This window comes from Micromonospora sp. IBHARD003 (assembly GCF_056106285.1).
In genome coordinates, this window is sequence record NZ_JBWBBX010000001.1 from 6077194 (window position 1) to 6134864 (window position 57671).

At 70.4% G+C, this 57671-nt stretch carries 45 protein-coding genes (2 of these 45 only partly in view); 24 read left to right on the forward strand and 21 right to left on the reverse strand.

Annotated features, from left to right (window positions below):
• On the forward strand, window positions 1-719 hold the 3' portion of the coding sequence (locus ACTWOL_RS27105) for an NAD(P)/FAD-dependent oxidoreductase (RefSeq protein ID WP_474299400.1). Its footprint begins 697 nt before the window's first position; 719 of the gene's 1416 nt are visible here — the last part of the coding sequence; its start codon lies beyond the left edge, outside the window; its stop codon occupies window positions 717-719.
• Window positions 720-1471: 752 nt separating this feature from the next.
• Here ACTWOL_RS27105 and ACTWOL_RS27110 read toward each other — a convergent pair.
• Window positions 1472-2242 (reverse strand): phosphatase PAP2 family protein, encoded by a 771-nt coding sequence (locus ACTWOL_RS27110; protein WP_474299401.1) that lies wholly within the window; start codon window positions 2240-2242, stop codon window positions 1472-1474.
• A gap of 124 nt (window positions 2243-2366) precedes the next feature.
• The gene (gene gabT, locus ACTWOL_RS27115) at window positions 2367-3701 is read right to left on the reverse strand and encodes a 4-aminobutyrate--2-oxoglutarate transaminase (protein ID WP_474299402.1); all 1335 of its coding nucleotides are present in this window, start codon (window positions 3699-3701) and stop codon (window positions 2367-2369) included.
• Between the two features lie 423 nt (window positions 3702-4124).
• Between gabT and ACTWOL_RS27120 the strand changes: the two genes are divergently transcribed.
• The 11 genes from ACTWOL_RS27120 to ACTWOL_RS27170 all read left to right on the forward strand — a co-directional run bounded on the left by ACTWOL_RS27120 (window position 4125) and on the right by ACTWOL_RS27170 (window position 20632).
• Window positions 4125-6263 carry a type IV secretory system conjugative DNA transfer family protein gene (locus tag ACTWOL_RS27120; protein WP_474299403.1) on the forward strand — a complete coding sequence of 713 codons (2139 nt, stop codon included), beginning with the start codon at window positions 4125-4127 and terminating at the stop codon, window positions 6261-6263.
• Window positions 6264-6310: 47 nt separating this feature from the next.
• Entirely contained in the window at window positions 6311-7975 is a 1665-nt protein-coding gene (locus tag ACTWOL_RS27125) for a PucR family transcriptional regulator (RefSeq protein WP_474299404.1), read from the forward strand.
• Between the two features lie 216 nt (window positions 7976-8191).
• The gene (locus ACTWOL_RS27130) at window positions 8192-9154 is read left to right on the forward strand and encodes an EamA family transporter (protein ID WP_474299406.1); all 963 of its coding nucleotides are present in this window, start codon (window positions 8192-8194) and stop codon (window positions 9152-9154) included.
• A gap of 184 nt (window positions 9155-9338) precedes the next feature.
• Window positions 9339-10784 carry an aldehyde dehydrogenase family protein gene (locus ACTWOL_RS27135; RefSeq protein WP_474299407.1) on the forward strand — a complete coding sequence of 482 codons (1446 nt, stop codon included), beginning with the start codon at window positions 9339-9341 and terminating at the stop codon, window positions 10782-10784.
• A 305-nt stretch (window positions 10785-11089) separates the two neighbouring features.
• The gene (locus ACTWOL_RS27140; RefSeq protein WP_474299408.1) at window positions 11090-13036 is read left to right on the forward strand and encodes an acyl-CoA dehydrogenase family protein; all 1947 of its coding nucleotides are present in this window, start codon (window positions 11090-11092) and stop codon (window positions 13034-13036) included.
• A gap of 227 nt (window positions 13037-13263) precedes the next feature.
• On the forward strand, window positions 13264-14535 hold the full coding sequence (dxr, locus tag ACTWOL_RS27145; protein ID WP_474299409.1) for a 1-deoxy-D-xylulose-5-phosphate reductoisomerase: 1272 nt from the start codon (window positions 13264-13266) through the stop codon (window positions 14533-14535).
• A complete protein-coding gene (locus ACTWOL_RS27150; protein WP_474299410.1) occupies window positions 14532-15833 on the forward strand; it encodes a M50 family metallopeptidase in 1302 nt (433 codons plus the stop codon). Before dxr ends, ACTWOL_RS27150 begins: the two co-directional genes overlap by 4 nt.
• A gap of 178 nt (window positions 15834-16011) precedes the next feature.
• A complete protein-coding gene (ispG, locus tag ACTWOL_RS27155) occupies window positions 16012-17166 on the forward strand; it encodes a flavodoxin-dependent (E)-4-hydroxy-3-methylbut-2-enyl-diphosphate synthase (RefSeq protein WP_474299411.1) in 1155 nt (384 codons plus the stop codon).
• Between the two features lie 219 nt (window positions 17167-17385).
• Window positions 17386-18228 (forward strand): GNAT family N-acetyltransferase, encoded by an 843-nt coding sequence (locus ACTWOL_RS27160; RefSeq protein ID WP_474299412.1) that lies wholly within the window; start codon window positions 17386-17388, stop codon window positions 18226-18228.
• A gap of 29 nt (window positions 18229-18257) precedes the next feature.
• Window positions 18258-18803, forward strand: a complete 546-nt coding sequence (locus ACTWOL_RS27165; protein WP_474299414.1) for an N-acetyltransferase family protein — start codon at window positions 18258-18260, stop codon at window positions 18801-18803.
• Between the two features lie 131 nt (window positions 18804-18934).
• The gene (locus tag ACTWOL_RS27170; protein WP_474299415.1) at window positions 18935-20632 is read left to right on the forward strand and encodes a proline--tRNA ligase; all 1698 of its coding nucleotides are present in this window, start codon (window positions 18935-18937) and stop codon (window positions 20630-20632) included.
• A gap of 695 nt (window positions 20633-21327) precedes the next feature.
• On the opposite strand, the gene ACTWOL_RS27175 is transcribed toward ACTWOL_RS27170, so the two are convergent.
• The 3 genes from ACTWOL_RS27175 to ACTWOL_RS27185 are packed head-to-tail and all read right to left on the reverse strand — an operon-like array spanning window position 21328 to window position 23179.
• Window positions 21328-22203 carry an aminoglycoside phosphotransferase family protein gene (locus ACTWOL_RS27175; protein WP_474299416.1) on the reverse strand — a complete coding sequence of 292 codons (876 nt, stop codon included), beginning with the start codon at window positions 22201-22203 and terminating at the stop codon, window positions 21328-21330.
• 17 nt (window positions 22204-22220) lie between these two features.
• The gene (locus ACTWOL_RS27180) at window positions 22221-22646 is read right to left on the reverse strand and encodes a ferritin-like domain-containing protein (protein WP_474299417.1); all 426 of its coding nucleotides are present in this window, start codon (window positions 22644-22646) and stop codon (window positions 22221-22223) included.
• On the reverse strand, window positions 22643-23179 hold the full coding sequence (locus ACTWOL_RS27185; protein ID WP_474299418.1) for a hypothetical protein: 537 nt from the start codon (window positions 23177-23179) through the stop codon (window positions 22643-22645). Before ACTWOL_RS27185 ends, ACTWOL_RS27180 begins: the two co-directional genes overlap by 4 nt.
• A gap of 173 nt (window positions 23180-23352) precedes the next feature.
• On the opposite strand from ACTWOL_RS27185, the gene rimP reads away from it, so the two are divergent.
• From rimP to ACTWOL_RS27225, 8 genes are all read left to right on the forward strand, one after another.
• On the forward strand, window positions 23353-23877 hold the full coding sequence (gene rimP, locus ACTWOL_RS27190) for a ribosome maturation factor RimP (protein ID WP_474299420.1): 525 nt from the start codon (window positions 23353-23355) through the stop codon (window positions 23875-23877).
• Between the two features lie 2 nt (window positions 23878-23879).
• Complete coding sequence (gene nusA, locus ACTWOL_RS27195; protein WP_474299421.1) at window positions 23880-24881, forward strand: transcription termination factor NusA; 1002 nt, start codon at window positions 23880-23882, stop codon at window positions 24879-24881.
• A 152-nt stretch (window positions 24882-25033) separates the two neighbouring features.
• Window positions 25034-25324 (forward strand): YlxR family protein, encoded by a 291-nt coding sequence (locus ACTWOL_RS27200; RefSeq protein ID WP_474299422.1) that lies wholly within the window; start codon window positions 25034-25036, stop codon window positions 25322-25324.
• Window positions 25325-25479: 155 nt separating this feature from the next.
• Window positions 25480-28578 (forward strand): translation initiation factor IF-2, encoded by a 3099-nt coding sequence (infB, locus tag ACTWOL_RS27205; RefSeq protein ID WP_474299423.1) that lies wholly within the window; start codon window positions 25480-25482, stop codon window positions 28576-28578.
• A 157-nt stretch (window positions 28579-28735) separates the two neighbouring features.
• Window positions 28736-29029 carry a DUF503 domain-containing protein gene (locus ACTWOL_RS27210; protein ID WP_474299424.1) on the forward strand — a complete coding sequence of 98 codons (294 nt, stop codon included), beginning with the start codon at window positions 28736-28738 and terminating at the stop codon, window positions 29027-29029.
• A gap of 27 nt (window positions 29030-29056) precedes the next feature.
• The gene (gene rbfA, locus ACTWOL_RS27215; RefSeq protein ID WP_474299425.1) at window positions 29057-29518 is read left to right on the forward strand and encodes a 30S ribosome-binding factor RbfA; all 462 of its coding nucleotides are present in this window, start codon (window positions 29057-29059) and stop codon (window positions 29516-29518) included.
• Window positions 29515-30441, forward strand: a complete 927-nt coding sequence (gene truB, locus ACTWOL_RS27220; RefSeq protein ID WP_474299426.1) for a tRNA pseudouridine(55) synthase TruB — start codon at window positions 29515-29517, stop codon at window positions 30439-30441. The genes rbfA and truB overlap by 4 nt, the downstream gene beginning before the upstream one ends.
• Before the next feature lie 432 nt (window positions 30442-30873).
• Window positions 30874-31818 (forward strand): bifunctional riboflavin kinase/FAD synthetase, encoded by a 945-nt coding sequence (locus ACTWOL_RS27225; protein ID WP_474299427.1) that lies wholly within the window; start codon window positions 30874-30876, stop codon window positions 31816-31818.
• Between the two features lie 10 nt (window positions 31819-31828).
• On the opposite strand, the gene ACTWOL_RS27230 is transcribed toward ACTWOL_RS27225, so the two are convergent.
• The 8 genes from ACTWOL_RS27230 to eccE all read right to left on the reverse strand — a co-directional run bounded on the left by ACTWOL_RS27230 (window position 31829) and on the right by eccE (window position 43527).
• On the reverse strand, window positions 31829-32836 hold the full coding sequence (locus ACTWOL_RS27230; RefSeq protein WP_474299428.1) for an oligopeptide/dipeptide ABC transporter ATP-binding protein: 1008 nt from the start codon (window positions 32834-32836) through the stop codon (window positions 31829-31831).
• Complete coding sequence (locus tag ACTWOL_RS27235) at window positions 32833-33858, reverse strand: ABC transporter ATP-binding protein (RefSeq protein WP_474299429.1); 1026 nt, start codon at window positions 33856-33858, stop codon at window positions 32833-32835. Before ACTWOL_RS27235 ends, ACTWOL_RS27230 begins: the two co-directional genes overlap by 4 nt.
• Window positions 33855-34742: an ABC transporter permease gene (locus tag ACTWOL_RS27240; protein WP_474299430.1), complete on the reverse strand. Its 888-nt coding sequence runs from the start codon at window positions 34740-34742 to the stop codon at window positions 33855-33857. The genes ACTWOL_RS27235 and ACTWOL_RS27240 overlap by 4 nt, the downstream gene beginning before the upstream one ends.
• The gene (locus ACTWOL_RS27245) at window positions 34739-35806 is read right to left on the reverse strand and encodes an ABC transporter permease (RefSeq protein ID WP_474299431.1); all 1068 of its coding nucleotides are present in this window, start codon (window positions 35804-35806) and stop codon (window positions 34739-34741) included. The genes ACTWOL_RS27240 and ACTWOL_RS27245 overlap by 4 nt, the downstream gene beginning before the upstream one ends.
• Before the next feature lie 3 nt (window positions 35807-35809).
• A complete protein-coding gene (locus ACTWOL_RS27250) occupies window positions 35810-37621 on the reverse strand; it encodes an ABC transporter substrate-binding protein (RefSeq protein WP_474299432.1) in 1812 nt (603 codons plus the stop codon).
• Window positions 37622-37880: 259 nt separating this feature from the next.
• A complete protein-coding gene (locus tag ACTWOL_RS27255; protein WP_474299433.1) occupies window positions 37881-41030 on the reverse strand; it encodes an SCO5717 family growth-regulating ATPase in 3150 nt (1049 codons plus the stop codon).
• A 281-nt stretch (window positions 41031-41311) separates the two neighbouring features.
• The gene (locus ACTWOL_RS27260) at window positions 41312-42085 is read right to left on the reverse strand and encodes a hypothetical protein (protein ID WP_474299434.1); all 774 of its coding nucleotides are present in this window, start codon (window positions 42083-42085) and stop codon (window positions 41312-41314) included.
• A gap of 86 nt (window positions 42086-42171) precedes the next feature.
• Window positions 42172-43527 (reverse strand): type VII secretion protein EccE, encoded by a 1356-nt coding sequence (gene eccE, locus ACTWOL_RS27265; protein ID WP_474299435.1) that lies wholly within the window; start codon window positions 43525-43527, stop codon window positions 42172-42174.
• A gap of 190 nt (window positions 43528-43717) precedes the next feature.
• Between eccE and eccB the strand changes: the two genes are divergently transcribed.
• The 4 genes from eccB (at window position 43718) to ACTWOL_RS27285 (ending at window position 47760) form a co-directional block, all read left to right on the forward strand.
• Entirely contained in the window at window positions 43718-45256 is a 1539-nt protein-coding gene (eccB, locus tag ACTWOL_RS27270; protein ID WP_474299436.1) for a type VII secretion protein EccB, read from the forward strand.
• Between the two features lie 9 nt (window positions 45257-45265).
• Window positions 45266-46510, forward strand: coding sequence for a type VII secretion-associated serine protease mycosin (mycP, locus tag ACTWOL_RS27275; RefSeq protein ID WP_474299437.1), 1245 nt, complete (start codon window positions 45266-45268; stop codon window positions 46508-46510).
• 570 nt (window positions 46511-47080) lie between these two features.
• Entirely contained in the window at window positions 47081-47431 is a 351-nt protein-coding gene (locus ACTWOL_RS27280; RefSeq protein WP_474299438.1) for a hypothetical protein, read from the forward strand.
• Window positions 47432-47448: 17 nt separating this feature from the next.
• Complete coding sequence (locus tag ACTWOL_RS27285) at window positions 47449-47760, forward strand: WXG100 family type VII secretion target (protein WP_474299439.1); 312 nt, start codon at window positions 47449-47451, stop codon at window positions 47758-47760.
• A gap of 94 nt (window positions 47761-47854) precedes the next feature.
• Here the strand turns inward: ACTWOL_RS27285 and ACTWOL_RS27290 are convergent, their stop codons facing one another.
• The 8 genes from ACTWOL_RS27290 to eccCa form a co-directional block, all read right to left on the reverse strand.
• Entirely contained in the window at window positions 47855-48088 is a 234-nt protein-coding gene (locus tag ACTWOL_RS27290) for a DUF397 domain-containing protein (protein ID WP_474299440.1), read from the reverse strand.
• Between the two features lie 98 nt (window positions 48089-48186).
• A complete protein-coding gene (locus tag ACTWOL_RS27295; RefSeq protein WP_474299441.1) occupies window positions 48187-48837 on the reverse strand; it encodes a hypothetical protein in 651 nt (216 codons plus the stop codon).
• A gap of 165 nt (window positions 48838-49002) precedes the next feature.
• Entirely contained in the window at window positions 49003-50439 is a 1437-nt protein-coding gene (locus ACTWOL_RS27300; RefSeq protein ID WP_474294504.1) for an IS1380 family transposase, read from the reverse strand.
• Between the two features lie 90 nt (window positions 50440-50529).
• Window positions 50530-51144 carry a hypothetical protein gene (locus tag ACTWOL_RS27305; protein WP_474299442.1) on the reverse strand — a complete coding sequence of 205 codons (615 nt, stop codon included), beginning with the start codon at window positions 51142-51144 and terminating at the stop codon, window positions 50530-50532.
• 34 nt (window positions 51145-51178) lie between these two features.
• Entirely contained in the window at window positions 51179-53104 is a 1926-nt protein-coding gene (locus ACTWOL_RS27310; protein ID WP_474299443.1) for a hypothetical protein, read from the reverse strand.
• The gene (locus ACTWOL_RS27315) at window positions 53085-53318 is read right to left on the reverse strand and encodes a hypothetical protein (protein ID WP_474299444.1); all 234 of its coding nucleotides are present in this window, start codon (window positions 53316-53318) and stop codon (window positions 53085-53087) included. Before ACTWOL_RS27315 ends, ACTWOL_RS27310 begins: the two co-directional genes overlap by 20 nt.
• A gap of 32 nt (window positions 53319-53350) precedes the next feature.
• Window positions 53351-53782 carry a hypothetical protein gene (locus ACTWOL_RS27320; RefSeq protein ID WP_474299445.1) on the reverse strand — a complete coding sequence of 144 codons (432 nt, stop codon included), beginning with the start codon at window positions 53780-53782 and terminating at the stop codon, window positions 53351-53353.
• Between the two features lie 76 nt (window positions 53783-53858).
• On the reverse strand, window positions 53859-57671 hold the 3' portion of the coding sequence (eccCa, locus tag ACTWOL_RS27325) for a type VII secretion protein EccCa (RefSeq protein WP_474299446.1). The gene runs 141 nt beyond the window's last position; 3813 of the gene's 3954 nt are visible here — the last part of the coding sequence; its start codon lies off the right edge, out of view — the gene reads right to left on this strand; it ends in the stop codon at window positions 53859-53861.

Consider the following 57671-nt stretch of genomic DNA (forward strand, 5'->3'; position numbering starts at 1 on the left):
TGGCCGTCCGCACCCCGTACGGCCGGGTCTTCGCCCGGCGCGTCGCCCTGGGCACGAACGTCTTCCCGTCCCTGGTCAAGCGTGTCCGGTCCTACACCGTCCCGGTCTACGACTACGCGCTGATGACCGAGCCGCTGTCGGCCGCCCAGCGCGAGGCGATCGGCTGGCAGCGGCGCCAGGGGCTCGGGGACAGCGCCAACCAGTTCCACTACTTCCGTATCACCGCCGACCACCGCATCCTGTGGGGCGGCTACGACGCGATCTATCCCTTCGGCGGACGCGTCAGCGCCGAGTTGGACCACCGGCCCGAGACCTATCTGAAGCTGGCGGGGCAGTTCTTCACCTGCTTCCCGCAGCTGGAGGGGCTGCGCTTCACCCATGCCTGGGGCGGCGCGATCGACACCTGTTCCCGCTTCTCCGCCTTCTTCGGCGCGGCGCACGGCGGGAAGGTCGCGTACGCCGCCGGGTACACCGGACTCGGTGTGGGCGCGACACGCTTCGGTGCCGAGGTGATGCTGGACCTCCTCGCGGGCGAGCGCACCGAGCGCACCGAGCTGGAGATGGTGCGGCGCAAGCCCATGCCGTTCCCGCCGGAGCCGGTCGCCTGGGCGGGCATCGGCATCACCAAGTGGTCGCTGGCCCGCGCGGATGCCCATGGCGGCAGGCGCAATCTGTGGCTGCGGGCGATGGACCGGCTGGGGCTGGGCTTCGACAGCTGAGTCCGGCCGCCGCGTCGGCGACCTGCGTGGCGAGCGGCCGCACCTCTGCGGGCAGTTCCTGCCTTCCGCGCCGGCGCCCGTGCCACGGGCAGCCGGGGCGTCGCGCCAACTGCCATGCGTACACGCGGGGTTGAGCCGCCGGGCACAGACGTGCCCCCGGGGGAGAGCATTCCCCGGGGGCACGCGCACTTCTGCACTTCGCTTGACCGGTCTGCTCAACGACCGGCCGGGGACGACGTCACGGGATGGAGCCGGGCGAACGCCGGCTAGGGGGCTTCTGATGGATCTCCGCGGCGTCGCGTCGCCCGGCACGCCCCCACGGCCTTACGGCGTGGGAGGTACCCCCACTCGCCGCACCGGCCGAAAGCCCAAGTACGTCCCGTACGAGGGCTTCGGCACCCCGAGAGCACGCACCGGACGCCGCTCCTTCCTCCACGGAGATCCATCAGAAACCCCCTAGTGCTGTGGCCGGATAGGTTTGCCGGGAAGCTCGCGGCGTCCGGTGCGGTGGATCGCAAGGCGGTGGGGGTACCCCCGGCCGGAGGCTGGGGGAGGTCGCCCTTGTACTGGATGTACTCGGGTGACTCGACAACGCAGCGAGGCGCCGTGCAGGGCGCCTCGAGCCGGTGAACCTATCCGGTCACGGCTAGGCGTCACCACCACGGCCGTCGGCGGCACCAGCGTCCTGCGCTCGACGGCGGTGCCGGGCGTCCGGACGCCGGGACTGCTACCGGTGACGCGTTCCCCATGCCCTAGGCACCCACGCCGCCGCGAGGAGCAGCAGCGCGCCCAGGCACCAGCTGCCGAGTACGTCCAGCGGCCAGTGGTATCCCCGCAGGACGAGGCCGGCACCGGTTGCCGAGGGTGGCGAGGGCCGCGGCGGCCAGAGCCGCGGTCCGCGGGCGCCCGGCCAGCAGCAGGGCCGCGGCGCCGTACGCCACCAACGCCGTCGCCGCATGGCCCGACGGGTAGTAGCCGGTCTCCGCGGTGAGCGGCCCCGGGCGGCCGGTCAGCGCCTTGAGCGGAGCGACCAGGGCCGGGACGAGCGCCATCGCGAACACGGCGGCCAGGGCTTCGGCGCGCCGGTGGCGGTACACCGCGTAGGCGGCCGAGACGGCGAGCACGGGCAACGCGACCGCCATATTGCCGAGATCGGCGAGGAATTCGGTGAGCCCGGCCGGACCTTCGCCCACGAGCGCCCGGTCCAGGCGCTCGTCCAGGGTGCGCAGCGGGCCGTGTGCAGCGATCTGCCAGGTGATCAGCGCGAAGAGCGCGAGGATTACCCCCGGGAGTGCGAGAGGAACAGCCGACCGCCCCGGAACAGGGGGGGTGGTTCCGAGGCGGCCGCCCTGACCGGTGTACCGCGCGCCCCGGGGGGTTTGGGGCGGGCGGCCATCCGATCGGTGAGGAGTTCCGGAACCGATGGCTCCGGTGGTGTGCGCGAGGGCACGGCCAGGCAGGGGCTGGGGAGGCTCCGGCCCGGGATCGCTCGCAGTCCCCTGCGAGCGGGGTGTTTCTCTCATCTGCGGAAACCGTACGGCAGCAGGAGGGGGGACCAACAGCCGGAATTCCATCCCGCCATTGGCCCCCCACACGTTCTTCACAGGGAGCGCGCGATTACTGGGGGTTACTCCCAGGAATCGGTTTTCAGACCCCGGCGAAAGCCGCCTCGATGATGTCCAGGCCCTCGCCCAGCAGGTCCTCGCCGATCACCAGCGGGGGCAGGAAGCGGAGCACGTTGCCGTAGGTGCCGCAGGTGAGGACGACGAGTCCCTCGGCGTGGCAGGCCTTGGCGAGCGCGCCCGCGGCCTCCGGGTTCGGCTCCTTGGTGGCCGGGTCCTTCACCAGCTCGATGGCGATCATGGCGCCGCGGCCGCGGATGTCGCCGATGATCTCGTACTTCTCCTGCATCGCGGCGAGGCGGCCCTTCATGACCTCCTCGATGCGCTTGGCCTTGCCGTTGAGGTCCTGCTCGCGCATGGTCTCGATGGCGCCGAGCGCACCGGCGCAGGCCACCGGGTTTCCGCCGTATGTACCACCCAGGCCGCCCGCGTGAGCGGCGTCCATGATCTCGGCGCGGCCGGTGACGGCGGCGAGCGGCAGACCGCCGGCGATGCCCTTGGCGGTGGTGATCAGGTCCGGGACGACGCCTTCGTCCTCGCAGGCGAACCACTGGCCGGTGCGGCAGAAGCCCGACTGGATCTCGTCGGCGACGAAGACGATGCCGTTGTCGTTGGCGAACTTCACCAGGGCCGGGAGGAAGCCCTTGGCCGGCTCGATGAAGCCGCCCTCGCCGAGCAGCGGCTCGATGATGATCGCGGCGACGTTCTCGGCGCCGATCTGCTTGGTGATCTGGTCGATGGCCTGCGCGGCGGCCTCGGGGCCGCAGTTCTCGGGGCCGGTGGGCCAGCGGTAGCCGTAGGCGACCGGGACGCGGTAGACCTCGGGCGCGAACGGACCGAAGCCGTGCTTGTACGGCATGTTCTTGGCGGTCAGCGCCATCGTGAGGTTGGTGCGGCCGTGGTAGCCGTGGTCGAAGACGACGACGGCCTGGCGCTTGGTGTACGAGCGGGCGATCTTGACGGCGTTCTCGACGGCCTCGGCGCCCGAGTTGAACAGGGCGGACTTCTTGGCGTGGTCGCCCGGCGTCAGCTCGGCGAGGGCCTCGCAGACCTCCACGTAGCCCTCGTACGGGGTGACCATGAAACAGGTGTGGGTGAAGTCCTGCAGCTGGGCCGACGCGCGGCGTACGACGGCCTCGGCGGACGCGCCCACGGAGGTCACGGCGATACCGGAGCCGAAGTCGATCAGACGGTTGCCGTCGACGTCCTCGATGATGCCGCCGCCGACGCGGATGGTGAACACCGGCAGCACGGAGCCCACGCCGCCGGCGACCGCGGCGAGACGACGGGCCTGCAGCTCCTGCGACTTCGGGCCGGGAATGGCGGTGACGACGCGGCGCTCCTGCGGGATGTCGGTCATGAGGGCTCCTGGGGGTGTCTTTCGGACGCACTTCTGCTTTCTTCGCAGGCTAGATCCGGCCCAGGGGGTCCGGCATGCTCCGTTCGGGAGTGGTGCAGGTGTGTCGTTGTCCGTCACGGACATAGAGCACACCGGGGCCGGGGCGGATCCGGGCGCCGCCCGCGGTGATGCCCCTGACACCCGGGGCGGCGCGCGTGCGGGGGAGTGGCCGCAGGCGCCGTGCATCCGCAGTTCCCGGGCCCGTGTCATCGCCGATCCCCGGCGGCCGCGGGACCGGACACCGCCGCCCCGCCGGCGCCGTCAGAGCGCGGCCGGCCAGCGGCGTACCCGCGGATCCTGCCCCGGTTCGCTGAACTCCCCTGCGCCTGGCACTAGATTGACGGTGGCACAGACACGGTCCTGGCTGGTCAGGGGGCAGGGTTCATGGACACCGACGGCACATACGACGCACGCGGCACACGGACGGGGGGCTCGCACCCCGGCCCCCACTCCGTGCCGCGCCCCGCAGGGCCGCCGCCGATGCCCTCCGTGCCGCCCGCCCCCGCACACGCTCCCGCCCCGGCCATCGGGGGATCGCTCGCCGAGTGGCTGCGCACGCCCCGACCGCAGGCGGGGCCCGGCGTGTGGCGCTTCGGCCACCGGCCGCGCCCCGAGCAGGAGCCCGAGCCGATCCCGGCCACCAGGCTCTTCGCCGGTGCGTTGATCTCGCTGCTCTGCGCGCTGCTGCTCTGGTCCCTCTACGACAACTACTACATCCCGTACTGGCTGGACCCGCACTACTGGGCGGGAGCGCTGGTCAAACTGTCCGACAACGCGGTGGTCAAGGGGATCATCGTCAGGGTCATCGACGCCGTGCTGATCGCCGGCCTGGTCGTCTTCTTCGGCCGGCTCGGTCACTGGCCCGAGCTGGGCCGCCGCTATCTGCTCCCCGTGCTCACCGCCCTGCGCCCGCCCCGGGAGCCCGGCACCGTGCGCGACTCCGTGGCCGGGAAGCGGGACGCCGACCCCGGTGAATGGCCCGAACTGCGCGGTGCGGGACAGCAGGCCGTCGCCGACCGGCTCGCGGAGGAGATCGGGGCCGGCCGGATGAACGACGTCGACTACACCCGGATCCGCCGCGCCTGGCACTCCGTCCAGGCCGACCCGTCACGGCTGGGCGCCTTCACGGACACCGCACTGCGCCGTGGCGCCGCCGCCTTCACCCACCCCTCGGGGGTGCGTGAACTGCCCGTGCGCACCGCACGGCACGATCTGTTCGCCCATCAGGTCAGGATCGGCACTGCCGCGGACCACGCCCGCAACCCCTACGCCCGCCGCACCACGGGTGTCGCGCTGGACCCGGCCGTCCTCGGCACCTCTCTGCTCGCCGTCGGGCCCTCGGGGTCCGGCAAGACCGTACGGCTGGTGCGGCCCGTGGCCGAGGCGATGTGCCTGCAGGCGCTCGCCAACCGGGCCGCCGTGGTGGCCGTCGCGGCGCAGGGCACGGCACTCGGGCCCGACGAGTCCTTCGACCTGGTCATCGCCCCCGGCATGGCCGATTCCACCCATGACCTCGATCTCTACGGCGGCGCCGACGACCCCGACGAGGCCGCCCGTGTCCTCGCCGAGGCGCTCGTCGGCGATCTGGCCGTCGACAGCCGCCGGGCCGCCACCGCGCTCGCCCGGCTGATCGGGCCCTACCGGAGCGTCCACGGCCATTTCCCGGCCGTACCGGAGCTGCGCGACCTCGTCAGCGGTTCCCCCGAGGCCATCCGCGCCCTGCGAATCGCCCTCGAGACCGCCGGTGAGGTGTCCCAGCTGCGTGAACTCGACGCGCGCGAGCGCCAGTCCGAGCGCGCCGACGACATCGGCGGGCTGCTCGCCGACCGGATCGCCTTCCTCGACCGCCCGGCCTTCGCTTCGTTCTTCCGCACGCGCGAGCAGGACCGGCAGTTCTCGCTGAGGGCCATAGAGCACCCACTGCGGGTCCGCGTCGACCTGCCCGAGCGCGGCCACGCCGAGGCGTCCCGGATCATCGCCCGCCTGGTCCTCGCCCAGTTCACCGAGGCCGCACTCGGCCGGGCGGACCGCTCGCTCTTCGCCTGTCTGGTCCTCGACGACGCCACCCACACCCTCACGGCCGACGCGGTCAGGGCGGTGCAGCGGCTGCGGTCGGCGAACGCCGGAGTGGTGCTCGCCCTGCGGACCCTGGAGGACGTGCCCGAGACCTTGCGGGGGCCGCTGCTCGGGGCGGTCGGCTGCCGGATGGCCTTCGCCGGGCTCGGCCCCTGGGACGGAGGGCGCTTCGCCGAGGCCTGGGGTACCGAGTGGGTCAAGACCAGGGACGTCACCAACCGGCAGATCATCTCGGACGAGCCGCTCACCAAGGTGCTGCACTTCATGCGGCGTCTTGTGACGGGGAAGAACGCCACCGCCGAAGCGGTCACCGTCCGTGAGGTCGAACGGCAGCGCTGGTCGGCGTCCGAGCTGGCGCACTCGGTGCCCGCCGGGCACGCGGTACTGTCGCTCACCTCGGTGCACGGGGAGCATGCGCCACCGGTGCTGGTGGATCTGCGCACCTGACACACACACCGGCCCCACGCACTCATACGCCCTGGCAGAATCGAGCTGTGCCGTTCATACGGGACGGCGAAAAACTCCTCCTGCCGAAAGCACGCGGTCCCATGCCGGTCACTCTTGCCTCGCTCGTCCAGCACACCGCGCTGAAACTGACCGTACGCGCCGGTGAGGACCGTCTCGAAACGCCCGTGCGCTGGGCGCACGTCAGCGAGCTCGCCGACCCCGTGCCCTATATGGAGGGCGGCGAGCTGCTCCTCGTCACCGCGATGACCCTGGACGCCGCGGACGAGGAGGCCATGCGCCGCTATGTGCGGCGGCTGAACGGGGCGGGTGTCATCGGGCTCGGGTTCGCCGTCGGGGTCAACTACGACGACATCCCGGACGCGTTGGTGCGGGCGGCGGAGGCCGAGGACTTCCCGCTGCTCGAAGTGCCCCGCCGCACTCCGTTCCTCGCCATCAGCAAGGCCGTGTCGGCGGCCATCGCCGCCGACCAGTACCGCGCCGTCACGGCGGGCTTCGAGGCCCAGCGGGAGCTGACCCGCGCCGCCCTCTCCGAGGGCCCCACCGCCCTGCTGGCCAGGCTGGCCTCCTACATCGACGGCTGGGCCGCGCTCTACGACGCGTCCGGCTCGGTCGTCGCCGCAGCCCCCGACTGGTCCGCCCGGCGTGCGGCCCGCCTGGCCGGCGACGTCATGCGGCTGCGTGAGCGCCCCGCCCCCGCCAGCGCCGTCGTCGGGGGCACGGAAGACCGGGTGGAGCTCCAGTCCCTCGGGACCGGACGGCGCGTCCGGGGAGTGCTCGCCGTCGGTACGGGCGCTCCGCTCGGTACGGCGGCGCGGTACGCCGTGCACTCCGCGGTCGCCCTGCTGACGCTCAGCACGGAACGCTCGCGCTCACTGCAGGCCGCCGAGCAGCGGCTCGGCGCCGCCGTGCTGCGGCTGATGCTCTCGGGGCAGCAGGACCATGCCCGGGCGGTGGCCGGGGACCTGTACGGGGAGCTCCTCGACGCCCCCTTCCGGCTTCTGATCGCCGAGCGGGTCGGCGAGCCGGATCCCTCGGCCGAGCCCCCACTGCAGGTGCTCGCCGAAATGCTGGAATCCGAAGCCGCACGGTCCGGCGAGACGGTGCTGACCGTCCCCGAGGGCGACGGCCGGCTCGTCGTCCTCGCCACCGATGGGGGAGCGGTCGTGCGCGGATGCGAGTCGTACGCCGAGCGCGAGGCCGAGGAGTCCGGCATCGTCATCGGTCTGTCGGCCCCGGCAGGCCCGATCGCGGCCGCGGGGGCGTACAAGCAGGCCGAGCAGGCACTCTCGGTCGCCCGGCGGCGTGGCCGCGCCCTCGTCGAGCACGAGGAGCTCGCCGCCGGATCCGTCCTTCCGCTCCTCGCCGACGACGCCGTACGGGCCTTCGCCGACGGAATGCTGCGCGCCCTGTACGAGCACGACGCGACCGGCCGCGGCGACCTGGTGGCCTCCTTGCGGGCCTGGCTCTCCCGGCACGGCCAGTGGGACGCCGCGGCCGCCGATCTGGGCGTCCACCGTCACACCCTGCGCTACCGCATGCGCCGGGTCGAGGAGATCCTCGGCCGTTCGCTGGACGATCCGGACGTCCGTATGGAGCTGTGGCTGGCGCTCAAGGCCATCGGAGACACGGCCGGCGCCGGTGGACCGGACAGCCTGCCGGACGCCGCGCCGGAGCACCCCGCGTCCGAGTAGCGGAGGCCACGGCACCGCCGAGCCTTCTCCCGCTCCCCGCGACTACTCACTGCCTCGTTTTTGCTTCTCCCTGCCCGAATCCGGGCAGGATTCCTGGAGTTTGGCTGTCGAGGTGCTTAAAGTCCTGCCTCGTGATCGCGGTGAAGGGGAGGCACCCGCCGCCTCTCGGCGAGACAGCGAGACAGCGAGACAGCGAGACAAGGACGAGAAGGCCCGATGACACGACCCGCTCCCGGCGGCCCCGCGGCCGACGCCACCGTCACCCCGCCGCTCGACGACGAGCCCGGGCGCCGCCGCATATCCGGAGCCGTCTGGGGTGCGCTCGCCATCGTCTACGTCGTGTGGGGGTCGACGTACCTCGGCATCCGCGTCGTCGTCGAGACGATGCCGCCGTTCCTGTCCACCAGCGCGCGCTTCATCACCGCGGGGATCGTCCTCGCCGCGATCATCGCCTGGCGGCAGGGGCCCGCGGCGCTGAAGGTCACCCGCGCCCAGTTCGCCTCCGCCGCGATCGTCGGGCTGCTGCTCCTGCTCGGCGGCAACAGCCTGGTGGTCCTCGCAGAGACCGCCGTGCCCTCCGGGCTCGCCGCCCTCCTCGTCGCCGTCGTCCCCGCGTGGGTCGTCGTGCTGCGCAGGGCCTCCGGCGAACGGCCGGGCCTCGGTGCCTACACCGGTGTCGTCCTCGGTCTCGCCGGTCTCGCCGTGCTCACCCTGCCCGGACTCAGCGGCGACGTACGCCTCTGGGGCGTACTCACGGTGGTCGCGGGGACCTTGATGTGGTCGGTCGGTTCGTTCTCCTCCTCGCGCATCCCGATGCCCGCCAACCCCTTCACCGCGAGCGCCTACGAGATGACGGCGGCCGGTATCGGCTGTCTGCTGGTCGGCCTCGGCAGGGGCGAACAGCACGGCTTCGCGCTCGCCGAGGTGTCCGCCCGCTCCTGGACCGCGCTCGCCTACCTCGTGGTCTTCGGCTCACTGATCGCGTTCACCGCCTACGCCTGGCTGCTCCAGACGGCGCCGCTGTCGCTTGTCGCCACCTACGCGTACGTCAACCCGGTCGTCGCCGTCCTGCTCGGTGCCCTCATCCTTCACGAGGAGCTGACCTGGTCGATCGGCGTCGGCGGTGCCGTCGTGGTGGCGGGCGTCGGCCTCATCGTCAGCACGGAACGCCGCCGCTGAGCCGTCCGCCTGCGCGCCCCCGGGCTTACAGGCGGCGCGTACGCACGGGCGGCGCGCCACGGACGTGCCAAAGCGGCAGGGAGCGCCACGCCGACCACTCCACCCCGGACAAACGCCATCCCGGCCGAATCGCCCTACCGTTTGGAGTGAAGACCTCCGCACTACTTCCGAAGGGCCGGGACACATGACTTCCACCCACGCCTTCTGGCTCGCCGGCCGCCAGGCCACCGGTGAGACGACCTTCGACGTCACGTCCCCCTGGGACGGGCGGGTCGTCGGCACCGTCTCGGTGCCGACCGACGCCCAGGTCGAGGAGGCCGTCGCCGCCGCGCACGCCGTCGTGGACGAGTTCGCGGCGACCCCCGCGCATGTCCGCGCAGCGGCCCTCGACCATGTCTCCAAGCGCCTCGCGGAGCGCGCGGAGGAGATCGCGCAGCTGATCTCCGCCGAGAACGGCAAGCCCGTCAAGTGGGCCCGCGGCGAGGTCGGCCGTGCCGTCTCCGTCTTCCGCTTCGCCGCCGAGGAGGCGCGCCGCTTCAACGGCGGCGAGGCCCAGCGCCTCGACACCGACGCCGGCGGCCAGGGCCGCCTCGCGCTCACCCGCCGCTTCCCCAAGGGCGCCGTCCTCGGCATCGCGCCGTTCAACTTCCCGCTGAACCTGTGCGCCCACAAGATCGCCCCGGCCATCGCCGTCGGCGCGCCGATCATCCTCAAGCCGGCGCCCGCGACCCCGCTCTCCGGTCTCGTCATCGGTGAGCTGCTGGCCGAGACCGAGCTGCCCGCCGGCTCCTGGTCCGTCCTGCCGGTGCTCAACGAGTCCATGCCCGCCCTGGTCAAGGACGAGCGTCTGCCGGTGATCTCCTTCACCGGCTCGGACAAGGTCGGCTACGCCATCCAGGAGTCCGTGCCCCACAAGCACTGCACCCTGGAGCTCGGCGGCAACGCCGCGGCCGTCGTCCTCGGCGACTGGTCGTCCGAGGAGGATCTGGACTGGGCCGCGACCCGTATCGCCACCTTCTCCAACTACCAGGGCGGCCAGTCCTGCATCTCCGTGCAGCGCGTCATCGCCGACGCGTCGGTCTACGACCGCCTCGTCCCCAAGGTGGTCGCCGCGGTCGAGCAGCAGGGCACCGGCGACCCGTCGGACGACGCGACCGACGTCGGCCCGCTCGTCAGCGAGGACGCGGCCAAGCGCGTCGAGTCCTGGGTCGAGGAAGCCGTGTCCGGCGGCGCCAAGCTGCTCACGGGCGGCAAGCGCGACGGAGCCGCCTACGCCCCGACCGTGATCGCGGACCTGCCCGCCGATGTGGCCCTCGCCTGCGAGGAGGTCTTCGGGCCGGTCCTCACCCTGCACCGGGTCGACGGCGAGGTGGAGGCCTTCGCCGAGGCCAACAACTCCAAGTTCGGCCTGCAGACCGGTGTGTTCACGCGTGACGTGCAGACCGCCTTCCGCGCCCATCGCGCACTCGAGGTCGGCGGCGTGATCATCGGCGACGTCCCCTCGTACCGCGCCGACCAGATGCCGTACGGCGGTGCCAAGCAGTCCGGCGTGGGCCGCGAGGGCGTCAGGTACGCGATGGACGACTACACCTACGAGCGGGTGCTCGTCCTCACCGGACTGGCCCTGTAGGACCGTCCCGGAGCCGACGGCCGGAGCCCGACTGTGCGGGGGCTCCGGCCGTCCTGCCGTGCCCGGAGGCACCGCGGATGACAGGTCGGACGCGCCTCGCGGGCACGTCGGATTACGCCTCCGGAGACACCCGGGAGAAGCCTGGGGACACCGGGGCGACGCCTGGATGATCACGATGGCATCCGATACACCCGGGTGCCCCGCAGGACTGGTGAGGTGGTCCCGCATCGGGTAGATACGGACGAGTAGCACCGTGCGGTAGCTCCGCACGGCCGCCCCCGACGAAGCGGCGAGGTGAGTCCCTCATGTCCGCCCCATCCACACCGCAAACCACGCCCAAGGTCTCCGAGCGCGAAGCCCGGCAGGTTGCCGAGGCAGCACGCGAGCAGGGCTGGCGAAAGCCCAGTTTCGCCAAGGAACTGTTCCTGGGCCGCTTCCGGCTCGATCTGATCCATCCCCATCCGATGCCCTCGCCCGAAGAGGTCCAGCGAGGCGAGCAGTTCCTCGCCAAACTGCGCGACTTCTGCGAGACGAAGGTCGACAGCGCGCGGATCGAGCGCGAGGCGCGGATCCCCGACGAGGTCGTCGGCGGGCTCAAGGAGCTCGGTGCGCTCGGCATGAAGATCGACCCCAAGTACGGCGGTCTCGGGCTGACGCAGGTGTACTACAACAAGGCGCTCGCCCTGGTCGGCTCCGCCAGCCCGGCCGTCGGTGCCCTGCTCTCCGCCCATCAGTCCATCGGCGTACCGCAACCGCTGAAGCTCTTCGGCACCCAGGAGCAGAAGGACACGTTCCTGCCCCGCTGCGCCCGCACGGACATCTCCGCGTTCCTGCTCACCGAGCCGGACGTGGGCTCGGATCCCGCCCGTCTTGCCACCACGGCCGTGCCCGACGGCGACGACTACGTGCTCGACGGGGTCAAGCTGTGGACCACCAACGGGGTCGTCGCCGACCTCCTCGTCGTCATGGCACGCGTGCCGAAGTCCGAGGGCCACAAGGGCGGCATCACCGCCTTCGTCGTCGAGGCGACCTCACCCGGCATCACGGTCGAGAACCGCAACGCCTTCATGGGGCTGCGCGGCATCGAGAACGGCGTGACCCGCTTCCACCAGGTCCGGGTACCCGGCGCCAACCGCATCGGCCCCGAGGGCTCGGGTCTCAAGATCGCGCTGACCACGCTCAACACCGGGCGTCTGTCACTGCCGGCGATGTGCGTGGGTGCGGGCAAATGGTGTCTGAAGATCGCGCGCGAATGGTCGTCCGTGCGGGAGCAGTGGGGGAAGCCGGTCGCCAGGCACGAGGCCGTCGGCTCGAAGATCTCCTTCATCGCGGCGACCACCTTCGCGCTGGAGGCGATCGTCGACCTGTCGTCCCAGATGGCCGACGAGGACCGCAACGACATCCGGATCGAGGCCGCGCTCGCCAAGCTGTACGGCTCGGAGATGTCCTGGCTGATGGCGGACGAGCTGATCCAGATCCGCGGCGGCCGCGGCTTCGAGACGGCGGAGTCGCTCGCCGCGCGCGGTGAGCGTGCGGTGCCCGCCGAGCAGATGCTGCGCGATCTGCGGATCAACCGCATCTTCGAGGGCTCGACCGAGATCATGCATCTGCTGATCGCCCGTGAGGCGGTCGACGCGCACCTCTCGGTCGCCGGGGACATCATCGACCCGGACAAGTCGCTCGGCGACAAGGCGAAGGCCGGCGCACAGGCCACCGCGTTCTACGCCCGCTGGCTGCCGAAACTCGTCGCAGGTCCCGGTCAGCTGCCGGGCTCGTACGCCGAGTTCAAGCGCTCCGGCCATGCCGACCTCTCCGCCCATCTGCGGTATGTGGAGCGCTCCGCGCGCAAACTCGCCCGCTCCACGTTCTACGGCATGTCCCGGTGGCAGGGCCGGATGGAGACCAAACAGGGCTTCCTCGGGCGGGTCGTGGACATCGGCGCCGAGCTCTTCGCCATGAGCGCGGCATGTGTACGGGCCGAACACCTGCGGCTGACCGGCTCGCACGGCCGCGAGGCCTACCAGCTGGCCGACGCCTTCTGCCGGCAGTCCCGGATCCGCGTCGAGGAGCTCTTCGGCCGGCTGTGGGCCAACACGGACGACCTCGACCGGAAGATGGTGAACGGCGTGCTGGCCGGGAGCTACACCTGGCTCGAGGAGGGCGTCGTCGATCCGAGCGGCGACGGTCCCTGGATCGCGGAGGCCTCGCCCGGGCCTGCGAAACGGGAGAACGTCCACCGCCCGATCCGCTGACCGGCCCGGTCCGCCGGCGCCGGCCTGCCGCGCTGTGCCCGCCCTCCGTATCCGCGGACGGCGGGCACAGCCGCCTGCCGGTCCCGATCGCCGCGTCACGGTCCGGGATCCCCGTACCGTGACGCAGGTCCGGCCCAGGGGCGTTCCCGCGGGGCGCACCCGCGGCGCACAGGTGCACGGGGGGACGCCCTGTCCTGGCGCACAGCCGGTGCGGCCACAATGGGGGCATGAGCGACAGCCCATCCCCCCTCGCCGACCCGCACATCGTCTTCGACCCGGCCGCAGGCCGCCGGGACGTCGTCGTCCTCGGCTCGACCGGGTCCATCGGCACCCAGGCGATCGACCTCGTCCTGCGCAATCCCGACCGTTTCCGTGTCACGGCCCTTTCGGCGGCCGGAGGACGGGTCGAACTGCTTGCCGAGCAGGCGCACCGGCTGCGGGTGCGCACGGTCGCGGTCGCGCGCGAGGACGCCGTTCCCGCGCTCGAGGAAGCGCTGCGGACGCGGTACGGGGCCGGAGAGCCGCTCCCGGAGATCCTCGCCGGACCCGACGCGGCCACGGAGGTGGCCGCGTCCGACTGCCACACCGTGCTCAACGGCATCACCGGCTCCATCGGACTCGCACCCACCCTGGCCGCCCTGGAAGTCGGCCGCACCCTCGCCCTCGCCAACAAGGAGTCGCTGATCGTCGGCGGCCCTCTGGTCAAGGCGCTGGCCAAGCCCGGCCAGATCATCCCCGTCGACTCCGAGCACGCCGCGCTCTTCCAGGCGCTGGCCGCCGGCACCCGCGCCGACGTCCGCAAGCTCGTCGTCACCGCCTCCGGCGGCCCCTTCCGCGGCCGTACCAAGGCCGAGCTGGCGGACGTCACCCCGCAGGACGCCCTCGCCCACCCGACCTGGGCCATGGGCCCGGTGATCACGGTCAACAGCGCGACCCTCGTCAACAAGGGGCTCGAGGTCATCGAGGCGCATCTGCTGTACGACATTCCGTTCGACCGCATTGAGGTGGTCGTACACCCGCAGTCGTATGTCCACTCGATGGTGGAATTCACGGATGGCTCGACCCTGGCCCAGGCCACCCCTCCGGACATGCGGGGCCCGATCGCGATCGGCCTCGGCTGGCCCGAGCGGGTGCCGGACGCCGCGCCCGCGTTCGACTGGACCAAGGCCTCCAGCTGGGAATTCTTCCCGCTGGACACCGAGGCGTTCCCCTCCGTTGCGCTCGCCCGGCACGTCGGGGAATTGGGCGGCACGGCCCCGGCGGTGTTCAATGCCGCGAACGAGGAATGCGTGGACGCGTTTCTCGCGGGACGGCTGCCGTTCAACGGAATCATGGATACGGTCACGGCAGTCGTCGGCGAACACGGGACCCCGGCCAGGGGAACCTCGCTGACGGTGCCGGACGTCCTGCAAGCGGAGACCTGGGCGCGTGCCCGCGCCCGGGAACTGGCCGCTCAGGCCGGACAGACAGAGAAGGCGACAGCGGAGGCTCGCGCATGACGATTCTGTTGACGGTCCTCGGGATAGCGCTGTTCGCTGTCGGGCTGCTCTTCTCCATCGCCTGGCACGAGCTCGGCCATCTCTCGACCGCCAAGCTGTTCGGCATCCGCGTGCCCCAGTACATGGTCGGCTTCGGTCCCACCATCTGGTCGCGGTACAAGGGCGAGACGGAGTACGGGATCAAGGCCATCCCCGCGGGCGGCTACATCCGCATGATCGGCATGTTCCCGCCGGGCCCGGACGGCCGCGTCGAGGCGCGTTCCACCTCGCCGTGGCGCGGAATGATCGAGGACGCCCGTACGGCCGCCTTCGAGGAGCTGAAGCCCGGCGACGAGAACCGGCTCTTCTACACCCGCGCGCCGTGGAAGCGCGTCATCGTCATGTTCGCGGGCCCGTTCATGAACCTGGTGCTCGCCGTCGCGATCTTCCTCGGCGTCTCGATGGCGTTCGGTTTCCAGACCCAGACCACCACGGTCGCCGGGGTCCAGCAGTGCGTGATCCCGCAGAGCGAGGACCGCGACACCTGCGGGAAGAGCGACCCCCAGTCGCCCGGCGCGGCGGCCGGCCTGCTGAAGGGCGACCGGATCACGGCCTTCAACGGCGTACCGGTCAAGGACTGGGCCGACCTGTCCAACCGCATCCGGGACACCATCGGCCCGGCGACCATCACCGTCGAACGCGGCGGACAGGAGACGGTCCTCCAGGCCACCCTGCGCGAGAACATGGTGGCCAAGAAGGACGCCGACGGACAGGTCATCCCCGACGAGTACGTCCGCGCCGGTTATCTCGGCTTCGCCGCCCGGACCGAGATCGTGCCGCAGACCTTCGGCCAGTCCGTGGACCGCATGGGCGACATGATGGAGAACGGCGTCGAGTCGATCATCTCGCTCCCCTCCAAGGTCCCCGACCTGTGGGCCGCGGCCTTCGGCGACGGCGAGCGCAAGGGCGACTCACCGGTCGGAGTGGTCGGTGCCGCCCGTATCAGCGGGGAGGTGCTGAATCTGGACGCTCCCACGCCGAACATCATCGCCACGTTCCTGCTGCTGCTCGCCGGCTTCAACCTCTCCCTCTTCCTGTTCAACATGCTGCCGCTGCTTCCGCTGGACGGCGGCCACATCGCGGGCGCGCTGTGGGAGTCCCTGCGGCGTCATGTCGCGCGGCTGCTGCGCCGGCCCGACCCCGGTCCGTTCGACGTCGCGAAGCTCATGCCGGTCGCCTATGTCGTGGCCGGGATCTTCATCTGCTTCACCCTGCTCGTGCTGGTCGCCGACATAGTCAATCCGGTGAAGATCTCTTAGGTCCTGGACACGATCCGGCACCTACTTCCGAGTGGCCGGGCACAGCGGTGCCCGGCCACTCACTCTTTCGAAGCCGGGTGCGGCGCGGTGTGCCCGGCGCGAGGGCCGTGGCGTAACCTCAAAGGCTGGAGCCCGCCGATCTCGGGACCTCGATCCACACCTTGGGGTTGCACAGCAGATGACCGCGATTTCTCTCGGAATCCCGTCCGTTCCGACCAAGCTCGCCGACCGCAGGGTCAGCCGCAAGATCCAGGTCGGCTCGGTCTCCGTCGGCGGAGACGCTCCCGTGTCCGTGCAGTCGATGACGACCACACGGACCTCCGACATCGGCGCCACCCTGCAGCAGATCGCCGAGCTGACCGCGTCCGGCTGCCAGATCGTCCGGGTCGCCTGCCCCACCCAGGACGACGCCGACGCGCTCGCGACGATCGCCAAGAAGTCGCAGATCCCCGTCATCGCCGACATCCACTTCCAGCCCAAGTACGTCTTCGCCGCCATCGACGCGGGCTGCGCCGCGGTCCGGGTCAACCCGGGCAACATCAAGGAGTTCGACGACAAGGTCAAGGAGATCGCCAAGGCGGCCAAGGACGCCGGCACCCCGATCCGTATCGGTGTGAACGCGGGCTCGTTGGACCGCCGGCTGCTCCAGAAGTACGGCAAGGCCACGCCCGAGGCGCTCGTCGAGTCGGCCCTGTGGGAGGCCTCGCTCTTCGAGGAGCACGACTTCCGCGACATCAAGATCTCGGTCAAGCACAACGACCCGGTGGTCATGGTCAACGCCTACCGCCAGCTCGCCGCCCAGTGCGACTACCCGCTGCACCTCGGTGTGACCGAGGCCGGTCCCGCCTTCCAGGGCACCATCAAGTCCGCCGTCGCCTTCGGCGCCCTCCTCAGCGAAGGCATCGGCGACACCATCCGGGTCTCGCTCTCGGCGCCGCCCGCCGAAGAGGTCAAGGTCGGCATCCAGATCCTGGAGTCGCTCAACCTGCGTCAGCGCCGGCTCGAGATCGTGTCCTGCCCGTCCTGCGGCCGCGCCCAGGTCGACGTCTACAAGCTGGCCGACGAGGTCACCGCCGGGCTCGAGGGCATGGAGGTCCCGCTGCGCGTCGCCGTCATGGGCTGTGTCGTCAACGGCCCCGGTGAGGCCCGTGAGGCCGATCTGGGTGTCGCCTCCGGCAACGGCAAGGGCCAGATCTTCGTCAAGGGCGAGGTCATCAAGACGGTCCCCGAGTCGAAGATCGTCGAGACCCTCATCGAAGAGGCTATGAAGATCGCCGAGCAGATGGAGAAGGACGGCGTCGCCTCCGGCGAGCCCGAGGTCTCCGTGAGCTGATCCGGCGCACACCGTCCGGGCACCGAGCAGACCGTCCCGGCACCGCAAAGGACCGGCCCCCGAGCAGGGGTCCGGTCCTTTCGCATGCGGTGCCGCGGAGAAAGTCCAGGTACAGTGCGGAGACCGGCTGACCAGGCCGTTACCTGTGCCCGAGCTGGCACGCGGCGACGCGGGCAGGATGAGAAGTTGCCCCGAAGGAGCGTTGGAGCAGCCCCCTTGTTGACGCAGACCACCACCCGGGTCCTCGAACCCGACGACCTCGGTGACGCGCTCGCCCTCCTGGAGAGCGAACCCGTGCACAACGCGTTCGTCACCTCCCGCGTCCAGGTGGCGGGGCTCGACCCCTGGCGCCTCGGCGGCGAGATGTGGGGCTGGTACGACGAAGGCAGGCTCCGCTCGCTGTGCTACTCCGGTGCCAATCTGGTTCCCGTCTGCGCCACCCCTGATGCTGTCCGGGCCTTCGCCGAACGCGCCCGCAGGAGCGGCCGCCGCTGCTCCTCCATCGTCGGCCCCGCCGAGCCCACCGCCCAGCTCTGGCAGCTGCTCGAGCCCAGCTGGGGTCCGGCCCGGGAGATCCGCTCCCACCAGCCGCTGATGATCACCGAGTCCATGCCGGCGGACATCGCCCCCGACCCGTACGTCCGGCGCATCGGCAAGGACGAGATGGAGGTGATCATGCCCGCCTGCGTGGCCATGTTCACCGAGGAGGTCGGGGTCTCCCCGCTCGCGGGCGACGGCGGGCTGCTCTACCAGGCACGTGTGGCCGAGCTCGTCGGCTCCGGGCGTTCGTTTGCCCGCATCGACGACGGCAAGGTCGTCTTCAAGGCGGAGATCGGCGCCGCCACGTCCCACGCCTGCCAGATCCAGGGCGTCTGGGTCGCCCCCGGATTCCGCGGCCGCAGGCTCTCCGAGACCGGTATGGCCGCGGTCCTGCGCTTCGCCCTCCAGGACGTCGCACCCGTCGTCAGCCTCTACGTCAACGACTTCAACACCGCCGCCCGGGCCGCCTATCGCCGCGTCGGGTTCCGCGAGGTGGGCGCCTTCATGAGCGTGCTGTTCTGACCGGATCACCGCCAAGTAGGGTGCCCGGCATGGAACACGATGCCGTCGTCGGACCCCTCGACCTCGCCGCGCGCGTGGACGACGCGCTCGCCGTGCAGGCCCTCGCCTTCGGGCTCAGCGAGGACGAGGTCGCGATCCGCCGCCACATCGTGCTGCGCCACCTGCGCTACCCGGGCGCCCGGGCGTACGGCGCCATCACGCCCGGCGGCCGCCTCGTCGGCTTCGTCTACGGAATGCCCAACGACCGCACCCACTGGTGGTCCACCGTCGTCGAGCCGTATCTGCGCAGGGGCGGTTACGACCACTGGCTCGACGACTCCTTCGTGATCACCGAACTCCATGTCCACCCCGCCTACCAGGGCCGGGGCCTCGGCCGCACCTTGATCACCACCATCACGGACACCGCCGAGCAGCCCCGGTCGATCCTGTCGGCGATCGACACCGAGAGCCCGGCGCGCGGGCTCTACCGGGACCTGGGCTACCAGGACCTGGCGCGCCAGGTCCTCTTCCCCAGCGCGCCCAAGCCGTACGCCGTCATGGGAGCGCCGCTCCCGCTCAAAGGGCCGCGCCGATAGACCGGGCGACGTCGCTCCCCGAGCCGTCCTGCCTGCCGCGCGCACCTTCGCGCGGGATCTGATTTCCGCCCTCCGGGACCGCCCGGCTAACCTCCTGCACACCACCCTTTCTTGTACGCAGGAGAATTCCCATGGCAGCCCAGGTCCAGCGCATGTCCCGTCTGATGGTCAAGACATTGCGCGACGACCCGGCCGACGCGGAGACGCTCAGCCACAAGCTCCTGGTCCGCGCGGGCTACGTCCGACGCAACGCCGCCGGCATCTGGAGCTGGCTGCCGCTTGGCATGCGCGTGCTCGAGAACGTCGCCCGCGTGGTCCGTGAGGAGATGGACGCGATCGGCGCGCAGGAGGTGCTGCTGCCCGCGCTGCTGCCCAAGGAGCCCTACGAGGCGACCGGGCGCTGGAACGAGTACGGCGCCGAGCTCTTCCGCCTCCAGGACCGCAAGGGCGCGGACTACCTGCTCGGCCCCACGCACGAGGAGATCTTCACCCAGCTGGTCAAGGACCAGTGCAGCTCGTACAAGGACCTGCCGGTCATCCTCTACCAGATCCAGACGAAGTACCGCGACGAGGCGCGTCCGCGCTCGGGCATCCTGCGCGGCCGTGAGTTCCAGATGAAGGACTCGTACTCCTTCGACACCTCCGACGAGGGGCTGGCGGAGTCGTACCGGCTCCACCGCGAGGCCTACATCAAGATCTTCCGGCGGCTCGGTCTGGAGCACCGCATCGTCTCCGCCGTCTCCGGCGCGATGGGCGGCTCGGCGTCCGAGGAGTTCCTCGCCCCGGCGCCCGCGGGCGAGGACACCTTCGTGTACTGCCCCTCCTGCGACTACGCCGCCAACACCGAGGCGGTCACCTTCAAGGCGCCGGCCGTGAAGGCCGTGGAGCACGGCCCGGTCGAGGAGCTCGACACCCCCGACACCCCGACCATCGAGACCCTCGCCGAGCACCTCGGCGTCCCCGCCTCCGCCACGCTCAAGAACCTGCTGGTCAAGGTCGACGGCGAGATCGTCGCGGTCGGCGTACCCGGCGACCGTGAGGTCGACCTCGGCAAGCTCACCGACCACCTCGCCCCGGCCGTGGTCGAGCTGGTCACGGCGGACGACTTCGAGGGCCGGCCGGACCTCGTCCGCGGCTACGTCGGCCCCCAGGGCCTGGACAAGGTCCGCTACATCGCCGACCCGCGCATCGCGCCGGGAACGGCCTGGATCACCGGTGCCAACAAGCCCGACACGCACGCGAAGAACGTCGTCTGCGGCCGTGACTTCGAGGTCGACGACCACCTCGACGTCGTCGTGGTCGAGGACGGCGACCCGTGCCCGTCCTGCGGCACCGGGCTCAAGCTCGACCGCGCGATCGAGATCGGTCACATCTTCCAGCTGGGCCGCAAGTACGCGGACGCCTTCCAGCTGGACGTACTCGGCCAGAACGGCAAGCCGGTGCGGGTCACCATGGGCTCGTACGGCATCGGTGTCTCCCGGGCGGTCGCGGCCCTGGCCGAGCAGCACGCCGACGAGCAGGGCCTGTGCTGGCCGCGCGAGATCGCCCCGGCCGACGTGCACGTCGTCGCCGCGGGCAAGGCGCTCCAGACCGAGCTGGCGCTGGACGTCGCGGAAAAGCTGGGTGCGGCGGGTGTCCGCGTCCTGGTGGACGACCGCGCCGGGGTCTCCCCGGGTGTGAAGTTCACCGACGCGGAACTGATCGGTGTGCCGACGATCCTGGTCGCGGGGCGCAGGTCCGGCGAGGGCGTCGTCGAGCTGAAGGACCGCCGCACGGGCGAGCGCGAGGAGCTGCCGGTGGCGGAGGCGATTGCTCGCGTGCTCGCCTGAACCTCCGGCGGGGGGCGGGGTGGGCTTGCTGGGCTCGCCCCGCCCCCGTGTGAGCATCGGTGTACTCGGTACCGGGTTGGCGCCCGGTGTGTCCGTCCTCAATTGCCGGACGGGCTTGGGGGTGCGGGGCTTGCCCGGAGACGATGCGGTGCCGTTGGGGGCCTCTGCGGGGCTCGTATGCGACGACGGCATGATTTACGTCGCGCCCACCCGGACCAAGAAGGCGCCGCTGTCGTAGCGCGACGCAATGGGGGTCCCCCCGGGCGAAGTCTGGGGGAGCTTTAGTGTCTCTGCACACGACCCCTCCGAGTCCCCCTGTCCCGGGCACGGCAGGCGCCCCGGGGCGGGACTGGGCAGGTTGGCTCGGGCTGCATTTGATGCCCCCTGAGGGTGACCGGGGCCCGTCTGCGGGACAGGGGCCGTGGAGGGGTCGTGTCCGGGACACTAGAGCGTGATTTGTGGCGCGCAACGCGAGCGGCGCAGTCACGGCAGGGGTGAAGCGCGCCGTAAATCATGCCGTCCAGGACGCGAGCCCCGGAACGGCACCAACCCCCAACAACACAACACCGGGCAAGCCCACCCCCCCCAAGCCCGTCCGGCGATTGAGGACGGACACACCGGGCGCCAACCCGGGCAGCGGCAACCCACCCCGAACCGCCCAGCGCAGCGTCACCGCACCGCCAGAGGCCCCCGCCTCAGAGCCACGCCGCGAACTCCAGCGCCACCTCCGCCTCGCCCACGCGGCCCGAGGCCATCGCCCGCGCGCCCGACTCCACCGCGCGGAAGAGCGTCCAGCCGCGCAGCCGCTCCGGATCCACCTCCAGCGAGTCCGCGAGACGGCTCACCCGGCGTCGCGCCGAGGAGGGGCCGGACGACGAGGCGACCAGGTCCTCCACACGGTCGCGGGCCAGGCGGGCGAGGTCGTACGCCCGCTCCCCGACGACCGGCTCGGGGCCGACCGCGAGCCACGGCGAGCGGTCGCCCCCGAGAACCTTGCTCTGCCGGAAGTTGCCGTGCAGCAGGTGGACTTCGGGGGAGGGGTTCGCCATCAGCTCCTCCCACGCGGCCAGTGCCGTGGCCACGATGGCGGACGGGACGTCGCCGCCCCGCTCCGACAGCGCGGCGGCCTGCCTGGCCGTACGCTCGGCCACCGTCTCGAAGGCGTGGCCCTGCGGCGGCTCGGTCCACAGCCTGCGCACCGTACCCGCCGCCTCCAGCAGTGCCTTCGCGCCCGGCAGCGAGCGCACCGACAGCTCCGGATGCAGCCGCTCCAGCACCAGCGTCCCCTCGGACGCGTCCAGCAGCCGGACCACACCGAACCCGTTCCAGTGCTCGAGCGCCGCACGTTCGCTGTCCGCCCCCGCCGAGGGCGGGACCAGTTTCAGCGCGGCCGGTGAGCCCCCGGGCCCGCGTACCAGCACGACCAGGCTGCTGCGCCCGCCGGGTACCACCACCCTCTCGACGGCCAGCCCGTGCCGGGCGATCGCCTCTTCGAGGAGCCCGGACAGCCGTCCCAGCCATTCGCTGTCGCCGAGCGCCCGCACCAGACGCTGGGGCGGTTCGAAACCCATCTGTGCGTTGTTCCCCTTCACTGCCTCGTCGCCCGCTCGGCGAGCCCCGGAAAGGCTACGCCCGTGCCCCGCCAGCGAACGGCCCGCACGGCTGCGTCACGCAGCGCGCCCGCCGCCTCGCGCCGCAGCGGGCCCCCGGCGGCCCGGACCAGATCGGAGTACACGCCCGCGATCCGGTCCTCCAGAAGGGCGGCGAGGCGTACGGCGGCCGCCGCGTCCGGCACCGGGAACGGCAGTGAGTACGCGGCGTCCGCCACGACCGGTACCGCCCCGAGGTCCCGCACGGTCCGCTCCAGCGCGTCACGCCGGGCCCGGTGGGCGGCGTAGGCCTCCGTCGCCTCGGCTTGTCGCTCCTTGGCCACCCGTCCGCCGACGACGCCGTACCCGTACACGGCCGCGTGCTCGGCGGCGAGCGCTGCCTGCGCCGCGTCCAGGGCGGTCATCCGCGGACCCCCTTCGTCAGCAGATAGGCGTGTGCGGCTCCGGCCGCCGCGACGGAGGCCAGCAGCCGGGCGTACTCGGGCGGTGCCCCGACCAGTGCGGCCGTGTGTGCGTCGGCGGTGCTCCGTTCGACGGAGGCAAGTTCCCGCAGCGCTGCGTCCGCGTCCGCGGGGGCCTGCGACGGCGTGGGCGACGCGCCCGATCCGGCGGGCACCCGGCGTGACGCGGACGGTGAAGGGGCCGCCGCGGGCGGCACCGGGGAGAGTGCCTCCACATGCCGGGCCGCCGCCGCCCGCAGCGGTGCGAGCCGCGCCGCGAGCTCCGGATGGGCGAGCAGGGCCGCGTCGTACCGCCCGAGCAGCGCCCCGCTGAGCGCGGCACTGCGCCGTCGCAGCGCGGTCTCGGCCGTGACACCGTCCGGCGCCTTGCGCGGCCGCACGTCGGGAGCCTGCGATGTGCACCCCGTGAGCGCGGCCGCGGCCGTCGCTCCCGTCGCCACGAGCGCACGTCTGCGCGTCGTTCCCGTGCGCTCCATGCGTCTCTCCTCGGGCCGCGGACCCGTACGCCGGGCCCCTGCTGTGATCGCCGCAGGCGAGCGTACCTGCGGGTCAGTCGGCGGTGGACGGCAACACCCCTCGCGACCGGATACCCTTTGTGCTGACACGCGACGAAACCCACAACAGCACACGCGGCCGAGGAGTCACCCGGATGAGCACCACCCAGAGCGAGAGGCTGCGCGGACTGCTCGAACCGCTCGTCAGCGCCGCGGATCTGGATCTGGAAGAGATCGAACTGTCCCGGGCCGGCCGCCGCCGTGTGCTCCGGGTCGTCGTGGATTCCGAGGACGGCGTCGATCTCGACGCCTGCGCCGAGCTCAGCCGTGTCATCTCCGACAAGCTCGACGAGACCGACGCCATGGGCGAGGGCGAGTACCAGCTCGAGGTGACCTCGCCCGGTGCCGAGCGTTCGCTCAAGGAACACCGCCACTACGTACGCGCCAAGGGCCGGCTGGCCAGATTCCAGCTGACCTCCCCGGAGGGGCAGCCGGCGGGTGAACTGGTCGCGCGGATCCTCGACGTGGACGATGACGGCCTCGATGCCGAGGTGCCGGGAGTGAAGGGGCGCAAGCCCACCTCCCGCCGGATCTCCTTCGACGAGATCGCGAAGGCACGGGTGGAGATCGAGTTCAGCCGCAAGGACGACAAGGGCATTCAGAAAGAGGAGGAGGCGTAGCCGTGGACATCGACGTGAAGCTCCTGAGGGGCTTGGCACAGGAGAAGGAGATCGCGTTCGACCTGCTGGTCGAGGCGATCGAGTCGGCCCTCCTCATCGCCTACCACCGCACCCCGGACAGCCGCCGGCACGCCCGCGTCGTGCTCAACCGTGAGAACGGGCACGTGACCGTGTGGGCGAAGGAAGACCCGTCCGAGCTCGAGGAGGGCCAGGAGGCCCGCGAGTTCGACGACACCCCGCACGATTTCGGCCGGATCGCCGCTTCCACGGCCCGCCAGGTCATCCAGCAGCGGCTGCGGGACGCGGAGAACGACGTGACCTTCGGCGAGTACGCGCGCCGCGAGGGCGATGTCGTGGCCGGCCAGGTCCAGCAGGGCAAGGACCCCAAGAACGTCCTGGTCCGTCTGGACGACAAGCTCGAGGCCATTCTGCCGGTGCAGGAGCAGGTACCGGGTGAGGAGTACACCCACGGTCTGCGGCTGCGCACGTACGTCGTCCGGGTGGCCAAGGGAGTGCGCGGTCCGTCCGTCACCCTGTCGAGGACGCACCCCAATCTGGTGAAGAAGCTCTTCGCGCTCGAGGTTCCCGAGATCGCCGACGGCTCGGTCGAGATCGCGGCCATCGCCCGCGAGGCCGGGCACCGTACCAAGATCGCCGTGCGTTCGACGCGCAGCGGCCTGAACGCCAAGGGCGCGTGCATCGGCCCGATGGGCGGCCGGGTGCGCAATGTGATGGCAGAGCTGCACGGCGAGAAGATCGACATCGTGGACTGGTCGGACGACCCGGCCGAGATGGTCGCCAACGCGCTGTCCCCGGCCCGGGTCTCCAAGGTCGAGATCGTCGACCTCGGCGCCCGTTCCGCCCGGGTGACCGTGCCGGACTACCAGCTGTCCCTGGCGATCGGCAAGGAGGGCCAGAACGCCCGCCTCGCCGCGCGCCTCACCGGCTGGCGCATCGACATCCGCCCGGACACCGAGCAGACGCAGGCGCCCGAGCAGAGCTGACGGGGCCCGGTGTCCGGGACAAACCGGGCACGGGAATAGCTCACGGCCCGTATCCGTTCGGATACGGGCAGGTTGTCCATGAGTTTTGAGCCATCAACTGTTCGATTCTTGCCCCAAAGGGGTGAGGTCGGTACGGGGAGGTAGACTTAGTCGTGTCTGGCCGGACGCAAGCCCGTGCATGCCCTGAACGCACCTGTGTGGGGTGCCGGGAGCGAGCGGCCAAGAGCGATCTGCTGCGCATCGTGGCGGTCGAGGGCGCATGTGTCCCCGATCATCGCGGTACGCTGCCCGGCCGGGGTGCGTATATGCACCCCGCCTCGGTCTGTCTCGACCTCGCGGTCCGCCGCCGGGCGTTCCCCAGGGCCCTCAGGGTCCAGGGAACGCTCGAAACCGCGGACATACGCCGGGTCGTCGAGAAGACAGCGGCGCAGGCAGCACCGTAAGAAGAAAGAAGCAGTACCGCACGGATCCCCATGCGGTCAGGTACCTCGCGAGTTGGAAGTAGGTCGAGATTGCGATGAGCACTCGATGAGTACGCGATGAGTACGCCCATGAAGTAGCAACGGTCCGGCGGTAACCCGGACCTAAAAGGAGCGAAGTGGCTAAGGTCCGGGTATACGAACTCGCCAAGGAGTTCGGTGTGGAGAGCAAGGTCGTCATGGCCAAGCTCCAAGAACTCGGTGAATTCGTCCGTTCGGCGTCTTCGACGATCGAGGCGCCGGTTGTACGCAAACTGACTGATGCTTTCCAGCAGGGCTCCGGGGCCTCCCCCGCGAAGCGCGCTGCCGGGAAGCCCGCGGCGCCGCGCAAGGCGACCCCCGCGAAGCCCGCCCCCGCAGCGGCGGAGGGCCGAGCGGCCGGTGCCCCCGCGCCCACCCCGGCGCAGGCGCGTCCCGCTGCCCCCAAGCCCGGTGGACCGGCCCCCAAGCCGGTCGCAGCCGAGGCCCCCAAGGCCGTTCCCTCGGCCCCGACTCCCGGCCCCCGGCCGACCCCGGGTCCCAAGCCCGCGGCGGCCCCGAAGCCGGCTCCGGCCGCTCCGGCCGCGCCTGAGTTCACCGCGCCTCCGGCCGCCCCGGCTGCCGGTCCCCGGTCCGGTGCCACTCCCGGCCCGCGCCCGGCGGCCCGTCCGGGCCAGGGTGCCCAGGGCGGTGGCTCCCGTCCCGGTGCTCCGCGCCCCGGTGGCGACCGTCAGGCTCCCCGTCCGGGTGCCCGTCCCGCGGGTCCGCGTCCGGGCAACAACCCCTTCACCTCCGGTGGCTCGACCGGTATGGCGCGCCCGCAGGCGCCCCGTCCGGGTGGTGCCCCCCGTCCCGGCGGCGCCGGTGCCCCCGGTGGCCCGCGTCCGCAGGGCGCCGGCCAGGGCGGTCCCCGTCCGCAGGCGGGTCCCGGCGGTCCTCGTCCGACTCCGGGCGGTATGCCTCGTCCGCAGGCTCCTCGCGGAGCCGGTGGCCCCGGCGGTAACCGTCCGAACCCGGGCATGATGCCGCAGCGTCCCGCTGCCGGCCCGCGTCCCGGTCCCGGTGGTGGCGGCGGCGGTCGCGGCCCCGGTGGCGGTGGCGCTGGTCGTCCCGGCGGTGCCGGTCGTCCCGGCGGCGGCGGTTTCGCCGGCCGTCCGGCCGGTCCTGGCGGCGGCGGTCGTCCCGGCGGTGGTGGCGGCGGCTTCGGCGGCCCGCGCCCCGGTGGTGGCGGCGGTGGCGGCTTCGGCGGCGGTGGCGGCGGTGGCCGTCCCGGCTTCGGCGGACGTCCGGGTGGTCCCGGCGGCCGTGGTGGCACGCAGGGCGCCTTCGGCCGTCCCGGCGGTCCGGCACGGCGTGGCCGCAAGTCGAAGCGGCAGAGGCGCCAGGAGTACGAGGCCATGCAGGCCCCGTCCGTCGGCGGTGTGATGCTGCCGCGTGGCGGCGGCGAGACCGTCCGTCTGTCGCGCGGTGCCTCCCTCACCGACTTCGCGGAGAAGATCAACGCCAACCCGGCGTCGCTCGTCGCCGTGATGATGAACCTCGGCGAGATGGTCACGGCGACGCAGTCCGTCTCCGATGAGACCCTTCACCTCCTTGCCGGCGAGATGAACTACACGGTTCAGATCGTCAGCCCGGAGGAGGAGGACCGCGAGCTGCTCGAGTCCTTCGACATCGAGTTCGGCGAGGACGAGGGCGGCGAGGAGTTCCTGGTCGCGCGTCCGCCGGTGGTGACCGTCATGGGTCACGTCGACCACGGTAAGACCCGACTGCTGGACGCCATCCGCAAGACCAACGTCGTCGCGGGCGAGGCCGGCGGTATCACCCAGCACATCGGTGCATACCAGGTCTCCACCGAGGTCAACGACGAAGAGCGGCGCATCACCTTCATCGACACCCCGGGTCACGAGGCGTTCACCGCCATGCGTGCCCGTGGTGCCAAGTCGACCGACATCGCGATCCTCGTGGTGGCGGCCAACGACGGTGTGATGCCCCAGACGATCGAGGCGCTGAACCACGCCAAGGCGGCCGACGTGCCGATCGTGGTCGCGGTCAACAAGATCGACGTCGAGGGCGCGGACCCGACGAAGGTGCGCGGTCAGCTGACCGAGTTCGGCCTGGTGGCCGAGGAGTACGGCGGCGAGACCATGTTCGTCGACATCTCCGCCAAGCAGGGTCTGAACATCGACAGCCTGCTGGAGGCCGTGGTCCTGACGGCGGACGCCGCCCTGGACCTGCGGGCCAACCCGGATCAGGACGCACAGGGCATCGCGATCGAGTCCCACCTCGACCGCGGCCGCGGTGCCGTCTCGACGGTCCTGGTCCAGCGAGGCACGCTGCGCATCGGTGACACGATGGTCGTCGGCGACGCCTACGGCCGTGTCCGCGCGATGCTCGACGACAAGGGCAACAACGTCGAGGAGGCGACCCCGTCGACTCCGGTCCTGGTCCTGGGTCTCACCAACGTCCCGGGCGCCGGCGACAACTTCCTGGTCGTCGACGAGGACCGCACGGCCCGCCAGATCGCCGAGAAGCGCGCCGCCCGTGAGCGCAACGCCGCGTTCGCCAAGCGCACCCGCCGGGTGTCCCTCGAGGACCTCGACAAGGTGCTCAAGGCGGGCGAGGTCCAGCAGCTCAACCTCATCATCAAGGGCGACGCGTCCGGTTCGGTCGAGGCCCTCGAGTCCTCGCTGCTCCAGCTGGACGTCGGCGAAGAGGTCGACATCCGCGTGCTGCACCGCGGTGTCGGTGCGGTCACCGAGTCGGACATCGACCTGGCGACCGGCTCCGACGCCATCGTGATCGGCTTCAACGTGCGCGCCGCAGGGCGTGCCACGCAGATGGCCGAGCGCGAGGGTGTGGACGTCCGCTACTACTCGGTCATCTACCAGGCGATCGAGGAGATCGAGGCGGCCCTCAAGGGCATGCTCAAGCCGGAGTTCGAAGAGGTCGAGCTGGGTACGGCGGAGATCCGCGAGGTCTTCCGCTCGTCCAAGCTGGGCAACATCGCGGGTGTTCTCATCCGCTCCGGCGAGGTCAGGCGGAACACCAAGGCGCGCCTCATCCGCGACGGCAAGGTGGTCGCGGAGAACCTCAACATCGACGGTCTGCGTCGCTTCAAGGACGACGTCACCGAGATCCGCGAAGGCTTCGAGGGCGGTATCAACCTCGGAAACTTCAACGACATCAAGATCGATGACGTCATCGCGACGTACGAGATGCGTGAGAAGCCCCGCGGCTGACACAGCGCGCTGACGCACAACAGCCGGTTCGGGGCCGGTCGGCGGGACGTAATCCCGTCGATCGGCCCCGGCCGTTGCGTGTACGGTTCTTGATGTCCCTGCCAAGAGCGGGCAGGGCACATTTCCGAACCCGTACCGGCGGGACATCCGGACATACATGTATGTGGGGACGCTGTCCTTCGATCTGCTCCTCGGCGACGTTCGTTCGTTGAAGGAGAAACGCTCCGTCGTCCGCCCGATCGTTGCCGAGCTCCAGCGCAAGTACGCGGTGAGCGTGGCCGAAGTGGGAGGGCAGGATCTTCATCGCAGGGCCGAGATCGGTCTCGCGGTGGTCTCGGGGGACCCGGGACACCTCACAGAAGTACTGGACCGGTGCGAGCGTCTCGTCGCCGCCCGGCCCGAAGTCGAGCTGCTGTCGGTACGACGACGGCTGCACGGCGACGACGATTGACCATAAGCAGGAAGAGGAGAAGGACCGGTGGCCGACAACGCGCGGGCCCGCAAGCTGGCCGATCGCATCCAGGTCGTGGTCGCGGAGACCCTGGACCGGCGAATCAAGGATCCGCGGCTGGGCTTCGTCACGATCACGGACGCCCGGGTCACCGGCGACCTGCGGGAGGCCACGGTCTTCTACACGGTCTACGGGGACGACGAGGAGCGTGCCGCGTCCGCCGCGGCGCTGGAGAGCGCCAAGGGCGTCCTCCGCTCCGAGGTCGGCAAGCAGACCGGGGTCCGCTTCACGCCGACCCTGACGTTCGTCCCCGACGCCCTGCCCGACAACGCGCGCACGATCGACGATCTGCTCGACCGGGCGCGGGCCAAGGACGAGGAGGTCCGCGAGGCTTCCACGGGCAAGACCTACGCGGGCGAAGCGGACCCGTACCGCAAGGCGGAGAACGAGGACATGCCGGCCACGGGTGGGGACGAAGCCTCCGAATGACACAGCACGACAAGACCCCTCCCGCCGCCGGGAGGGGCCCTCGGGACGGCCTGGTCATCGTCGACAAGCCGTCCGGCTTCACCTCGCACGACGTGGTCGCGAAGATGCGTGGGATCGCCAGGACCCGCCGGGTCGGGCATGCGGGCACCCTCGACCCGATGGCCACCGGGGTGCTCGTCCTCGGTGTCGAGAAGGCCACCAAGCTCCTCGGCCACCTCGCACTGACCGAGAAGGAGTACCTCGGCACCATCAGGCTCGGCCAGACCACGATCACGGACGACGCCGAGGGCGAGATCACCGCGTCGACGGACGCCTCCGGGGTGACCCGGGAGGGCATCGACGCCGGTGTCGCCGAGCTGACGGGCGAGATCATGCAGGTGCCGTCCAAGGTCAGCGCCATCAAGATCGACGGCAAGCGCTCGTACGCACGGGTGCGCGGCGGCGAGGACTTCGACATCCCGGCCCGTCCGGTGACCGTTTCGCAGTTCACGGTGTACGACGTCCGTGACGCCGTCGCCGACGACGGGACGCCCGTCGTCGACCTGGTCGTCTCCGTCGTCTGCTCCTCCGGTACGTACATCCGTGCCCTCGCCCGCGACCTGGGCGCCGGGCTCGGGGTGGGCGGCCATCTGACCGCGCTGCGCCGCACCCGAGTCGGCCCGTACAAGCTGGACGCGGCGAAGACGCTGGACCAGCTCCAGGAGGAGCTGACGGTCATGCCGATCGGCCAGGCCGCAGCGGCGGCGTTCCCTCGCTGGGACGTCGACGCGAAGCGGGCCCGGCTGCTGCTCAACGGCGTACGACTGGACATGCCGGAGTACGACACGACGGGTCCGGTCGCCGTCTTCGGGCCGGAGGAGCAGTTCCTCGCCCTCGTCGAGCAGCACCGGGGGAAGGCGAAGAGCCTCGCCGTCTTCGGCTGAGGCCGGTCGACGCCGACGCCGGCGGTCTCACGCCCCTCGGACCTCACGTCCGGGTGAAGGGCGGGGGACCATCGTGGAGCGGGCCTGCCCGCTGCCCGCTCCACGATCCCCCTCGGAAGGGATCTGTCCGTCGCTCCTGACGGATTCACCCCCACGGGCAGGCGCTCGGAGTGAGTCGAGGGAGCATGTGGGGGCGCATTCGCCCCCGCTGCCGGCACGGTGATCAAGCCGGGCCGAAGAAGTCCGGTTCAGACCATTTCGGACCGGCCCAGGGCGGCCGTCCCCTCCCGGCACCAGCGCACAGCGGGGCCCAGCCAGGTGCCGATGCCGAACCACGACCGTGGGCATGGCAGTCTTAGAGCTGCGCAATCGGTAATCACGTACACAGGTTCGGTTCGGTTTCGGGCCGGCCTCGGGCGAGGAGCGGTCACAGTGCAGCGCTGGCGTGGCTTGGAGGACATTCCCCAGGACTGGGGGCGCAGCGTCGTCACCATCGGCTCCTACGACGGGGTGCACCGAGGACACCAGCTGATCATCGGGCGGACCGTGGAGCGGGCCCGTGAGCTCGGTGGGCGCTCGGTCGTCGTCACCTTCGACCCCCACCCGAGCGAGGTCGTGCGCCCGGGCAGCCACCCGCCGCTGCTGGCCCCGCACCACAGGCGTGCGGAACTGATGGCGGAACTCGGCGTGGACGCGGTCCTCGTTCTCCCCTTCACCGCGGAGTTCTCACAGCTGTCGCCCGCGGACTTCATCGTGAAGGTGCTCGTCGACAAGCTGCACGCCCGTGCGGTGATCGAGGGCCCGAACTTCCGCTTCGGCCACAAGGCGGCCGGGAACGTCGCCTTCCTGGCCGAGCTGGGCAGCAGCTACGACTACGAGGTCGAGGTGGTCGACCTGTATGTGCGCGGGGAAGCGGGCGGAGGCGAAGCCTTCTCGTCGACCCTCACACGGCGCCTGGTCGCCGAGGGCGACGTCGGGGGCGCGGCGGAAATCCTCGGCCGCCCCCACCGGGTCGAGGGCATCGTGGTGCGCGGCGCCCAGCGCGGGCGCGAGCTCGGCTACCCGACCGCGAACGTGGAGACCCTCCCGCACACCGCGATCCCCGCGGACGGTGTATACGCGGGCTGGCTCACGGCGGACGGCGAGCGCATGCCCGCCGCCATCTCCGTCGGTACCAACCCCCAGTTCGACGGCACCGAGCGCACCGTGGAGGCGTACGCGATCGACCGCGTCGGCCTCGACCTGTACGGGCTGCACGTGGCGGTCGACTTCCTGGCGTACGTCCGGGGCCAGGAGAAGTTCGCGTCGATCGAGGCGCTGCTCGACGCCATCGCCGCGGACGTGAAGCGCGCGCGGGAGCTTACGGCCGGCTGCTGAGGGCTTTTCGTCACCCCGCACCGCCGCGCGCCCAGTGGCACGCCACCCCGCCCGCCCCCGAACCCGGGAGAATCGGCGGGTCCTCACCGCGGCAGCGGGCGGCGACGCCCGCCGTCTCCGCCTCGCCGGAGGCCAGCACCGGGCACCGGGCGTGGAAGCGGCAGCCCGCCGGGATGCGCGAGGGATCGGGCGGCTCGCCCGTGAGCACGACCGCAGGGCCCGAGGACTCGGGCAGTACCGACAACAGCGCCCGTGTGTACGGATGCCGGGGCGCCGTCAGGACCTGCTCCACCGGGCCCGTCTCCACGATCCTGCCCAGGTACATCACGGCGACCCGGTCGGCGATGTTCCAGGCCAGGCCCAGATCATGGGTCACCACCAGCGCCGAAAGGCCCAACTCGTCCCTCAGCCGTAGCAGCAGTGCCAGGATCTCGCCCCGTACGGAGGCGTCCAGCGACGCCACCGGCTCGTCGGCCACGATGAGCTCCGGCCCGAGCACGAGCGCACCGGCGATCACGACGCGCTGGCGCTGTCCGCCCGACAGCTCGTGGGGGTAGCGGAGGAAGAACCGCTCCGGCGGTCTGAGCCCCGCCCGCGCCAGCGCCCCGGCCACGGCTTCCCGTTCGTCCCCCGGGGCACGGTGGATCCGCAAGCCCTCCGCCACCGCCTCGTACACGGTGTGCCGGGGGTTGAGCGAGCCGCTCGGGTCCTGGAGCACCAGCTGGACCCGTTTGCGGTAGGCCTTCAGTGCCCGCGCCCCGTACGACAGAGGCGCCCCCTCGAACTCCACCCGGCCGGCCGTCGGTTCGACGAGCCCGAGCAGCGTCCGGGCGAGTGAGGTCTTGCCGCAGCCGGACTCGCCGACGAGCGCGACGATCTCCCCGGGGCCGATGTCCAGGTTCACGCCATCGACGGCCCGTACGGCGGCCGCGCCACGGCGCCCGGGAAACGTGACGCCGAGCCCGGCGGCGAGAAGCAGGGGAGCCGTGGTCACGGCGGACTCCTCGACGCTGGTCATGCGTCCACCCCCGCCCCGGGGTGGACGCACGCGGCCCAGCGTCCCCGGCTCGTCTCGCGCAGCACGACGTCGTCCCGAGCGCAGACCTCAAGGGCCACCGGACACCGCGGATGGAACGCGCATCCCCCCGGCAGCGCGGACGGATCCGGAGGATCACCGGGCAGCCCCCTCGGCGCGCGCCGGGACGCCGCATCACCGATCCGGGGGAACGCCGCCGCCAGAGCCCGCCCGTAGGGGTGCCCGGCCGCGTCGTACACGTCCCGGGCCGGGCCCTCTTCCACCACCCGGCCCGCGTACATCACCGCGAGCCGGTCACAGGTGTCCGCCAGCACCGCCAGATCGTGACTGATCATCAGCAATCCGATGTCCTGCGATGCGACCAGCTCCTCGATCAGCCGCAGGATCTGGGCCTGGATCATCACATCCAGTGCCGTCGTCGGTTCGTCGGCGACGATCAGCCTCGGCTCACAGGCGAGCGCCATCGCGATCATCACTCGCTGGCGCTGGCCGCCCGACAGCTCGTGCGGATACGCCTGCGCCCGGGAGGCCGGCAACCCCACCTGCTCGAGCAGGGCGCCGACGTGCCTTCTCGCAGCGCCCGGTGTCGCCCGCCCGTGGACCAGCAGAGGTTCGCCGATCTGCTCCCCGATCCGGTGCACCGCGTTCAACGAGTGCATCGCGCCCTGGAAGACGATCGACGCACCCGCCCAGCGCACCGCCCGCAGGCGCCCCCACTTCATGGTGAGGACGTCCTCACCGTCGAGCGAGATCTCGCCCGATACCCGCGCCGACGCGGGGAGCAGCCTCAGCAGCGCCAGAGCCACCGTCGACTTCCCGCACCCCGACTCACCCGCGATGCCCAGCTTGCCGCCCGCGGCGACCGTCAGGTCCACCCCCCGGACGGCGGGGACGGCACCCGCCCCCGATCCGTACGTCACCCACAGGTCCCTGACCTCCAGGAGGCTCCGCTCCGGCTGCTCCGGCTGTTCCGGCAGCGCCGACGGCATGGGCAGGGTGGTCATCGGGACACCCCCAGCTTCGGGTTGAGCACGGACTCGACCGCACGTCCGCACAGGGTGAACGCCAGCGCGACCAGCGCGATCGCGATCCCTGGCGGGGCCAGGTACCACCAGTGGCCGGAGGACACCGCACCCGCCTCCCTGGCGTCCTGGAGCATGCCGCCCCAGGACACCACCGTCGGATCGCCGAGTCCGAGGAAGGCGAGCGTCGCCTCGGTCAGGATCGCGCTGGAGATGCCGAGGGTCGTCTGCGCCAGCACCAGCGGCATCACGTTCGGGAGCACATGGCGGGCCATGACGTGCCCGTGTCCGCCGCCGAGTGCCGTCGCCCGTTCGATGTAGGGGCGCGATTCGACCGCGATCGTCTGCGCACGTACCAGCCGCGCGGTGGTCGGCCAGGATGTGACACCGATCGCCAGGACCACGGTCCAGACGCTGCGTGAGAGCACCGTGGCCAGCACGATCGCCAGCACCAGGGTCGGCATCACCAGGAACCAGTCGGTGATCCGCATGACGACCGTGGAGAACCAGCCGCCGTAGTGGCCGGCGACGACCCCGACGAGCGTGCCGATGGCGACCGAGAGCGCGGCGGCCAGCAGCCCCACCGTGAGCGAGATCCGCGCTCCCCAGATCAGCAGCCCCAGCAAGGAGCGCCCGAACTGGTCGGTGCCGAGCGGGAAGGAGGCACTCGGAGACTCGAGCGCCCCGCCTTGTGCGTCGGTGACGCTCTGGACACCGCTGCCGACGAGCAGCGGCGCGGCCAGCGCGACCGCGACGAGGAGGGCGAGCCCTGACAGGCCCACGAGCCCCGCCCGGTGCGTACGGTAGTGCCGCCAGAAGCGGGTCACCGACTCCCGGCGGCGCGTCCACACGAGTGAGCCGTTCATCGGCCCACCCTCGGATCGAGCAGCGGATAGAGCAGATCGGCGAGCAGATTCATCATGATCATGGCTCCTGCGAAGACGACGAACAGCCCCTGGACGAGCGGCAGGTCGGGAACGCTCAGCGCCTGGTAGAACAGTCCGCCCAGACCCGGCCAGGAGAACACCGTCTCCACCAGGATCGAACCGGCGGCCACATGACCGAGGTTGATGAAGACCATCGTCACGGTCGGCAGCAGGGCGTTGGGCACGGCATGGCGGCGCCGTACCTCGTCGTCCCGGAGCCCTTTCGCCCGGGCCGTCGTGAGATAGTCGCCGCCCATCTCGTCGAGCAGTGAGGAGCGCATCACCAGGAGCGTCTGGGCGTAGCCCACCGCCACCAGGGTGAGGACCGGCAGCACCATGTGATGGGCCACATCGAGCGCGTACGCGAAGCCCGTCTCGCTGCCCGACTCCATGCCTCCGGTGGGGAACAGGCCAGGCACGGGGCCGAGCCCCACCGCGAACACGATGATCAGCAGCAGACCCAGCCAGAACGAGGGCACCGACCAGAGCGTCAGCGCCACACCGGTGTTGAGGCGGTCCCCGAGACGGCCGTGCCGCCAGGCCGACCGGGTGCCGAGCCACAGTCCCAGCGCCGAGTAGATGACCACGGCCACGCCCGTCAGCAGCAGGGTGGCCGGGAACTTCTGCGCGATGAGGCCGCCCACGGGCGCGTGGAACTGGTACGACATTCCGAGATCCCCGGTCAGCGCACCCGCGCAGTAGTCCGTGAACTGCCGCCACAACGGCAGGTCGAGACCGAACTGGTGCCGCAGCGTGGCCAGCTGCCCGGCCGTGGTCGGCATCCCGTGCGTCATCGCCTTTACGGGGTCGCCGGGGATGATCCTGAAGAGGAAGAAGCTGGTGACCAGGACGGCGAACAGCGACACCGCCGCCCCGGCCAGCTTGCCCGCCGCATACCGCGGATAGGCGGTCACGTCCGCGTCGCGCGCGACGCGGGGCCGCGGCGGTCCGGATGCCCCCGTCGTCGGGACGGAGGCCGGGGTCGTGCCTCCCACGCTGCTCATCGGCTATTCACGATCGTCCGCCGTGGCCCGGCGGCGCCGGGCGGTGAGCAGGCCGATGGCGACGAGCACGACGACGCCGATGCCGACGCCGAGGGCCAACGGGGTGCGGGAGGCGTCCTTCCCCGCACCGCCGTGTGCCGCGGCGCCGGCCGGCTGGGCGGACCACCAGCTCCAGTAACCGTCCTGGCCGTAGATGTTGCCGCCGCTCTGCGGCATGGTCGTGATGTTCTTGATCTGGTCCGTTCGGTACGCCTCGACGGCGTTCGGATACGCCATGACATTCATGTACCCGATGTCGTACAGCCGGGACTGCATTTGCCTGACCAGTTCGGCGCGCCTGGCCGGGTCGTATTCCGCGGCCTGCTTCTCGTACAGCTCGTCGTACGTCTTGTCGCAGATGAAGTTGTCCGTGGCGCCGGTGTCCTTCGGAGTGGCGGGCAGCGCGGAGCAGGTGTGGATGGAGAGCACGAAGTCGGGGTCGGGGTTCACGGACCAGCCGTCGAACGCCAGATCGTAGTCCCCCTTGACCCAGGGGTCGGAGACATTGTCGAGGCATTCGACCTTCAGGGTGATGCCGAGCTTGCCCCACCATTCCTGGAGGTACTTGCCGATCGCCTTGTCGTTCGGTTCGGTGGCATGGCACAGGATCCTGAAGTCCAATGACTTGCCGTCCTTGCCGACGCGCTGTCCGCTGCTGTTCTTCCGGTATCCGGCCCGGTCGAGCAGCGCCGCCGCCTTGGCGGGGTCGTAGCCGACCTTCTGTGTGGCGACTGGCTTCCAGAAGTAGGGGGCGAAGCGCGGTGGGATGTAGCCTTCGCCCTCCACGGCGTGGCCCTGGAACACCTTGTCGACGATGGCCTTGCGGTCGACGGCATGGAAGAGCGCCCTGCGCACCGTCGGATCCAGGAGCGCCGCGTGGCCGCTGCCGAAAGTCCTGCCGTCCTTCGACCGCGCCCCGGGATTGGTCGCGAGAGCGAAGAAGCGGCGTCCGGGGGCGTCGTTGACCTTGACGTTCTCGGCGGCCCGGAGCGAGGCGGCCTGAGCGGGTGTGAGTCCGGAGACGAAGGACACCTCGCCCTTGCGCAGAGCGGCGACGGCGGCGTCCCCGTCCTTGTAGTACTTGAACACCAGCTCGTCGAACAGGGGTACGCCCCGCCAGAAGTCCTTGTTCGGCTTCAGCTTGACGTACTGGTCCACCTTGAAGTCGGTCAGGATGTACGGCCCGTTGCCGACCAACGGGAAGGCCTTGTCGTTGTTGAACGCCGAGAAGTCCCCGACCTTCTCCCAGATGTGCTTGGGCACGATCGGGACGTCGAGTGCCGCCATGGTGGCCTGCGGCTTCTTCAGCTCTATGACCAGCGTCTCGGGGTCCGGGGCCGAGACCTTCCTGAAGTTGGCGGTGAAGCTGCCGTTGGCGGTGGCGGCATTGTCGTCCGTCAGCATCTTGTTGAACGTCCAGGCGGCGTCCTCGGCGGTGGCGGGCCTGCCGTCGGACCACTTGGAGTTCTTGCGGATCTTGTAGGTCCAGGTGAGCTTGTCCGGGGACGTCTTCCACTCGGTGGCGAATCCCGGGATCGGGTGCGCGTCCTTGACGTCGTAGTTCGTCAGGTACTCGTACGTCAGCCGGTGCAGGCTGGTGGAGATGAGCCGCTGCGCCAGGAACGGGCTGAGGGAGTCCACGCTTTGTGAGACGGCGACGGTGAGCACGTACTTCCCGCCGTTCTTGCCGTCGCCCCCGCCGCTGTCGGCGGCCTGCACGGGCCGTGGGACGGCCACCATGGCGGAGGCGGCGACGAGGCCGGAAGCGAGGAGCATACGGACGAACGGGTGTCGGCGTGTGCCGGGCGATGGGGCGTTGGTGACCATGAGACGTTGACCTCGCGATCGTTGCTCGCTCGGAGAAGGCACGTGGATCTTCTGTGCCGCCCACTGGTGAAGCGAGATGTATCAGCGCGGTCTAGACGTGTCAACGATGCCCGACGGGGCGTCAAAAGCCCTGTGGGCTGCGGGAATGGCCGAGGGCCCGCACCGTCGTGGACGGTGCGGGCCCTCATTGGTCTTTACCTGTGCCGCCCTACTGCTGAGGGGCTGGCGGCGCCTGCGGAGGCTGCTGGGGGTAGCCGTATCCCTGCGGTGGGACCGGGCCCTGGAAGTCGGGCTGACCCTGTGGCGCCGGCATACCGGGCGGCTGACCCGGAGCCGGAGCCTGTCCCGGCTGTCCGGGGAACGGCTGCTGCGGGAAGGGCGGCCGTGCGGACTCCTGCGGCTGCTGAGGTGACGGATGCTGCGGCTGCCCGGGAGGCGGGCCGGCCGGGCTCGGCACGGACTGCGCCTGGGAGGGCAGGGACTGCTGCCAGGGCTGCTGCACACCGGGCTGCGGAGGGTACGGCTGCGGTCCGCCGTACGGGGGATGGCCCTCGTGCGGGGCGGGGCCCGGGTAGGGCTGCTGCGGGTTCGGGGCGTACGGCTGACCCGGCACCGGCTGGCCTGGCATCGGCTGGCCGGGATAGGGCTGTCCGGGGTAGGGCTGTCCGGGCATCTGCTGGCCCGGCACCGGCGGCGCCATGTGGGGTGGCTGGTGGCCCTGACCTTCCGAGGTCCACAGGCCCTGTGCCTGCTGTGCTCGCACGAAGTCCTCGGCCACCATCGCGGAGAGGTTGAAGTACGCCTCGCGCGTCTTCGGGCGCATCATGTCCAGATCGACCTCGGCACCCGCCGCGAGATGCTCGTCGAACGGAACGACCACGACACCGCGGCAGCGTGTCTCGAAGTGCTGCACGATGTCCTCGACCTTGATCATCTTGCCGGTCTCCCGGACCCCGGAGATCACCGTGATCGAACGCTGGACCAGCTCGGCATAGCCGTGAGCCGAGAGCCAGTCGAGCGTCGTGCTCGCGCTGCTCGCCCCGTCGACGGACGGGGTGGAGATGATGATCAGCTGGTCGGCGAGGTCGAGCACTCCGCGCATGGCGCTGTAGAGCAGGCCGGTACCGGAGTCGGTGAGGATGATCGGGTACTGCTTGCCCAGCACATCGATCGCGCGCCGGTAGTCCTCGTCGTTGAACGTCGTGGAGACCGCCGGGTCCACGTCATTGGCGATGATCTCCAGTCCGGAGGGCGCCTGCGAGGTGAAGCGGCGGATGTCCATGTACGAGTTCAGATAGGGGATCTGCTGGACCAGGTCGCGGATGGTCGCCCCGGTCTCACGGCGCACCCGGCGGCCGAGCGTGCCCGCGTCCGGGTTGGCGTCGATCGCGAGGATCTTGTCCTGTCGTTCGGAGGCGAGAGTGGAACCGAGCGCGGTGGTGGTCGTGGTCTTGCCGACACCGCCCTTCAGGCTGATGACCGCGATCCGGTAGCAGGAGAGGACCGGCGTGCGGATCAGCTCGAGCTTGCGCTGCCGCTCGGCCTCCTCCCTCTTGCCGCCGAGCTTGAAGCGGCCTCCGCCCGGAGTCCGGCTCGACTTGGCCTTCTGCTTGGTGTTGCGCAGAAGCCGGTCCGAGGACAGTTCCACGGCCGCGGTGTACCCGAGCGGCGCACCCGGCACGGAACGCTCACGCTGGTCGTGTGTCACGGGCGTGGGCCAGGCGGCACCGGTCCGCGGGTCGACGGGCCCGGCCGGCGGCTGCGGTTGCCCGGCTCCCTGCTGCGGTTGCGGCTGTCCGGCCCCCTGCTGAGGCGGTACGCCGGGCTGCGGCTGCGGCTGCGGGTAGGGCCCGGGCGCTGCGGGTGGCATCGGGGCACCCGGCTGTGGCTGATGCGGCGCGTACGGCTGTGCCGGTGCCGGTGCCGGTGCCGGTGCCGGTGCCGGGGTGCCGGGCTGTACGGGGCCGGTGGGCTGGCCAGGCTGGGGGAAGCCGTATCCCTGCTGGGCGGGGATGTTGGGGGTGGCCGGCGCGGGGTGGCCGGTGGGCTGGCCGGGTTGGGGGAAGCCGTATCCGGTTTGCTGGGCCGGGATGTTGGGGGTGGCCGGCGCCGGGTGGCCGGTGGGGCGGCCCGGCGGGGGGAAGCCGTACCCCTGCTGGGCGGGCACCTGCGGGTGGCCGGTATCCCGGGGGTCGGTCTCGGAGGACTGCGGGCTCCACTGCGGCGCGGTCCCGGGAGTAGCCGGCTGGAACGCTGGAGGCAGGGGAGGCAGTCCGGTCCCCTGGGGGACCGGCGGGGGCGCCCAGGGCTGGGCGGGTGCCGGAGCGGGCGGAGTGTCCCGGGGTACGGAATCCTGCGGAGTGGCTGCCTGCGCGGCAGTGTCCTGAGGAACGGCGTCCTGCGGAGCGGCTCCCTGCGCGGCGGTGCCTTGCGAAGTGGCGTCGTGCGAAGTGGCGTCGTGCGGCGGGGCGTCCGCGGGAGTGCCCACAGGTGCGTCTGCGGGCACCGAGTCGGCCGGCCCCTCGTCCGGTCCGGCGGTCGCGGCACCGGCTGTGTCCACGGCCTTGTCCGTCACCGCGTCCCGAGGGGCGGACTCCGCTTCCGCGGGCCCGTCGGATGCCTGGTCGTCGGAGCTGCTCTCGGGCGCGTCGCCGTCCTGGCCGGCCGGGCGGTCGACGGTGTCGGCCGCCACGTGGACAGCCGGCTCTTCGGCCTCGTCGCCGCTGCCCCCGCCGTGTTCGGCACCGGGCGCGGCCATGGCGCCGGGACCGTCGGAATCCGTGCCGGACTGCGCCGCCGCGGCGTTCCCTTCGCCGGTCGCACCGGTCGCACCGGTCGCACCGGTCGCGCCGGTCAGCGCTGAGGCAGTGGCTTCACGCTCCGCGATCTCGCGCTTCAGCGCAGCGGGAGAGAAGCGCATGGTGGCTCCGCTCTCCACGTCCCCGTTGCCGAACGGCCGCGGTGCGCCGCCCTGTGAACCGTCCGGCGCTGACGGCGTTGACGGCGCTGCCGCCGGCGCGGCGGCCTTCGGCGCGGCCACATCCGGCTGAGCGGGGGCCGCGGGGGCGGGTGCCTGCTGCACCGGAGGCCAGTTGGGCTCGAAGCCGCTGCCCGTGGGCAGCCCCGGCACCGCCACCGGCGCCCCGGACGGCGGGGGAGGCGTCGCTCCGGGCGTGCCCGCGCCCGTGCCGGCAGCCGTGCCCGCGGCACCCGAATCCGCCGAGGCGTTCTGCGTGTACCAGGCCGGCGGGGTGTAGTCGATGGTGAACTCACCCGTCATGTCTGCGGGCTCCGCGTCGGACTGATCGTCGACGGGTGTGTTCCAGCCCCCGCGGATCTCGTCCCGATCGCCGTTCACTTTGCCTCCTGTGGTCGAGCACCCTTGTGCCGTGATGGGTGGGGGCGGCCGTAACCGTCGCTCGATCCGCCGCCGGCTCTCCCCCTGGTGGCGCCGCGCACCTGTCCGCAGGTTCGTGCCGCGCCCACTCCCACCCTAATCGCCGCCACGGTCAATGCGGCAGGCCGGATCGACCGCAGCCGACTGTCCCGCGCGTCACGCCCCGACTCAAGTAGCCGGGCAGCGCCACCCGATACGACATGACGCGGGAGGTGAACCGGTCAAAATCCCATGGAAGCGGGTCAGTCCATCCGCCGCGCCGCGCCCAGGAGGCCGGTCTCCGCGTCCGTCGCCTGCGTCATGACGAACTGCCGGTCACCTGGTGTACACCACAACGTCACACCATCGGCAAGAGTGGAGAGCGCCTCCGTCTCACCCTGGGACAGATGCATGATGCGGCCGATCTGCACGGCCTCGTCCGGAGAGACCCGCTGGACGCCGACCAGGGTCGACTTCTCCATCAGCCGGGGTGCCACCGGGCTCAGATAGGGCAGCAGCGTCATCACCGACTGCCAGGGAGCCGACGCCACCCGGCCACGGGGTGGCCGCATCCCGCAGTCGCGCACGACGACCACCGGACTGCCGGCCGAGGCTCCCTGGGGCGGCACCCTGCCGACATCGTGCAGGGTGATGCACGGCTGGCCGCCGCCCGCTGCCTGCGCGAGGTTCGTCCAGGCGGGGGCCCGTCCGGTTTCCACGGCGATCCGCGCTCCCGTGGCGGCGGCTCGCAGCGCCATGACCTGAGCCGTCCACAGACCGCCGATCAGAGTGATGTCGTACGGGGTGGGCCGGTTGATGCCGAGCACCGCGGGGCGCCCCTCGGAGTCCACCCCTATCACCATGCCGTCGTCGCCGACCGGCAGCGCCAGAGCCTCCAGTTGCTCCAGAGGTATGGCATGCCGGTCGCGCCGCGGTCCGATGAGCCCGAAGCCGGTCCGCAGCCTGCTCCCGCGTGCCGCGCCCCGTGCACCCCTCCCGTCCGGCGCGGGATGCGCCGCGGATGCGGACGGCGGCACGGCACGCGGCACCGCCGAAGGCCGGGAGGAAGGCAGGGAGGAAACAGGCGGCACGGACGAAGGCGGCATGGAAGAAGGCATGGACATCAGCGCGCACCCCCGAGCGGCAGTGTGGCCAGCATGCCCGGCAGCTGTTCACGGTCCAGCCGCACCAGCCCGGTCTTCACTCCGCGCGCCACACGCTCCAGTTCATGACGGGCGCTCACCAGTTCCTCGTCGCTGCGCCCGGTGATCCGTACATGCCCCGTCATCGTCACTTCCTGCCGCTCGCCGCGGCCCAGGGTCAGGCTGAACGTCGTGGCGAGCGCGGGCAGCGAGGTGAGCAGTGCGACCAGCTGGGGCATCGACGCACCTCCCGAGGCATCGCCGCGGTTCAGCTGGGGCCAGCGCCCCATCCAGTACGTCGTGTGCCGGCGGTCGTCACAGCGCCAGGTACGGGAAGTCTCCTCGGTGCGGCGCCCGGGCACGTCGGCACGGCTCGCCTGCGCTATCGCCAGGGGATTCGCGCAGGTCGAGGTCGCGATCGCCCCTATGAGCTCCTGCTCGGTCAGTACCGTCGCGCGGAATCCGGCACCGGCCAGCCGGCTTGCCAGCTGGTCCGCCACCCGGACCACGCACTTCTGTGCACCGGTCAGTCCGCCGCCCCGTGCCTCGACGGCCTCCGGGCAGAGCTCGGGATCGAGCTTCAGCGCGATCCAGGTGATACGGACCGCGGGAGACCCCGTCTGCGCCTGCAGCGGTGCGTAATTGCGCGCGGCCACCGACTGCTGCGGCAGATGCGGTGCCGGGGCGGGCTGCGTGTGCTGCACGATCTGCGCCGACTCCAGCCGGATTCCGTCCACGTCCAGCACGTCCCGCACCAGGGTCAACGGCAGCGGGCGGGCGCCCCGGTCCGGGCGCAGCGCCGTAGCGTCGGACTCGACCTGGACCACGGCCGTCAGGAACGTACCGTCGCCGATCATGCCGACCGGCCGCCGCTCACGGTCGCTGTACGCATACGTCCGCAGCGCGGGATCGCACTCGACCACGGGCGCGAGTCCCGGCTCCGTCCCGGGTGGAGGGACCAGGGTTGCCGCCTTGCGGATCCGGGACCGCAGCGCGAAAGCCGTGGCGAGCCACTCCGGGAGCGAGCGACGGTGCCGTCGGAGCACGGCCAGCAGTACCAGCAGCGCAGCCGCGACCCCGGCGGGGACGAGCAGCAGCGGATCGGTCACCCACGCGACGAGGAGCAACGCGGCCGCACACTCGACCAGCACGAACTGTTGCAATCGGAATGAACCGAACTGTCCCGCACGGGCCTTGAGTCGTGGCGCTGCCACCCCCGGGGCCGTTGTCGACGGTCCGCCGGAGCGGGACCGCGAGGGCGAACCGGGGCCCGCCGCCGACGAAGATGCGGTGGGCGGCGCGGGCGCGGCCGCCCGGGTGCGCGTCGCGGAAGCCATGACGGAGAAACCCCCCAATTCATCCCGATCACCCTGGCCTGCCAGGGCGTTGGCGGCGGCATCACCCTACCCGCCCCGCAAGCCCCGTCGATCAACAGGCATAGTAGGGGGCCGGTCTGACAACCGGCATGAGGGGAGTGCTCGCACCTGACCGGCGGCGAGCACTGCGGCTTTCGACCAATGGGGATCCATGGCATCTCGGCGGGATGAGCTCAACGCGTACACCTTCGCGAAGAAGCGCACGGTTGCGGCGTTCCTCCAACCGTCACCCTCGGGTACGGAAGAGGGGGCACCGCGTCCGCTGCGCGCGGTCGTCCCGAGTCTCGTCGTCGGCGCGCTGGTTCTCGCCGGTTTCGGTGCCTGGGGAATGTTCAAGCCCAAGGCGCCCAAGGACTGGGACAAGCCCGCCACCAAGGTGATCGTGGGCAAGGAGTCCACGACCCGTTATGTGGTGCTGATGACCGGCAAGAAGAAGCTGCTGCACCCCGTGCTCAACCTGGCCTCCGCCCGGCTTCTCCTGGACCCCGGGAAGTTCGAGGTGATCCAGGTCGGCGACGACGTCCTCGACGGCGGCCGTCCACCGCGCGGCCCCATCATCGGCATTCCGTACGCACCCGACCGCCTGCCCAGCGAAGCGGAGGCGGCCAAGGCCAAGCGCTGGGCGGTCTGCGTGCAGCCCGGCGCCGGAGCGGGCGCGAGCGTGCAGAAGGCGACGTTCGTCCTCGCCGACCGCGACTTCCCCAAGACCGAGGGCCGCAACCGGCTGACCGGTGGAGAAGTGCTCTATGTCGTGGGGCAGAACGGCGACCGCTATCTGGTGGACGACGAGGGGAACAAGTACCTCATCGCGGGCAAGAAGTCGGAGGAGTCGTATCTGACCCGGGTCCTCGTCCGCACCAAGAAGCCGCAGTCCGTCACGGACGGCTGGCTGGCCACGCTGCACACCGGCAGCCCCATCGAGTTCCCCGACATCGACGGCCGGGTCTCCGCCGACGCCGGTGTCGGCGGAGGGCTCAGCGAGAAAGAGGACCGGGTCGGCATGGTCCTGAAGGCGCAGACCGGTTCCGGGCCGCAGTACTACGTCGTACTCCCCGGCAAGGTGAAGCCGGTCTCGGATTTCATGGCCTGGCTCCTCATCAACTCCCCGAAGTCCGTGGGACTCGGCATGGACGGCGAGGCGACCACCGTGGACGCCGCGGCGATCGACCCGGGCGCCGAAACCTTCGGGAAGAGCCGGCGCTGGCCGACACAGCGCGTCAAGCAGGTCAACTCCACGCGAGGGGACGATGCGCGGGACACCGTGTGCAGCGTGCTTCGCGATGTGGACCGCAAGGGACATACGACGCTGTCCACCTGGGCGGGCACGGAGTATCCGGCGGAGATCACCGCGGGGGGCACCAGCACGTACGTCACACCGGGCAGCGGTCTGCTCTACACCCAGATCCAGGGCAAGCAGACCCGCCCCGACGGTTCGCTCTTCCTGGTGACGGACACCGGTCTGCGCTACGCCGTCCAGGCGAACGGAGACAGTGACGCCGACCGTTCCGAGATCGGTGCCGGTGACAAGAAGGAGAAGCAGCAGGATGGCCGGCCCGAGCCCAGTGAGGCGCAGCGCCACCTGGGCTACGAGAAGGTCACCCCCACGCTCGTGCCCATCGCCTGGTCGGAGTTCCTGTCCAAGGGCCCGCGTCTGGACGTCAACAGCGCACGCCAGCCGCAGGGTTCGTGAGGAGGACGGGTGACGTACCGAAACTCCGCACTGATCGCCTCGGCGGCGCTCACGTTCCTCGTCGCGCTGCCACCGGCGGCTGGGGCGTCCGAACTCCCCGCACCCCTGGGCCTCGACGGCAGCGGCGAGTGCACCTTCCCGATGAAGAAGCAGATCGCCAGCGTGCCCTGGTCCCTCCAGCGGGTGCTCCTCGACGAGCTGTGGCAGGACACCAAGGGGAAGGGCGTTCGCGTCGCCGTCATCGACACCGGTGTCGACAACGTCAATCCGCAGCTCAAGTCCGCCGTCGACGTGAGCGCGGGCAAGGACTTGCTCAAGCCCGACAAGGACGACAGGGACAGTCGGCGGGGCAAGACGGACGGCACCGTCGACGAGGTGGGGCACGGCACGAAGGCCGCCGGGATCATCGCGGCCCGTCCCCGTAAGGGCACGGGCTTCGTCGGGCTCGCGCCCGAAGCGACGATCATTCCGATCCGCCAGAACGACGAGAAGAGCAGCGGCAACGACCTCACCATGGCACAGGCGATCGACCATGCGATCGCCAAGAAGGCCAACGTCATCAACATCTCGCAGGACACCACCCGGGCGCTGACCCCGCAGTCGAAACTCGGCCAGGCGGTGACACGGGCCATCAGGGCAGGGATTGTCGTGGTCGCCTCGGCGGGCAACGACGGCATGGACGGCAAGCTCAAGAGCACCTATCCGGCGGCCTTCGACGGCGTCCTCGCCGTCGCCGCGTCGGACCGCAACAACGAACGCGCCGCGTTCTCCCAGGCGGGCGAGTTCGTGGGGGTCGCGGCGCCGGGTGTGGACATCGTCTCCACCGTTCCCGGAGGTGGCCAGTGCGTCGACAACGGGACGAGTTTCTCCGCTCCGTACGTGGCGGGCGTCGCCGCCCTGCTCCGGGCGAAGCACCCCGACTGGTCGGTCGCGGAGATCGTCGCCCAGATCGAGCAGACCGCCGAGCGCAGCGTCAACGGCCGTGACAACTTCGTGGGCTGGGGCGTCGTCGACCCGGTCCGCGCGCTCCGCGATGACGACGTCCGGCGCCCGGCGCCGGTCCCGGACGCGCCCATGGCGAAGCCCCCGGCGCCCGAGCCCGCGCGCCTCGCGCTCTCGGAGACCGCGCAGGAACGCGATGAACGCTTCGCGACCTACGCGCTGGGCGTCGGCGGAGTGCTCGTGGCGGTCGTCGCCGGCACCGCGACGGTGATCAGGGACTTCGGGCGAGGACGACGCGGCGGTACGCGATGAATGAGACGGGTGTCAGGACAGGGGAGCGTGCTTCTGCACAAGCCGTTGTCGGATGCATTGAGTAGACTGCGTTGCGGCTTCACTAGTGTGACGGGGGATGTTGAAGTGGCGGAGCCTTTATTTCTCGGCAACGAGACCACCATCGGCTATGGGTACGGCTCCTGTGCGGCGTCACGGACCACCCGGGGCCGGGCACGCGCCGATCGGCTTCGCCGGGGCCCGCGAACTCACCCGAGTAGGTGAGGTGTTGGCCTCCACGGTGCTCGAGTGCCTGAACACCATGACGGATCCCCGCAGTTCCATCACGAAGACTTCCCCCTCTCCTGAGAACACGGGGATGAACGGCACCGGCGCCGTCGGCGAGGCCCTCAACGGGCCTGCTGTCACTGCCGGTTCGACCGGGGCGCACTCCGCCACGGTCCGTCGTGTCGACCGCCACCACGGTGGCCGTCGCCGGTGCCGTTGTAGCGGTGGGCGTACGCAGCAGGAGAGAGCAGCCACGCCCACGGAGAGAATCACCTGGCCGACCGCCGGTCGCAGGGTGAGGGAATCGACAATGAGGAGCTCCATATGAGCAACCCCGCTGGCGGGTTCGGACTCGCCGATGATCCGGTAACCAAGGCAAAGCTCAAGATCCAGACCACCGGCGAGGAGGTCACCAAGCAGGCCCGCGAGCTGGCCGACATCCTCGAGACGGTCAGCGCCGGCTGGTCCGGTGTGGGTGCGAGCGGCTTCAAGTCCGCCCAGACCGTGGTCAACACCGACCATGACGAGATCCGCCGGATGCTGCGCGTTCTCTACAACGCCGTGGCCGAGACCAAGAACCTGAGCAACGCCAACGACGACGAGGTGAGGGCCGAGTTCGCCAAGCTCCAGGCTCAGGGCTCCACCCCGCCCCCGTCCGGCCTGAACCACGTCTGAACCCCAAGGAGAAGAGCATGTCCGGCATTGACCAGGGCGGTACCCGGGTCCGGTACGACAGCGTTCAGGAGATCGCGAACCGTATCCGCGTCGTATCGCAGAACATCATCAAGGACCTCGAGGAGATGGACTCGGCACTGAAGGTCGTCACCGGTACCTGGGACGGTGAGGCCCACGCCGCGTACGTCAAGCTCCAGGGGCAGTACAAGGGCAAGGCGGAGGACATGCGTAACCGCCTGGAGGTCGTGGCAAGGCTGGTGGAGAACGGCAAGGACAACTACCGCGGCACGGACATCAAGTCGTCCCGCCTGTTCTCCGAGGCCTTCTGACGCAGCTATCCCTTCGGGGGTACGCCCCCGGGATACGGGAAGGGGCCCGCTCCGTGGAGCGGGCCCCTTCCCCGTCCTGAGCCTCCGCCGGGACTCACCGCAGGTCGAACTCCCCGTCCCGGGCGCCCAGGACGAACGCACGCCACTCCGCCTCGGTGTAGCGCAGCACGGTCTCCGGATCCATCGACGACCGCATCGCCACGGCGCCCCCGGGCAGGTAGGCGATCTCCACGCGCTCCTCGTCGGGGCTCGTTCCCGGGGCGCCGTGCCACTCGACCTCACTGATGTCGAGCGCGTACAGCTCTTCCTTCTCCTGCTGAGTGCCCATGGGGCTTAGCTCCTTCTTGCGGCGCGGGTGGAACGCGAACGTCGTCGCAGGTCAATGATCGGTGCCCGACACGTCCGCTGTCATACGGACGGACAGAATCACCTCGCCTGGGACGCGAAGGTCCGTGCCAGCTCCAGCACCTGCCGAGGCTTCAGCGCACTCTTTCCGGACTCACCGGCAGTCAGGAGAAGCGTGACGTCGCTCTCGTCGGCGGGGCTGAGCCGGACCGCCACCACGTTCCCGCCCTTGCTCGGCACTGCTTGTCCGGGATCCGCCTTCGCGACTGCTGTCGTATAGGGCTGCAACTCGCCGGAGATGTCCATTCCCCCGGCGAGCTGCATGACGGGCGCCAGAACGTAGGCCGCTTCCTGCTTCTCCGAGCCGAGGGTGTGGATCTTCAGATCCTCCGCGCCGACATGGAAGGAGCAACTGATGAGCGTCCACTCCTCGCTCGGCTGCGCCTTCTTCCCGTCCTCCGCCGTGGCGACGGGCTCGTCAGGCCGCGAGGCGGAACCGGGCTCGATGCTCTTGCCCAGCTTGACCGTCTCGGCGGCCTCGTCTACGTCGTAGGGAAGCGGGCAGTCGCCGGCCCCGTGGGGACCGACCTGGCCCGCGAGCGCGACCACCCGGTCCGCTGTCAAGGCATTCCCGCTGCCGGCGTCGGCCCCGCCGCTCTGGCAGGCGACGAGGGTGGACACAAGGACGGCGCAGGCCGCAGCGGCGATCTTGTGTCGTTTCTTGTGATTCACGATCGTTCCCTAGCCTCGCCGTTTCGGTTGGGGTGATGAGACGTTGCTGATCGTCAGCTGTCGGGCGGGGAGGGCGATTCCGCCTTTTGGGGATGGCTGAGTCCCGGCGCGGTGGTCGGGTTCTCCGGGGTCTTTCGGGTCGTGGGCGGTCTGGGTGGTTGTTGATCAGCTGGCGGGACGGGGCAGTGCGGCGAGGCGGTGGAAGGCCGTGGCCAGTTCGTGTCTCCAGGGCCAGGTCGCCGATATCCGCAAGCGCAGGCGTCGGCCGCCGCGGGTGAGGCGGGCGGCGACGTGCAGCAGCCGGTAGCGGAGCTTCTTCGGCTCGGCGGTGGCCAGCTCCCCGTCCAGGAGCAGGATGCGGGTCCAGGCCAGTAGGTCGATCGCGGCGAGGCTGAGTTCGAGCCAGACGGCATTGATGGCGAAGTGGCGGGAGGGGAAGCGGCCGAAGCCGGTGGTCTTGCCGCACCGGATGTGGTCTTCGACGGTGGCATGCCCGCGGTGGCGGACCTCCAGGAACTGGGCGGAGCCACCGCCGCAGTAGGGGGTGTCGGTGAGGAACACCTGATGGCGCAGGCCCTCGTCCTGGTCGAACAGGGACAGCTGGGCTCCGGGGTGCGGTCGTTCACGGCGCACGATGATGCGGGTGCCGGGCGGAAAGCCAGCCAGGTCGACCATGCCGGTCAGCTCGGCGACCTCGGCTCCCTCTCGCAGTGTTCCGTTCTGGTCCAGGGCGGGATGCCAGAGGCGGTCGGGCACCGAGCGGATCGCGCGGCGGACCGGCTCAGTGACCGCGTATCCGGCGGAGAACCGCAGGTCCAGCCCGTGCTCGCGCAGGTGACGGATGTGGGCGAGGAAGGCTTTCGCGGATCCTGCGCTGTCGGCGCGGACCAGGATCTGGGTTCCGTGCCGGTGAGCGTCGGGGATCTGCGCGAGGGCCTGGTCGAGGACCGCGATGTGATCGGCGGCGGTGTTGGCTCCGGCGTTGCCAGGCCGCAGTCGCGCCGACATGGCCTCGCCGGTGTTGGCCAGGAAGCACACCAGCGGGTGGAACCCGAAGCCGCCTTTGTAGGTGGGTGCGGCCGCTTCTTTCTCGGAGTGGCAGGCGACCAGTGTGGCGTCGAGGTCCAGGACCAGGCCGGGCAGTTCGCGCGCTGCGGCGGTCACTGCGGGTATGCCCTCACGGGTCTCGGCGGCTTGCAGCCAGGCGACCTCCCGAGCCGAAGTGCGGGCCGCTCGCATCGAAGCGAGTACGGCCTCGTCCATGTCGGCGAGCAGCCGCCAGGCCGTGGGCGTGGAGGCCACCGGGCCGAACATCTCGGCCTGGTCCCGCAGCACGGCCAGATCCGTGATGGCCTCGCCGCCATCGGCGAGCATCACCGCGAGATCGGTGGCGATCCGGCCCGGATCATGCCCGGTCCCGCGCGGCCGAAGCGGCCTGAGCGCGGTGGAGTACGCACTGGTCAGCCCGGTGGCATCGGCAAGATCAGCCAGCATCCGTGCCCCGGCATGCCCGACCACACCCGAACCGTCAGCGGAGACATGGAGCTTGGGACGAGAACCGATACCCTTCACGCAGAAAGTGCCTTCCGCTTGGACCGACATAACCCCTCGACAAGGTTCATCGTTCCAGCTCAGAAGGCACTTTCGTACTTCCGCCCCACGCCCGGACTCATCCCAACCGAAACGGCGAGGCTAGTGCGCGGAGTACGGCTTCACGACGGGCTCCTTCACCAACGGTTGGTTCTCGCACCCCAGCACTTCCGTGACCTCGCGCGCCATGAAGTAGAGGAAGGAGAGCTGGCTTGCTTCTCTCTCCTGGTCAACCTTCCTGCCCCGGTTGACCGTGAGTGCGGCGTCGGCGCGGAGGACGACCTTGTTCGAAAGATCCCTCAAGTCGCCACCCATGGTGCATTTCAGATAGAGCGCTGAAGAAAGACTGCCGATCTTCCCGGTGGCTCCATTCAGGTCGTAGAACGTGCCGTCTTGTGTGCGGCTTGCGCTCGGCTCGTTTGCAGGGGACCATGCGAAACTGAGAACTACTCGTTCCTTACTGCCCTCGGGAAGGAATGTGCACAGATAGCTGGGAGGGGTTGAGAACCTGCCACCCCGCCATTCCCGCAAGTGCTCCTTGAACCGCTTCGCGAAGCTCTGATCCGTTCTGATCACTTTCGTTGTGAAATCGTCCGTCCCCAGCACTTCACGCAGCGACCGTCCGGCGCTCGACTCGGCGGGCTGACCGCACAGACCCTCGACCTGGGCGTCCGAGCCTCCGCCCGAGCAGGCCGTCGCCGTAAGGGCGAGCGCCACAGCGGCGCTGGAGCGCCCGAGAGTCAGCGTATGATCAGTTCCCCAGGTGTGCCGCCGCGGCCGAACGTCCGTCCTCGTAGCCACCATTCGCAGAATCCTTCGCCGAATCGTACGCGCCATTGTTCAGAATTCCTTCCCGCTTCCCCCACGCGTTGAAGAGGTCGTTCGTGCCGTCCTTGCCGGCCGTAAAGTTGCTGCTTGAATCCTTCTTTCCCTGCTCCTCCGCCGCGTCAGTGACGTCCTGGACCCAGTCGAACTTGGCGGTGTCAACGATGGCGCCGGCGGCCGATCCTGCGAATGGGATCTCACCGACCACACTGTTGACGCCGTTCGCTGAGTACTCCGCCGTCGACTCGGCCCACTTGACCTTGTCGTCCTCCTTATCGATGTAGACGTCGGCTCCGATGCCGTTGAGGGCACCCAACGCCATGCCCACTTTGCGAGACCGGTGGTCCCAGTCGGCACTCTGGCCGTGCGTTGCATCGCCCGTGAACGGCGGGGCCTCAGCAAGCTGCTGAGCGGAGTACGCGCGCTCCGACTCATAGAGCAGGGCGAAGGCCTCGCTGTCGTCGGCGACACCGCGCATGACACGGATGAGGCTCGCTTGGCCCACGGCAATGTGCGCGTTGTCGCCCGATCCGATACTGGAGGCCTTGCCCTCGCTCCCGCCGTATCCGGCGTCCTCACCGGTGAGCATCACATGGGTGTCTGCGACATAGTCCGCGAGCGCCCGCGCCATCGGTTTCTGGATGTTCTTGAGGTCTTCGGGGAACTCGTCGCCGCCCTTGTCCGAGTCGAGGTACTGGATGGCGTGGTGCATCACCCGCGCCTGGCCCTCGGTGTGCGGGCCGATCGGGCCGGGCTTCTCGCCCGGCTCGTGGCCGGTCGCCGCCGCCTCGATGGCATTGCCCAGCCCCGTGGCCTTGTAGGAGTTCTCCATTCCCATGACGAGACCGGGCCCGGAGGTCCAGGAATCGTTCCATTCCCGCTTCGTGAGCAGGTACTCCAGGTGGTTGTTCTCGTTCCCGGGCGCCTTGGGGTCGAGGAAGTACTGCGCGTCGGCGGGGTCCTTGCTCATGATGTCGAGCAGGCCGTCCAGCGGGTCGGCGACGATGTTCGGGCGCTGTCCGTCGTAGTAGTGAGTCCAGTTGTTGGGTGTCTCCTGCTCGGCCTTGATGATTCCGCCGCCGATGTCGTTGAGGAACTCCTTGCCGTAGCCGTCCGGGTTTCCCTGACCCATCAGCGTGACGAGGAGCTGGTAGCCTTGCGTCGGCCTGAGATTGCCCGTGAGGTTGTCGTCGCCCAGGGCCTTCAGCTCGTTCACGAACGGCCGGTAGGCGTAACTGCTCGGGTCCTTCGTCCCCGACGCCACCGTGTCCGCGAGGGCCGAGTTGATCGAGTTGTAGAGCTTCTTGTCCTCGGCCGAGATGCCCCGCTCGTTCGCCGCCAGGTTCATCTGGTCGGCGATCTTCAGTGTGTCCTTCGCCCCGAGGCCGTTCAGATACGCCTCGCTGAAGTGCTTGTCCTTGGAGTTCTCCTTCAGCAGGTCGCGGTACTGCTCCAGTTCCTTCTTCGACGCTTCGCCGGAGCTGACCTTCTCCGCGAGGGCCAAGGCCTCGACGGCTTCGACATCGTTCACGGGCTTCGTGTTGAAGCCCAGGGGGGCCGTACCGTCTGCCCCGGACGCGTTCAGCAGAGCGACCTTGACGTCGTGGTCGAAATCCGTGATCGCCTTGACGGCGTCACTGATCTTCCGCGTATACGAGTTCTCCACTTCCCGCAGGTCCGGGTCATGGCGGATGGCTTTAGCTTCGCTGGCATCCACCTTGGAGAAGTCGAAGCTCGCGATGCCATATTCGGAGACCTTCATTCCCGCGGTGATGGCCTCGTCGACCGCGGACTTCACCCTGCCCTTGAGCTCGGTGAACTGATTGTGGGCATCACGCAGCAGAGACTCCATCGCCAGCGCTTCCTTCTGCGCCGCGTCGAGTTCGTTGCGAGTGATGGCGAAGTTCGTCGCGCCGACCTGTTGGCTCTGGCCCGTCCACAACGGCCCCCCCCGAAGCGACGCTCTGGACTTCTTTCTCGTACAGGTCCTCGACCTTCTTGAACTTCTCCGCCATGCTCTTCCAGCCGTCGGCGGCGGTGTTCAGCTTGCCGAGGGAGGTCTGCATTAACTCTTGGTACGTCGGCATCGGCTTTCCCCTTAGAGTCCCGAGACCTTGGACTGCGCCTGCCCGAAGCTCGCCCTCGTCTCAAGATCGTTGCCCGTGAACAGTGTCGACGTTCCCCGCAAGGCGGTCTTCTCCGAGTGCAGCCGGGCCATCAGACGCTTCACCTGGCTGTCCCAGTGCTCATGGGCCTTCTTGAGCCCTGCCGCCGTGTCCCACCCCTTGAACTCGGTGACGGCCGAGCTGGTGGGCTCGTCCGCCGCGTCCGCCGCCGATTTCACGTCCGGTTCGATGTGGGTCTCGATGGTGTTGGCGGCCTTCTTCTTCCTGGCGGGTGATGTCGCCAGGTCCGTGTTGCCGCCGCCGCTGCCTCCGGGATCGACGGGGAGCTGGTTGAGCCGCGTGCTTGTCGACTGACGCTCGTTCGTACTGGTCTTGTGCTGAGCCCATTCGTCATTGAACGACATTGATTCCCCCTGCTGGATTACGGCGAGGTTCGCGGCACCGAAGCACCGCGGTGACTGACGGCATTCACAGCACTTGTCACAGCTGCGGCATCAGGCCCGTCTGCACCAGCGAAGCCCCGCCCCGCCGCGACACGAAGTACCCCCGCCCCTGCGGCATCGGATGCGGGCGTACGTTGCCGACGAGGTCGCCCTCCTGGGGATCGCCGGACAGGACCACGCCCTGCGCGCCCAGTTCCTTGATGCGCTGCATGAACGCCTCGTACATGGAGCGCGACGCTCCCGCGGAGTTGCGGGCGATGATGAACCGGACGCCGGTGTCCCGGGCGAAGGGAAGGTACTCCGCCAGCGGGGCGAGCGGGTTGCCGCTGCTCGTCGAGACCAGGTCGTAGTCGTCGATGATGATGAACACCTGCGGCCCCGACCACCAGCTGCGGTCGCGCAGCTGCTGGGGCGTGACGTTCTCGGGCGGCTGCCGGCGCGCGAACACACCGCCCAGCGCCTCCATATGGGTCTGCAGGGAATTCGGCATCGGCGCGTACTCGAGCAGATGCTCCTCGGGCAGGGAGCCGAGCAGGGACCGCCGGTAGTCTCCGACGACCAGCTTCGCCTCGTCCGGCGAGTAGCGCTCCGAGATCTGCTTGGCGATCAGACGCAGCAGGTTCGTCTTGCCCGACTCGCTCTCGCCGAAGACCAGGAGGAACGGGTCGGACTCGAAGTCGACGTACACGGGCTCGAGGCTGGTCTCTTCGATGCCGATCGCGATGCCGTGCTGCGGGAACTCGAAGCCCTTGGGCAGCTGGTCGGACCGCAGCTTGTGGGGCAGGAGGCGCACGGCCGGCGCCGAGGAGCCCGTCCAGCTGCTCCGTACCGCGTCGACGAAGGCAGCCGTGCCCTCCGCCAGGTCCGATGCGCTGCTCGAACCGTCGATCCTCGGCAGAGCGCCCATGAAGTGCAGCTTCTCCGGTACCTGACCCCGTCCCGGCACACCCGTCGGCACATTGGCCGCGACCTTGCGGTCGAACTCGGAGTCCATGACGTCACCGAGGCGGAGCTCGAGCCGCCCCAGCATCTGGTCCTTCAGCGCCGCGCGCACCTCCATGTACCGCGCGGCGGTGATGACGACGTGGATGCCGTAGCCGAGGCCACGGGCCGCGAGGTCCGCGACGACCGGATCGAGCATCTCGTACTCGTTCTTGAAGCCGCCCCAGCCGTCGATGATCAGGAACACATCGCCCCAGGGCTCGCCGGAGAGGTCGCCCGCGGCCCGCCTGCGCCGGTACGTGGCCATGGAGTCGATGCCGTTCGCCCGGAAGAACTCCTCGCGCCGCTTCAGTACGCCCGCGACCTCCGAGATGGTGCGCCGCACCCGCTCCGGGTCCAGCCGTGACGCGACCCCGCCGACATGCGGCAGGTCGGCCAGTGACGCGAGCCCGCCACCACCGAAGTCGAGTGCGTAGAACTGCACTTCGAGCGGAGTGTGGGTGACCGCGAACGACGAGATCAGCGTCCGCATCAGCGTCGACTTGCCGGACTGCGGCCCGCCCACCACCATCATGTGGCCCGCCGCGCCCGAGAAGTCCCGGTACAGCACCTCACGGCGCTGCTCGAACGGCTTGTCGATCAGGCCGAGGGGGATCACCAGACCACCGGGGCGCGCGTACTCGGTCGCCGTCAGCCCGCGGTCCGCGGTCCGCGCGAGCCCCGGCAGCAGCTGGTCCAGCGGCGGTGCCTGGTCGAGCGGCGGCAGCCACACCTGGTGGGCGGGCACGCCCTGACCCTCCAGGCGGCGCACGATGACGTCGAGCACGGTGTCCGCGAGCGCGTCGTCCTCGCCGTCGCCGGACGCGGTGAGGTGCGCCGGGTCGGGCGCCGCGTACACGACCGGGACCGGAGCCGCGGTGAAGACCGCGGGACGCCGCTCGATCGGCAGCGGCCCGGTGGAGATGTGTTCGCCGCCGATGCGGTACGTGCCCGAGACGTAGGCCGCCTTGAAGCGGGTCATCTCGTCCGTGCCGAACTTCAGATAGCCGGAACCCGGCACCGAAGGAAGGTGATAGGCGTCGGGCACGCCGATCGCGGTGCGCGACTCGGCCGCCGAGAAGGTGCGCAGACCGATCCGGTAGGACAGATAGGTGTCAAGGCCGCGCAGCTTGCCCTCCTCGAGGCGCTGCGAGGCGAGCAGCAGATGCACACCCAGCGACCGGCCGATACGGCCGATCTGGATGAACATGTCGATGAAGTCCGGCTTCGCGGTGAGCAGTTCGGAGAACTCGTCGATGACCAGGACCAGCGAGGCGAGCGGCTCCAGGGGGGCACCCGCCGCACGGGCCTTCTCGTAGTCGTGGATGTTGGCGTAGTTGCCCGCCGAGCGCAGCAGCTCCTGACGGCGCTGCAGTTCACCCCGGATCGCGTCTCCCATGCGGTCGACGAGGGTGAGATCGTCCGCCAGGTTGGTGATCACCGCAGCCACATGGGGCATCTGTGACATGCCCGCGAAGGTCGCACCGCCCTTGAAGTCGGCGAGTACAAAGTTCAGCGTCTCGGACGAGTGCGTCACCGCAAGGCCGAGTACCAGCGTCCGCAGCAGCTCCGACTTGCCGGAACCGGTGGCGCCGACACACAGCCCGTGCGGGCCCATGCCCTCCTGCGCAGCCTCCTTCAGGTCCAGCATGACGGGCTGGCCGTCCTCGCCGACCCCGATCGGCACGCGCAGCCGCTCCGCCGTCGAACGGGGCCGCCAGGTGCGTGCCACGTCCACCGATGCCGCGTCGCCCAGGTTCAGCAGATCAGTGAAGTCCAGGTTCGCCAGCAGCGGTTCGTCATCGTCGCCCCCGCCCATGCGCAGCGGCGCGAGCTGCCGCGCCAGCGCCTCGGCGGCCGGCAGCGACATCACGTCGGGGACCCCCTCGTAGGCGAATCCGGCGCCCGACTCCAGCCTCAGCCGACCGGGCCGTACGACGACCGACAACCCGCCCCTCGGCTCGTCCAGTTCACCGGAGACCACTTCGACGACGGTCACACCCTGCAGCCCCTCGGCCGCCGCGAACAGGGAGTCCGGCGGCACCATCCCACCGTCCAGCACCACCACGATGTGCGGCTGGTCCAGCACCGGCTGGCTGTCCCTGCCGAACCGCGGCCGGCCGTCCAGCCTGCTGCGCAGCAACTGCTCCAGCTCGGCCAGGTCGTCGCCGAACAGACGCTTCGTCCCGGCCCCGTCGATCTGTCCCGGCACCTGGGTGTGCGGGAGCCACTTCGTCCAGTCCCAGCGCGCCACCGCACCGGGCCCCGCCACCACCGCGACCATCAGGTCGTCGGGCGACTGCAGCGTCACCAGCTGCGCGACCAGCGCACGGGCCGTGGACTGGGCGGACTCCGGATCGCCGGACACCGTCATGTGGTAGAACGCCCGCATCGACACGGCCATCGGCAGACCGTCCAACGAGCCGTGCACCGCCAGGAACTGCTGCATCGCACCCGCGCACAGCGGCTCCAGCTCGTCCACCGGCGCCGTGTCCGGCGCGATCAGCGGCGTCGACAGCTGCTGGGCACCGAGGCCGACGCGCACCTGCCCGAAGTCCTTGTCGCCGACCCGCCGTTCCCACACCCGCGAGCCCTCGGCCACCACCGACCACAGCTGCTCGGGAGAGGGATGGAGATAGAACTGCGCGTCGCGCTGAGCCCGACCGGTCCTGCGGACCGCACGCCGTGTCTGTGCAAGGTATTTGAGGTAGTCGCGCCGCACATCGGCCATTTGCCCCTGCGTACCCTTGCGGAATCTGACGAGCTGGGCGATCGCCATCCCTGCCGTCGAGACCAGCATCAGAACACCCATGATCCGCATGAACGGATGGGCGTTCGGCATGAAGAAGAAGACCACCGACGAACCCAT

Coding starts and splice junctions, on each gene's coding strand:
- ACTWOL_RS27120 (WP_474299403.1), top strand. CDS start 4,125: ATGGACACCGACGGCACATACGACGCACGCGGCACACGGACGGGGGGC.
- ACTWOL_RS27245 (WP_474299431.1), bottom strand. CDS start 35,806: ATGAGCAGCGTGGGAGGCACGACCCCGGCCTCCGTCCCGACGACGGGG.
- ACTWOL_RS27285 (WP_474299439.1), top strand. CDS start 47,449: ATGTCCGGCATTGACCAGGGCGGTACCCGGGTCCGGTACGACAGCGTT.
- ACTWOL_RS27180 (WP_474299417.1), bottom strand. CDS start 22,646: ATGACCGCCCTGGACGCGGCGCAGGCAGCGCTCGCCGCCGAGCACGCG.
- eccB (WP_474299436.1), top strand. CDS start 43,718: ATGGCATCTCGGCGGGATGAGCTCAACGCGTACACCTTCGCGAAGAAG.
- ispG (WP_474299411.1), top strand. CDS start 16,012: ATGACCGCGATTTCTCTCGGAATCCCGTCCGTTCCGACCAAGCTCGCC.
- ACTWOL_RS27300 (WP_474294504.1), bottom strand. CDS start 50,439: ATGTCGGTCCAAGCGGAAGGCACTTTCTGCGTGAAGGGTATCGGTTCT.
- ACTWOL_RS27240 (WP_474299430.1), bottom strand. CDS start 34,742: ATGAACGGCTCACTCGTGTGGACGCGCCGCCGGGAGTCGGTGACCCGC.
- rimP (WP_474299420.1), top strand. CDS start 23,353: ATGAGCACCACCCAGAGCGAGAGGCTGCGCGGACTGCTCGAACCGCTC.
- dxr (WP_474299409.1), top strand. CDS start 13,264: ATGAGCGACAGCCCATCCCCCCTCGCCGACCCGCACATCGTCTTCGAC.
- ACTWOL_RS27250 (WP_474299432.1), bottom strand. CDS start 37,621: ATGCTCCTCGCTTCCGGCCTCGTCGCCGCCTCCGCCATGGTGGCCGTC.
- ACTWOL_RS27210 (WP_474299424.1), top strand. CDS start 28,736: ATGTATGTGGGGACGCTGTCCTTCGATCTGCTCCTCGGCGACGTTCGT.
- ACTWOL_RS27185 (WP_474299418.1), bottom strand. CDS start 23,179: ATGGAGCGCACGGGAACGACGCGCAGACGTGCGCTCGTGGCGACGGGA.
- eccE (WP_474299435.1), bottom strand. CDS start 43,527: ATGGCTTCCGCGACGCGCACCCGGGCGGCCGCGCCCGCGCCGCCCACC.
- ACTWOL_RS27150 (WP_474299410.1), top strand. CDS start 14,532: ATGACGATTCTGTTGACGGTCCTCGGGATAGCGCTGTTCGCTGTCGGG.
- truB (WP_474299426.1), top strand. CDS start 29,515: ATGACACAGCACGACAAGACCCCTCCCGCCGCCGGGAGGGGCCCTCGG.
- ACTWOL_RS27235 (WP_474299429.1), bottom strand. CDS start 33,858: ATGACCACCCTGCCCATGCCGTCGGCGCTGCCGGAACAGCCGGAGCAG.
- ACTWOL_RS27230 (WP_474299428.1), bottom strand. CDS start 32,836: ATGACCAGCGTCGAGGAGTCCGCCGTGACCACGGCTCCCCTGCTTCTC.
- ACTWOL_RS27290 (WP_474299440.1), bottom strand. CDS start 48,088: ATGGGCACTCAGCAGGAGAAGGAAGAGCTGTACGCGCTCGACATCAGT.
- ACTWOL_RS27320 (WP_474299445.1), bottom strand. CDS start 53,782: ATGTCGTTCAATGACGAATGGGCTCAGCACAAGACCAGTACGAACGAG.
- ACTWOL_RS27165 (WP_474299414.1), top strand. CDS start 18,258: ATGGAACACGATGCCGTCGTCGGACCCCTCGACCTCGCCGCGCGCGTG.
- ACTWOL_RS27130 (WP_474299406.1), top strand. CDS start 8,192: ATGACACGACCCGCTCCCGGCGGCCCCGCGGCCGACGCCACCGTCACC.
- ACTWOL_RS27280 (WP_474299438.1), top strand. CDS start 47,081: ATGAGCAACCCCGCTGGCGGGTTCGGACTCGCCGATGATCCGGTAACC.
- ACTWOL_RS27310 (WP_474299443.1), bottom strand. CDS start 53,104: ATGGAGTCTCTGCTGCGTGATGCCCACAATCAGTTCACCGAGCTCAAG.
- gabT (WP_474299402.1), bottom strand. CDS start 3,701: ATGACCGACATCCCGCAGGAGCGCCGCGTCGTCACCGCCATTCCCGGC.
- ACTWOL_RS27170 (WP_474299415.1), top strand. CDS start 18,935: ATGGCAGCCCAGGTCCAGCGCATGTCCCGTCTGATGGTCAAGACATTG.
- ACTWOL_RS27315 (WP_474299444.1), bottom strand. CDS start 53,318: ATGCAGACCTCCCTCGGCAAGCTGAACACCGCCGCCGACGGCTGGAAG.
- ACTWOL_RS27175 (WP_474299416.1), bottom strand. CDS start 22,203: ATGGGTTTCGAACCGCCCCAGCGTCTGGTGCGGGCGCTCGGCGACAGC.
- ACTWOL_RS27110 (WP_474299401.1), bottom strand. CDS start 2,242: ATGAGAGAAACACCCCGCTCGCAGGGGACTGCGAGCGATCCCGGGCCG.
- ACTWOL_RS27140 (WP_474299408.1), top strand. CDS start 11,090: ATGTCCGCCCCATCCACACCGCAAACCACGCCCAAGGTCTCCGAGCGC.
- ACTWOL_RS27135 (WP_474299407.1), top strand. CDS start 9,339: ATGACTTCCACCCACGCCTTCTGGCTCGCCGGCCGCCAGGCCACCGGT.